This is a genomic window from Nonomuraea sp. NPDC049637, assembly GCF_040675235.1.
In the GTDB taxonomy this organism is placed as follows: Bacteria; Actinomycetota; Actinomycetes; order Streptosporangiales; family Streptosporangiaceae; genus Nonomuraea.
In genome coordinates, this window is record NZ_JBFAOM010000061.1 from 1 (window position 1) to 49,244 (window position 49,244).

At 73.3% G+C, this 49,244-nt stretch carries 47 protein-coding genes and 1 pseudogene; 21 read left to right on the forward strand and 27 right to left on the reverse strand.

What is annotated here, in order from left to right:
- Window positions 1-112 precede the first annotated feature (112 nt).
- Both AB0J71_RS44655 and AB0J71_RS44660 read right to left on the reverse strand, forming a co-directional pair.
- Complete coding sequence (locus AB0J71_RS44655; RefSeq protein ID WP_352330793.1) at window positions 113-544, reverse strand: ATP-binding protein; 432 nt, start codon at window positions 542-544, stop codon at window positions 113-115.
- Window positions 545-635: 91 nt separating this feature from the next.
- Window positions 636-1,184 carry a helix-turn-helix domain-containing protein gene (locus AB0J71_RS44660; protein WP_352330794.1) on the reverse strand — a complete coding sequence of 183 codons (549 nt, stop codon included), beginning with the start codon at window positions 1,182-1,184 and terminating at the stop codon, window positions 636-638.
- A gap of 100 nt (window positions 1,185-1,284) precedes the next feature.
- Between AB0J71_RS44660 and AB0J71_RS44665 the strand changes: the two genes are divergently transcribed.
- Complete coding sequence (locus AB0J71_RS44665; RefSeq protein ID WP_352330796.1) at window positions 1,285-2,859, forward strand: MDR family MFS transporter; 1,575 nt, start codon at window positions 1,285-1,287, stop codon at window positions 2,857-2,859.
- On the opposite strand, the gene AB0J71_RS44670 is transcribed toward AB0J71_RS44665, so the two are convergent.
- Window positions 2,840-3,160: an STAS domain-containing protein gene (locus AB0J71_RS44670; protein ID WP_352330798.1), complete on the reverse strand. Its 321-nt coding sequence runs from the start codon at window positions 3,158-3,160 to the stop codon at window positions 2,840-2,842. The genes AB0J71_RS44665 and AB0J71_RS44670 overlap by 20 nt on opposite strands.
- Before the next feature lie 68 nt (window positions 3,161-3,228).
- On the opposite strand from AB0J71_RS44670, the gene AB0J71_RS44675 reads away from it, so the two are divergent.
- Entirely contained in the window at window positions 3,229-4,176 is a 948-nt protein-coding gene (locus AB0J71_RS44675; RefSeq protein WP_364420268.1) for a GNAT family N-acetyltransferase, read from the forward strand.
- 23 nt (window positions 4,177-4,199) lie between these two features.
- Here the strand turns inward: AB0J71_RS44675 and AB0J71_RS44680 are convergent, their stop codons facing one another.
- Genes AB0J71_RS44680 through AB0J71_RS44700 form a run of 5 tightly spaced genes read right to left on the reverse strand, consistent with a single transcriptional unit; the run spans window position 4,200 to window position 9,526 of the window.
- A complete protein-coding gene (locus tag AB0J71_RS44680) occupies window positions 4,200-5,483 on the reverse strand; it encodes an AAA family ATPase (protein ID WP_352327730.1) in 1,284 nt (427 codons plus the stop codon).
- Window positions 5,474-6,901 carry a hypothetical protein gene (locus AB0J71_RS44685; RefSeq protein ID WP_364420270.1) on the reverse strand — a complete coding sequence of 476 codons (1,428 nt, stop codon included), beginning with the start codon at window positions 6,899-6,901 and terminating at the stop codon, window positions 5,474-5,476. Before AB0J71_RS44685 ends, AB0J71_RS44680 begins: the two co-directional genes overlap by 10 nt.
- Complete coding sequence (locus AB0J71_RS44690; RefSeq protein WP_352327732.1) at window positions 6,898-8,028, reverse strand: hypothetical protein; 1,131 nt, start codon at window positions 8,026-8,028, stop codon at window positions 6,898-6,900. The genes AB0J71_RS44685 and AB0J71_RS44690 overlap by 4 nt, the downstream gene beginning before the upstream one ends.
- Entirely contained in the window at window positions 8,025-8,795 is a 771-nt protein-coding gene (locus AB0J71_RS44695) for a hypothetical protein (RefSeq protein WP_364420272.1), read from the reverse strand. Before AB0J71_RS44695 ends, AB0J71_RS44690 begins: the two co-directional genes overlap by 4 nt.
- Window positions 8,796-8,845: 50 nt before the next feature.
- Window positions 8,846-9,526 carry a class I SAM-dependent methyltransferase gene (locus AB0J71_RS44700; protein ID WP_364420274.1) on the reverse strand — a complete coding sequence of 227 codons (681 nt, stop codon included), beginning with the start codon at window positions 9,524-9,526 and terminating at the stop codon, window positions 8,846-8,848.
- A gap of 55 nt (window positions 9,527-9,581) precedes the next feature.
- Between AB0J71_RS44700 and AB0J71_RS44705 the strand changes: the two genes are divergently transcribed.
- Together AB0J71_RS44705 and AB0J71_RS44710 are read left to right on the forward strand one after the other, a co-directional pair.
- Window positions 9,582-10,001, forward strand: a complete 420-nt coding sequence (locus AB0J71_RS44705; protein ID WP_352327735.1) for a hypothetical protein — start codon at window positions 9,582-9,584, stop codon at window positions 9,999-10,001.
- On the forward strand, window positions 9,998-10,573 hold the full coding sequence (locus AB0J71_RS44710; protein WP_352327736.1) for a TetR/AcrR family transcriptional regulator: 576 nt from the start codon (window positions 9,998-10,000) through the stop codon (window positions 10,571-10,573). The genes AB0J71_RS44705 and AB0J71_RS44710 overlap by 4 nt, the downstream gene beginning before the upstream one ends.
- A gap of 48 nt (window positions 10,574-10,621) precedes the next feature.
- On the opposite strand, the gene AB0J71_RS44715 is transcribed toward AB0J71_RS44710, so the two are convergent.
- From AB0J71_RS44715 to AB0J71_RS44735, 5 genes are all read right to left on the reverse strand, one after another.
- Window positions 10,622-11,647 carry a phosphotransferase family protein gene (locus AB0J71_RS44715; RefSeq protein ID WP_364420276.1) on the reverse strand — a complete coding sequence of 342 codons (1,026 nt, stop codon included), beginning with the start codon at window positions 11,645-11,647 and terminating at the stop codon, window positions 10,622-10,624.
- On the reverse strand, window positions 11,644-12,834 hold the full coding sequence (locus AB0J71_RS44720; protein WP_352327738.1) for an acyl-CoA dehydrogenase family protein: 1,191 nt from the start codon (window positions 12,832-12,834) through the stop codon (window positions 11,644-11,646). The genes AB0J71_RS44715 and AB0J71_RS44720 overlap by 4 nt, the downstream gene beginning before the upstream one ends.
- Before the next feature lie 9 nt (window positions 12,835-12,843).
- Entirely contained in the window at window positions 12,844-13,635 is a 792-nt protein-coding gene (locus AB0J71_RS44725; protein ID WP_364420278.1) for a hypothetical protein, read from the reverse strand.
- Window positions 13,636-13,637: 2 nt separating this feature from the next.
- Window positions 13,638-14,486 carry a hypothetical protein gene (locus AB0J71_RS44730; RefSeq protein ID WP_364420280.1) on the reverse strand — a complete coding sequence of 283 codons (849 nt, stop codon included), beginning with the start codon at window positions 14,484-14,486 and terminating at the stop codon, window positions 13,638-13,640.
- 167 nt (window positions 14,487-14,653) lie between these two features.
- Window positions 14,654-14,839 (reverse strand): hypothetical protein, encoded by a 186-nt coding sequence (locus AB0J71_RS44735; protein ID WP_364390428.1) that lies wholly within the window; start codon window positions 14,837-14,839, stop codon window positions 14,654-14,656.
- A gap of 345 nt (window positions 14,840-15,184) precedes the next feature.
- On the opposite strand from AB0J71_RS44735, the gene AB0J71_RS44740 reads away from it, so the two are divergent.
- Complete coding sequence (locus tag AB0J71_RS44740; protein ID WP_364420282.1) at window positions 15,185-15,529, forward strand: DUF6285 domain-containing protein; 345 nt, start codon at window positions 15,185-15,187, stop codon at window positions 15,527-15,529.
- A 3-nt stretch (window positions 15,530-15,532) separates the two neighbouring features.
- Here AB0J71_RS44740 and mctP read toward each other — a convergent pair whose 3' ends face one another.
- The 4 genes from mctP to AB0J71_RS44760 all read right to left on the reverse strand — a co-directional run bounded on the left by mctP (window position 15,533) and on the right by AB0J71_RS44760 (window position 18,743).
- Complete coding sequence (gene mctP, locus AB0J71_RS44745) at window positions 15,533-17,128, reverse strand: monocarboxylate uptake permease MctP (protein ID WP_352329977.1); 1,596 nt, start codon at window positions 17,126-17,128, stop codon at window positions 15,533-15,535.
- Window positions 17,125-17,337 carry a DUF3311 domain-containing protein gene (locus AB0J71_RS44750; protein ID WP_352329975.1) on the reverse strand — a complete coding sequence of 71 codons (213 nt, stop codon included), beginning with the start codon at window positions 17,335-17,337 and terminating at the stop codon, window positions 17,125-17,127. Before AB0J71_RS44750 ends, mctP begins: the two co-directional genes overlap by 4 nt.
- 228 nt (window positions 17,338-17,565) lie before the next feature.
- Window positions 17,566-18,195: a carboxymuconolactone decarboxylase family protein gene (locus AB0J71_RS44755; RefSeq protein ID WP_352329974.1), complete on the reverse strand. Its 630-nt coding sequence runs from the start codon at window positions 18,193-18,195 to the stop codon at window positions 17,566-17,568.
- Entirely contained in the window at window positions 18,195-18,743 is a 549-nt protein-coding gene (locus AB0J71_RS44760) for a VOC family protein (RefSeq protein WP_352329972.1), read from the reverse strand. Before AB0J71_RS44760 ends, AB0J71_RS44755 begins: the two co-directional genes overlap by 1 nt.
- Before the next feature lie 78 nt (window positions 18,744-18,821).
- Between AB0J71_RS44760 and AB0J71_RS44765 the strand changes: the two genes are divergently transcribed.
- On the forward strand, window positions 18,822-19,712 hold the full coding sequence (locus tag AB0J71_RS44765; RefSeq protein ID WP_364420284.1) for an SDR family oxidoreductase: 891 nt from the start codon (window positions 18,822-18,824) through the stop codon (window positions 19,710-19,712).
- Window positions 19,713-19,773: 61 nt separating this feature from the next.
- Here the strand turns inward: AB0J71_RS44765 and AB0J71_RS44770 are convergent, their stop codons facing one another.
- Both AB0J71_RS44770 and AB0J71_RS44775 read right to left on the reverse strand, forming a co-directional pair.
- Window positions 19,774-20,718 carry a WYL domain-containing protein gene (locus AB0J71_RS44770; protein ID WP_364420286.1) on the reverse strand — a complete coding sequence of 315 codons (945 nt, stop codon included), beginning with the start codon at window positions 20,716-20,718 and terminating at the stop codon, window positions 19,774-19,776.
- Window positions 20,700-22,301: a CocE/NonD family hydrolase gene (locus AB0J71_RS44775; protein WP_364420288.1), complete on the reverse strand. Its 1,602-nt coding sequence runs from the start codon at window positions 22,299-22,301 to the stop codon at window positions 20,700-20,702. The genes AB0J71_RS44770 and AB0J71_RS44775 overlap by 19 nt, the downstream gene beginning before the upstream one ends.
- Window positions 22,302-22,390: 89 nt before the next feature.
- Between AB0J71_RS44775 and AB0J71_RS44780 the strand changes: the two genes are divergently transcribed.
- The gene (locus tag AB0J71_RS44780; RefSeq protein ID WP_352331113.1) at window positions 22,391-23,176 is read left to right on the forward strand and encodes an SGNH/GDSL hydrolase family protein; all 786 of its coding nucleotides are present in this window, start codon (window positions 22,391-22,393) and stop codon (window positions 23,174-23,176) included.
- Window positions 23,177-23,295: 119 nt separating this feature from the next.
- Here the strand turns inward: AB0J71_RS44780 and AB0J71_RS44785 are convergent, their stop codons facing one another.
- The gene (locus tag AB0J71_RS44785) at window positions 23,296-26,793 is read right to left on the reverse strand and encodes a S8 family serine peptidase (protein WP_364420290.1); all 3,498 of its coding nucleotides are present in this window, start codon (window positions 26,791-26,793) and stop codon (window positions 23,296-23,298) included.
- Window positions 26,794-26,931: 138 nt separating this feature from the next.
- Complete coding sequence (locus AB0J71_RS44790) at window positions 26,932-28,371, reverse strand: glycosyltransferase family 39 protein (protein WP_352327555.1); 1,440 nt, start codon at window positions 28,369-28,371, stop codon at window positions 26,932-26,934.
- Window positions 28,372-28,609: 238 nt separating this feature from the next.
- Here AB0J71_RS44790 and AB0J71_RS44795 point away from each other — a divergent pair, with 238 nt between their 5' ends.
- The 4 genes from AB0J71_RS44795 (at window position 28,610) to thyX (ending at window position 35,742) form a co-directional block, all read left to right on the forward strand.
- Window positions 28,610-30,736, forward strand: a complete 2,127-nt coding sequence (locus AB0J71_RS44795) for an anthranilate synthase component I (protein WP_352327554.1) — start codon at window positions 28,610-28,612, stop codon at window positions 30,734-30,736.
- A 91-nt stretch (window positions 30,737-30,827) separates the two neighbouring features.
- Window positions 30,828-31,970, forward strand: a complete 1,143-nt coding sequence (locus tag AB0J71_RS44800; protein ID WP_352327553.1) for an amidohydrolase family protein — start codon at window positions 30,828-30,830, stop codon at window positions 31,968-31,970.
- 216 nt (window positions 31,971-32,186) lie between these two features.
- Entirely contained in the window at window positions 32,187-34,826 is a 2,640-nt protein-coding gene (locus AB0J71_RS44805; protein WP_364420292.1) for a M4 family metallopeptidase, read from the forward strand.
- A 133-nt stretch (window positions 34,827-34,959) separates the two neighbouring features.
- On the forward strand, window positions 34,960-35,742 hold the full coding sequence (thyX, locus tag AB0J71_RS44810; protein WP_352330108.1) for an FAD-dependent thymidylate synthase: 783 nt from the start codon (window positions 34,960-34,962) through the stop codon (window positions 35,740-35,742).
- A 4-nt stretch (window positions 35,743-35,746) separates the two neighbouring features.
- Here the strand turns inward: thyX and AB0J71_RS44815 are convergent, their stop codons facing one another.
- Window positions 35,747-36,067, reverse strand: a complete 321-nt coding sequence (locus AB0J71_RS44815) for a hypothetical protein (protein ID WP_352330107.1) — start codon at window positions 36,065-36,067, stop codon at window positions 35,747-35,749.
- Window positions 36,068-36,070: 3 nt separating this feature from the next.
- Window positions 36,071-37,150: an exo-alpha-sialidase gene (locus AB0J71_RS44820; protein ID WP_364420294.1), complete on the reverse strand. Its 1,080-nt coding sequence runs from the start codon at window positions 37,148-37,150 to the stop codon at window positions 36,071-36,073.
- 213 nt (window positions 37,151-37,363) lie between these two features.
- Here AB0J71_RS44820 and AB0J71_RS44825 point away from each other — a divergent pair, with 213 nt between their 5' ends.
- Window positions 37,364-38,134 carry a helix-turn-helix transcriptional regulator gene (locus AB0J71_RS44825; protein WP_358009331.1) on the forward strand — a complete coding sequence of 257 codons (771 nt, stop codon included), beginning with the start codon at window positions 37,364-37,366 and terminating at the stop codon, window positions 38,132-38,134.
- 19 nt (window positions 38,135-38,153) lie between these two features.
- Here the strand turns inward: AB0J71_RS44825 and AB0J71_RS44830 are convergent, their stop codons facing one another.
- The gene (locus AB0J71_RS44830) at window positions 38,154-39,272 is read right to left on the reverse strand and encodes a globin domain-containing protein (RefSeq protein WP_352330101.1); all 1,119 of its coding nucleotides are present in this window, start codon (window positions 39,270-39,272) and stop codon (window positions 38,154-38,156) included.
- Window positions 39,273-39,621: 349 nt separating this feature from the next.
- On the opposite strand from AB0J71_RS44830, the gene AB0J71_RS44835 reads away from it, so the two are divergent.
- Genes AB0J71_RS44835 through AB0J71_RS44850 form a run of 4 tightly spaced genes read left to right on the forward strand, consistent with a single transcriptional unit; the run spans window position 39,622 to window position 42,604 of the window.
- Window positions 39,622-40,308: a gamma-glutamyl-gamma-aminobutyrate hydrolase family protein gene (locus AB0J71_RS44835; protein ID WP_364420296.1), complete on the forward strand. Its 687-nt coding sequence runs from the start codon at window positions 39,622-39,624 to the stop codon at window positions 40,306-40,308.
- 9 nt (window positions 40,309-40,317) lie between these two features.
- The gene (locus AB0J71_RS44840) at window positions 40,318-41,232 is read left to right on the forward strand and encodes an alpha/beta hydrolase (protein WP_364390413.1); all 915 of its coding nucleotides are present in this window, start codon (window positions 40,318-40,320) and stop codon (window positions 41,230-41,232) included.
- The gene (locus tag AB0J71_RS44845) at window positions 41,229-42,008 is read left to right on the forward strand and encodes an enoyl-CoA hydratase/isomerase family protein (RefSeq protein ID WP_364390411.1); all 780 of its coding nucleotides are present in this window, start codon (window positions 41,229-41,231) and stop codon (window positions 42,006-42,008) included. Before AB0J71_RS44840 ends, AB0J71_RS44845 begins: the two co-directional genes overlap by 4 nt.
- 44 nt (window positions 42,009-42,052) lie before the next feature.
- Window positions 42,053-42,604: a hemerythrin domain-containing protein gene (locus AB0J71_RS44850; RefSeq protein ID WP_352325628.1), complete on the forward strand. Its 552-nt coding sequence runs from the start codon at window positions 42,053-42,055 to the stop codon at window positions 42,602-42,604.
- 6 nt (window positions 42,605-42,610) lie between these two features.
- Here the strand turns inward: AB0J71_RS44850 and AB0J71_RS44855 are convergent, their stop codons facing one another.
- Together AB0J71_RS44855 and AB0J71_RS44860 are read right to left on the reverse strand one after the other, a co-directional pair.
- A complete protein-coding gene (locus AB0J71_RS44855) occupies window positions 42,611-43,792 on the reverse strand; it encodes an acyl-CoA dehydrogenase family protein (protein WP_364420298.1) in 1,182 nt (393 codons plus the stop codon).
- A 26-nt stretch (window positions 43,793-43,818) separates the two neighbouring features.
- Complete coding sequence (locus AB0J71_RS44860; RefSeq protein WP_352325625.1) at window positions 43,819-44,409, reverse strand: SAM-dependent methyltransferase; 591 nt, start codon at window positions 44,407-44,409, stop codon at window positions 43,819-43,821.
- Between the two features lie 128 nt (window positions 44,410-44,537).
- Between AB0J71_RS44860 and AB0J71_RS44865 the strand changes: the two genes are divergently transcribed.
- From AB0J71_RS44865 to AB0J71_RS44885, 5 genes are all read left to right on the forward strand, one after another.
- A complete protein-coding gene (locus tag AB0J71_RS44865) occupies window positions 44,538-46,130 on the forward strand; it encodes a histidine kinase (RefSeq protein WP_352325624.1) in 1,593 nt (530 codons plus the stop codon).
- Window positions 46,127-46,825 carry a response regulator transcription factor gene (locus AB0J71_RS44870; protein WP_352325623.1) on the forward strand — a complete coding sequence of 233 codons (699 nt, stop codon included), beginning with the start codon at window positions 46,127-46,129 and terminating at the stop codon, window positions 46,823-46,825. The genes AB0J71_RS44865 and AB0J71_RS44870 overlap by 4 nt, the downstream gene beginning before the upstream one ends.
- Before the next feature lie 62 nt (window positions 46,826-46,887).
- The gene (locus AB0J71_RS44875) at window positions 46,888-47,307 is read left to right on the forward strand and encodes a hypothetical protein (RefSeq protein WP_352325622.1); all 420 of its coding nucleotides are present in this window, start codon (window positions 46,888-46,890) and stop codon (window positions 47,305-47,307) included.
- Window positions 47,308-47,317: 10 nt separating this feature from the next.
- Window positions 47,318-47,908, forward strand: a complete 591-nt coding sequence (locus AB0J71_RS44880; RefSeq protein WP_364420300.1) for a phosphoribosylanthranilate isomerase — start codon at window positions 47,318-47,320, stop codon at window positions 47,906-47,908.
- Window positions 47,901-48,659, forward strand: coding sequence for a GNAT family N-acetyltransferase (locus tag AB0J71_RS44885; protein WP_364420302.1), 759 nt, complete (start codon window positions 47,901-47,903; stop codon window positions 48,657-48,659). The genes AB0J71_RS44880 and AB0J71_RS44885 overlap by 8 nt, the downstream gene beginning before the upstream one ends.
- Before the next feature lie 89 nt (window positions 48,660-48,748).
- Here the strand turns inward: AB0J71_RS44885 and AB0J71_RS44890 are convergent.
- Window positions 48,749-49,244: pseudogene (locus AB0J71_RS44890) on the reverse strand (hypothetical protein); the annotation flags it as partial.

The window sequence follows — 49,244 nt, forward strand, 5'->3', positions numbered from 1 at the left end:
CCCGCCCACCCGGCCCAACCACCCCCCCCCGTCCCCCCAAGACCATTGCGTAAAAATACTGGTGATCGCGGGGGCGCCGGCCGCCCGGCGCCCCCCGGCCCCGGTGTGCGGGTCACCTGGCGATGAGATGCTGTCCCGCCGCCCCAGGGGCGAAGCGCAGCTTCTTCTCCAGGCAGACCATCGCCCCGTTCTCGCGCACGTTGGTGAACCGGATGTCGTCGGCGAGCGCGCGCATGATCTGGAGTCCGCGGCCGTGCTCGGCCCCCGGGCCGGGTTCCATCACCTTGTTCGGATCGAAACCGCCCCCCGTGTCGACGACCTTGATGACGCACAGGTCGTCGCACACGCAGGCGCTGACGGTGTAGTCGTCGCTGGGCGCCGCGTGCTTGACCACGTTCGCGCACGCCTCGGTCAGCATCAACTCGATGTCGTCGCGAATCTGGGCCTCGACGCCGAGCGAGCGCAGCGTGCCGTCCAGCATCTGCCTGATCAGCGGGACGCTCGCCGCATCCCTGGGCAGTCGGAGCGCTATCGTCGCCTCCACTGCGTCTCCTCCCGTCTGGATGCGTGCGAGCCTTCTGCCCCGGATTCCGCGCGCCAATCGTCCGTCCGCCGGTGAAGTGCCCCAGGGGTCGCTACTGCTCCACGAGCCGCAGCGCCACCTCCATGCACGCCTTGTCGATCTCCTCCTCGGTCAGCCCCTCGCCGGCCATCGACAGCCACTTGCCCGCGTGCAGCGCGAACAGCGCCAGCGAGCGGCTGATGCGCTCGGTGGGCGTGGCGCCGGCGTCGCTCATCTCGGCGGTGAGCTCCATCATCGTGTCGCGCATCTTGGCGAGCTGGGGATGGTTGCGCATCGCCGTCTGGTTGCTCTCCAGGAATCGGGCGACGGCCAGGTAGCGGGGCTGGCGCAGCCGTTCGGCGTAACGCTCGAGCAGCTCGCGGCGGGTCTCGGGGGTCTTCGGCGCGTTCCTGGCCCACTCCAGCAGCTCCTGCAGCTCGGCGACCCGGAGGTCGACGAGGCTGCCGATGATGTCCTCCTTGGTCTTGAAGTGGTAGTACAGCGCGGCCTTGGTCACGCCCAGCTCTTCGGCGATCTCGCGCAGCGAGGTCGCCTCGTAGCCCTGCTCCGTGAAGAGTTTCAGCGCGATCTCCTGGATCCGCGCCCGCGTGTCTTCCCGCACTTTGCACCTTGATTTCGACTTGACGGTCGGCAAGTAAGTATCTAGCTTATTCTAAGCTTGCCGGTCGGCAAGTAAGCAAGATCAAAACTGGGGGTGTGCAGTGGCGGAGGCAGTCGGACGGCGCCGCGAGGTCATGGTCGTCCTGCCGGGCCTGATGCTGGCCATGGTGCTGGCCATGCTGGACAACATGATCGTGGGCACGGCCATGCCGCGCATCGTGGGCGAGTTAGGCGGCCTGACCCATCTGTCCTGGGTGGTGACCGCCTACGTCCTGGGCACGACCGTCTCGACGCCGATCTGGGGCAAGATCGGCGACCTGTACGGCCGCAAGACCATCTTCCTCACCTCGGTCGTCATCTTCATGATCGGCTCGGCGCTGTGCGGCATGGCCGGCTCCTCCATGCTCGGCGGCCCCGCCGACGGCATGACCGAGCTGATCGCCTTCCGCGCGATCCAGGGCCTCGGCGCCGGCGGCCTCATGGTCAACGTCATGGCCATCATCGGCGACCTGGTGCCGCCCCGCGAGCGCGGCCAGTACCAGGGCATCATGGCCGGCGTCATGTCGCTGGCGATGATCGCCGGCCCGCTGGTCGGCGGCTTCATCACCGACCACCTCGACTGGCGCTGGGCCTTCTACGTGAACCTGCCGGTCGGCGCGGTCGCGCTGGTGCTGCTCGTGCTCAACCTCCACCTGCCCCGCACGCACAACAAGGTGCGCATCGACTGGGCGGGCGCGGTGCTGCTGTCGGTCAGCATCACCGCGATGGTGCTCATCACCACCTGGGGCGGCAACGAGTACACCTGGGGCTCCTGGCAGATCCTCACCCTGATCGCGGTCGCCGTGGTCTTCCTGGCCGGCTTCATCGTGGTCGAGCGCCGCGTGGCCGAGCCCATCATGCCGCTGCAGCTGTTCCGCAACCGCAACTTCACCCTGATCTCGGGCATCGGCTTCCTGCTCGGCTTCGCCATGTTCGGCGCGATCAACTTCCTGCCGCTGTTCCAGCAGACCGTCCAGGGCGCCACGGCCACGAACTCCGGCCTGCTGCTGCTGCCCATGATGGCCTCGGCCATGGTCGTGTCGCTGTTCGTCGGCAAGGCCATCACCAGCACCGGCAAGTACAAGATCTACCCGATCGTCGGCGGCGTCGGCATGGCCGCCGGCATGTGGCTGCTGTCCACGATGGGCGTCGACACGGCCTCCTGGCAGACCGGCCTCTACATCGCCGTGCTCGGCCTCGGCATGGGCTTCCTCATGCAGACCACCATGCTCATCGCGCAGAACAGCGTCGAGCAGAAGGACCTCGGCGTCTCCAGCAGCGCCACCACGTTCTTCCGGTCGATCGGCGGCTCGTTCGGCGTCTCGCTGTTCGGCGCGATCTTCAACAACCACTACCTGTCGGAGCTGACCGGCCGCTTCGGCGCCCAGGCGGCCGAGCGCATGACCTCGGGCGGCGGCGCCAGGATGGACCCCAAGCAGCTCGGACAGCTCCCCGCGCAGATGCGCACCGGGATCCTGGAGTCGCTGGCGACCTCGATCTCCGGCGTGTTCTGGTGGGCCATCGCCTTCGCCGTCGTGGTGCCGCTGCTGGCGGCCTTCATCAAGGAGATCCCGCTGCGCGGCGGCGCTCCCGCGGAGGCGGCCCCGCAGGAGGCGGTCAGCCCGGCGGCAGGCTGAACAGCCGGTCGATCGCCGTCAGCAGGAACAGGCTGCGCAGATAGGGCGTCAGCGCCACCACCCGCACCACGGCGCCGGCGTCGGCGGCCCTCAGCTGGAGGCGGACGAGCCCGGCCAGGCCGGAGGAGTCGACGAAGGTCAGCCGGGACAGGTCGACGTCGATCGCGGTGCAGCCCGCCGGGATGGGGAGGTCGCCCAGCCGGCTGACGGACTCGTAGTCGAGGTCGCCGCTGAGGGCGAGCGCGACGGTCGCCGCGCCGGTGGTGGCGACCTCGATGTGCAGCGGCTTCCTGTCGACCACCAGGCCAGCCTAGCCACCCCGGGAAAAATGGGAGGCGCCGGGGTGGCGAAGTGTGCACAATCCTCCCCATGCACATCTTGAGCCGTCCCCGGGTCGACGACGCCGCGGCCATCCACGAGCTGGTCGCGGCCTACGACACCGACGTCATCGGGTCGCCCGACATGACGCTCGACGACATCGCCGACGAGCTGGCCGAGCCGGGCTTCGACCTCGACAGGGACGGCTGGCTGGCCCGCGACGAGACCGGCCGCCTGACCGGCTGGGCCTGGGCCTGCCGGGTGGGCGACAGCGACCTGGTCAACATCGAGGTCATCACCCGCCCCGGCCTGGCCGGTCCGGACGGCCTGGACGACCTGCGGCAGGAGCTGTGGCGCGCGGTCACCGCCCGCGCCCGCGAGCTCGGCGCCGAGCGCGGCCACGACGGCGTCACCCTCGACATCGGCATCTACCGCGTCGACCAGGACAAGCAGTCCTACGCCAAGGAGCAGGGCTTCGAGCCCGGCACCAGCTTCCACCGCATGCGCGCCGACCACACGCCCCCGGTCGAGCCGCCCGCCCCGCCGCCCGGCCTCACCCTGCACTCGGGCGAGGACGAGGAGACCCGCCGCGCCGCGCACGCGGTGCACCAGATCGGCTTCGCCGAGCACTTCGGCTTCGTCTCCGTCGACTACGACCACTGGTACGAGCGCCGCCAGGCCATGAGCGTCACCGACTGGAGCCAGCTCACCCTGGCCAGGATCGACGGGGAGCCCGCCGGGGTGCTGATCGGCAGCAACCAGTTCGTCCCCGACGAAGACTGCGGCTACGTCGCCACGCTCGCCGTGCACCCCCGCTTCCGCGGCCGGGGCCTGGGCCGCTTCCTGCTCCGGCACGCCTTCGCCGCCGACGCCGCCAGGGGCCGCAAGGGCACGATCCTGCACGTGGACAGCAACAACACCACCCCGGCGCTGGGCCTGTACGAGTCGGCGGGCATGCGCCGGGTGCTGGCCATCGACGTCTGGCGGCGCCGCCTCTGACGCCGTCCCGTCACCGGTTCCCGCTAGACCCGGTGGCGGGCCAGGTGCTCCAGCACCGACTGGTTGGCCTCCCAGCCGTCGGGGAACTTCACCGGCACCCCCAGCTGCACCGGCTCGGCCGAGGGGTGGGCGTCCAGCAGCTCGGCGATGCCCGCCCGCGCCACCATCACGCAGGCGTGCCGGTGGCGTGAGGCCAGCACGCACAGCCGCCCCGACTCCAGGTGGAAGGCGGTGGCGTCGCGCCGGCCCGACAGCGGGTGCAGCACGATCGTCACGTCGTACTCGCGGCCCTGGAGGCGGTTGGCGGTGTCCACGGTGATCTCCGGCGGCAGCCCGGCGTTCCTGATCGCGGCCACCTGGTCGCGGTGGGCCGCCCCGACCGCGATCCGGTCGGCGGTCACCGGCCGCTCGCCCTGCTCGGAGGCGGCCACGGCGCCGCGCTGCAGCAGCCGCGCCGCCAGCAGCGCCACGGCCTGCACGGCCTCGCCGTCGGTGCGCACGGTGTGCCGCTCGGGCAGCTCCAGCAGCGCCCACCCCGACCGGGCGGCCTCCTCCAGCGCGCGGTCGTGCACGGTGCCCATGCCGCCGGCGGTCAGTTCGAGCCGCCGGTCGCCCGCCGAGGTGCCCGACCGGAACCCGGTGAACGGGTAGAACGCCTTCGACACCACCGGCGCGGCCGAGGCGGGCAGCCGCCAGGACACCGGCAGCCGGTGGACCGGCAGCTCCGGGTTGTGCCGCAGCAGCACCGCCACCGCGCTCTGCAACGGGTCCCACGACAACCCCGACCAGCGGTCGCCGTCGACGATCGAGAACGGGTCGAGCTGCCCGGGGTCGCCGACGAACAGCGCCCGCTCGAACAGCCCCGCGATGCGCAGCAGCTTGTCCGAGCGCATCTGGTACGCCTCGTCCACGATGGCCCACGGCCACACCCGGCCGGAGATCCACGCCCACTTGTCGGCCGTGGCGATGACGATGTCGGGGTCGCCGAGGTCCTGGATCCTGGTGCCGACGGTGACGCCGGCCAGCTCCAGCATGCGCGGGTGGGGCACGTAGCCGCCGGCCGACAGCCGTCCGACCTTCAGGTGCGGGTGTTTGTCGGAGATGCGGGCCACCAGGTCGTCGACCTGCTCGTTCGTCTGGGCGACGATCATCAGCGGCTCGCCGGTGGCGGCGATGTGCGCGGCGGCCCGCACGACCAGCGTGGACTTGCCGGCGCCGGGCGGGGAGTCGACCACGACGCCGCGGTTCCTGGGCAGGTCGGCCAGGACGTTCGCGATCACCTGCTCCGGGCTCTCGCTCACGACCATTCCTCCTGGGCGTCCTCGTCGTCGGGGGTGTACTCCTGCGGCGGCCCGCCGTGCGTCCACGGCGTGGCCTCGGCCTCGGGCAGCGCCGGCGAGCCCTGGAAGTCGTCGGTCAGCGAGGTGTAGCAGACCCGCTCGCCGATCTCCGGCACGGCGCCGGGGGCGGGCGTCTTCCCCCGGCCCATGCCCTTGGTGATCTTCAGGGTGACCAGCCCGCCGTGGGCCTCCACCAGCTCGGCGCCCTGGCCGCGGCGCTGCGGGGTGCCGAGCGAGGCGCCGGGCGGCAGGCGTACCGGGTCGTCGGTCTTGAGCACCACCAGCGGACGCAGCTTGCGCGAGCGGCCCTCGCCCTCGACGTTGTCGGGGACGGTCTCGACCACCTCGCCGGCGAACGCCTCGCCGGTCAGCCGGTACTCGGCCATCACCAGCGGGTCGTCGTAGGCGCGCTGCACGTCGTAGGCGGCCTGGGCACGTTCCATGCGGGCCAGCTTGGCCGCGGCGGCCACCGCGCCGTCGCGCCTGGCCTGCGGCGGCGCGCCCTCGGCGATGTGGGCGGCCATGGCGCTGAACGAGCCGCGGTCCTGCTCCCAGCGCTGGGCCACGCTCGCGCCCGGCTCCAGCCCGGCCAGCAGGTCGAGCGCCTGCCACATCAGCCGCCAGGTGGGTTCGAGCTGGGTGCGCAGCGCCTCGGCGACCCGCTCGGGCGACTCGCTGTCGATGGCCGGCGCGAGCACCTCGGCGTCGAAGCCGGGATCGGTCGCGGGCCCGGCGGGCGGCCAGATCAGCGGGTCCTCGGCGTCGTCGGAAGGGCCTTCGGTGATCCAGGACAGCAGCGCGGCCAGGTTGGCGTCCTCCAGCGCGCTCTGCCCGCTGGCCCAGTGGCGGCCCAGCTCCTCGGTGGCGGCCAGCGTCAGCGACGAGCCCGGGAAGGCGGCCCGCTCGGCGAAGTACGTCAGCCACCGCCCCAGCAGCGGCACCTCCGGCGGCACCGGGTAGGGCCCGTCGGGCCTGCGGAAGCGCGTGGAGCGGCCGAGCAGCCTGGTGAAGCCGACGCCCGCCTGGTTCGGCAGGACGAGCTGCGGCGCGTCGAGCGCCCGCTCGTAGGGGTCGGCGTTCTTGCGCTCGACCGTCTCGGTGTCGGCGGTGAACCCCTCGACGTACGGCAGCAGCACCCCGGCCAGCTCGGCGGCCCAGGCGAAGCGCAGCTCACGGTTGCGCGGCTGGGTGACGACGAGCAGGCGCGGCCGGTCGCGGTCGGTGCCGAGCATGGCGGCCAGCGGCGCGGCGGCCTCGCCCGACAGCTTGAGCGGGATGAACACCATCGGCCGCGCGCTGACGTGGCAGTGGCGGACCGTGGCGACGGGCTGGGCGATGCCCTCCCGCAGGGCGCGCAGCCGGGCGAGCGAGGTGAGCAGGCTCAACTGAGGCACTCCCTGCGCAGGCGTTCGGCGTTGCGGAGCAGGCCGGCGATCTCCTCCTGGCCGTCGGCCGGGTCGCGCAGGCCGTCGGCCAGGCCCAGCGCCTCGGCCACCGAGGCGACCCCGCCCAGCTCGTCGCGCACCTGGCGGCCGAGCAGGTCGGAGGCGCCCTCCTGGCGGGCCTCGTCGCGGCAGAAGAAGCACAGGTCGCACGCGGACAGGCAGTCGGGCGCGTAGCGGGCGGTGGTCCTGCGCAGCGCGTCGGCCAGCTCGGCGACCGGGCGGGTGGGCCGGCCGTCCTCGCCGGGCCGCAGGTCGAAGCTGAGGTCGTCGGGCAGCGCCGCGAGCAGCCGGTCCAGTCCGGTCATCCGGGTGAGCTGACGGCGCAGCACGGCGAGCTGCCTGCGCACGTCGACCAGGGTGGCCACCGGCCGGTTGGCGAAGTTCTCGGGGCACACCAGCACCACGTCGTGGGAGACGGTGAGCGGGTCGTGCCCCAGCTCCGCCAGCATCGTGCGCAGCGCCAGCACGTAGACGGCGGCCTGGCGGGCGGCGGCGGCCACCGCGGCCGGCTCGGCCTGCCCGTCGACCACCGCGAACGACTTGATCTCCACCACGTGGAACCGCCCGCCTAGCTGGAAGGCCACCACGTCGGGTTCGAGGAACGCGGTGTGGCCGGCGATCTCCAGGCTGAGCAGCGGGTGGTCGAACAGCGTGCCGGCGTCCTGGTCGCCGCGCGCCGCCCGGTCGAACAGGGCGCGGGTGTGGGTGTGGCGCAGGTGGGCGCCGACGTTCTCCACGTCGTGGTAGGCCACCTCGGCGACCGGCAGGTGCAGCACCTCGCGCAGCAGGCGCAGCAGCTCGGCGCAGCCGTCGGCCTTGACCAGCGCCTCGAACGCGTTCCCACGGGTGATCGCGAACGGCGACTGGCCGAACGGCGCGGGGAAGCCCAGGTGGCGGGCCGCGGCGTCCTTGTCGACGCCGGCGCCGTCCATGAGGGCCCGGCGGGTGCAGCCGGGGTTGGCGGCCAGGGCCGCGATCGCTCTGGCGTCGTGCGGCTTGGGCGGCGTCGTGCCGCGCAGCGCGTCGAGCCGGTGGGCCGGGCCGTCCTCGCGTCTCAAGCCGCTCACGTCGCTGTCTCCTCCTTGATCGTGCCCAGCGTAGCGGCGCCGAAGAGCCTGGCCACGTCACCGAGCTGGGATGTGGCGCGTCGTGCCAGCTCGGCGCGGTCGCGCGTGTCGCGTTCTGCGTGCACCGCCAGCTCGGCCCTGGCCGCCTCGGCGATCCGCCGGCGGTCGGGCGGGCCGAGGTCGGCGGCCGTGGCGCCGGGCACGTTCCTGGCCATCCGCGCCAGTAAGCGCAGGGCCCGCTCGTCGTCGCTGTCGTGCGTGGCCACCGCGATGGCGCAGGTCAGGAAGTCGACGCGGGGGCTGAGCGGGCCGACCACCCGCCGCTCCAGCGGCCAGGTGCTGAGCGTCAGCAGGCCGCGGGCGGGGGAGAGGCGGTCGGTCAGCGCCGCGCACAGGTAGTACGGCCTGCCGTGCGGCGTGGACCGGAACGAGCGCTCCTCGTCGCGGCGCAGGCTGGTGAGCTGGGCGCTGCGGATGGTGCCGGCGAAGAACGCGCCGCTGACCGCCACCACCAGGCGCGGCTGCGCGGCGGCCCCGAGCAGCGCGAGCGCCTGGTGCACCTGCTCGCGCACGGTGACCAGCCGGGGCCCCGCCGCCCTGGCACGCGGCTGCTCGCCGCTCACCAGGGCGTCCCAGGCCCGCTCGGCGGCGCGCAGCTCGGCGCGCAGGACGCGGGCCGTCGCGCCGTCCCTGACGCGCATGGCCTTGCGCACGCCGGCCCGGAGCCCGTCGATCCGCCGCTCCAGCTCGTCCAGCGGGTCACTCATGGCGCGAGGGTATCAACAGTTCCAGTATTTCCCAGTATTTACACCGAAATCTACGATGTAAAGGGCCGGGCCAGGAACCACATGCGGTCCTCGGTGAGGAACCGCTCCAGCCGCAGCCCCTCGGCGGCCAGGGCGTCGGCCAGCTCGTCGTCGGTCATGCGGCGCGAGGTGAACGACTGGGTCCAGACCCGGTCGCCGTGCTCGTAGCGCATGGTCGCCGCGAACACGCCGGGGGAGATCTGCTCGACCTCCGCCAGGGTGATCGTGACGTCGCCGTCCTTCCTGCCCGAGCCGGCCTGCCAGGCGTCGTGCCGCTCGGCCGTCATCCACTGGACGAGCACCGCCCCGCCCGGCTTGACGTGCCGCGCGCACGCCGCCAGGAAGGATCGCCTGACCTCCACGTCGACGACGTTGACGAGCTGCGAGGCCAGCGTGACGGTGTCGAAGCGCCGGTCGAGCCGCAGGTCCTGGAGCCGCGCGTGCACGGTCTCGGCCCCGCGCACGTGCGCCAGCATCTCGGCGGACTCGTCCACGGCCACGACCTGTAACCCGGCCTCGACGAGCGCGTGGGTGACCCTGCCGACGCCGGCGCCCAGCTCCAGGACGGACCCGCCCGGCGGGGTCTCCTGGATGACGACGTCGGCGTCGCGGCCGGGCTGGAGGAGGGTGTAGAACTCGACAGGGGATCCGTCGGGGGTGATGGCGCCCGGGCCTGTTCCGCTGTTCTTCATGACCAAAAAGCTAACCGCCGCGTGAGCCGTCCGTGAGCGGGGGACGATGGCCTCTGTGACCGGTGAGGTACGAGTTCTGATCGGCGTCGGCGTGGGCCTGGCCGCCGTTCCCCCCGTCTACTACCTGACCGAGGCGGGCGCCAGAGCGCTGCGGGCCGGGCAGGCGGCCTTCGCCCCGGCCCCCGCCGGGCCGGGGTTGCTGGCGGCGGCGGCCCTGATCGTCGCGGTGCTGGCCGCCTGGCCGGCAGCGGCGCTGGCCTGCGGGCTGCCGCTGGCGGTGGCGGGCGTGCTGTTCGCCCTCGACCTGCGGGCCGCGATCGGCCTGGCGGGCGCGCTGCCCGGCCTGTGGGAGCCGCCGTGGGCCGAGCCGTCCGGCACCCTCGCCGGGGCCACCGGCCTGTACGCCTACACCGGCGCGTTACTGGTCTTCTCGGCGCTGCTGCCGCGTCGTCTGCGATCTATCCTGAGCAGATGAGCAGACGGGACCCCGACCGGCGCAGGGCGCTGCTCGACGCCGCCGACCGGGCCATCCTGACCGAGGGCCCCGAGGTGTCGATGGCGGCCATCGCCGCCGAGGCCGGCATCACCAAACCCGTCCTCTACCGCCACTTCGGCGACAAGAGCGGCCTGTACCAGGCGCTGGCCGACCGCCACGTGCGCACGGTCATCGCCCAGCTCCGCCCGCAGTTCGCCGGGCCCGGCACCGACCTGCGGGCCCGGGCCCGCGCCGCCATCGGCGTCTATCTCGACCTGATCTCGGCCAACCTCGACCTCTACCGCTTCCTGTTCCACCGGGCCAGCGCCGAGGACACCCGCATCCGCTCCCACATGACCTCGCTCGTGCGCGGTCTGGGCGAGGAGCTGGGCCGGGTGCTGGCCGACGAGCGGGTGGTGGCCGACCCGGTGCGGGCGCAGGTGCTCGGCCACGCGTTCGTCGGCATGGTGCAGACCACGGGCGACTGGTGGCTGGAGCATCCGGAGGTCGACCGCGCGCAGGTGGTGGAGGGGCTGGTCGACGTGATCGCGGCGGCCGTCGCCGGAGGCTGAGAGCCCGGCGGCCGGGTGGTCGGGCGGCCGGGTAGCCGGGTGGCAAGGTCAGGTCAGCAGGCCGAGCAGGTCCCACTCGTTCTGGCAGGCGCGGCGGCCGAGGGCGGCCAGCTCCACCGAGGAGGCGCCGCCGCGCACGTGCCGCATGGTCTGCATGACGCAGATGATCCCCCATTTCAGCACCCCGAACGTCTCCCACCAGCGCAGCGCGTCCAGGTCGACGGGCCGCCCGCCGGCCTCCTCGTAGGCGGCGGTCAGCTCGGCGTAGCCGCCGAACCCGCCCACGGGCAGCGGCGAGCCGAACCGCCACGCCTTGACGCACAGCCAGCCCAGGTCCTCCAGCGGGTCGCCGGCGTGGGCCAGCTCCCAGTCGAGCACGGCCCTGACGCCCTCCGGGCCGACGATCAGGTTGCCGTTGCGGAAGTCGCCGTGCACGACGGCCGCCGGGGCGGCGGGCGGCCGGTCGGCCGCCAGCCTCCGCAGGGCCAGCTCGAACACCGGGTGCGGCTCGCCGGTCAGGTCGAGCACGTCGCGCCAGCGGCGCAGCGGGTCACCAGGCACGGCCTGTGGCGCGGACGCGGTTTCTGGCAGGCACGACAGTGGCATGCGGTGGATGGCCGCCAGCGCCCGCCCGCACTGGGCGGCCAGTTTCGGCCTGGCCTCCCGGTACGCCTCGTCCCGCAGGATCCGGCGCGGGATGGTCTCGCCGGGGATCCGGCTCATCAGGACGTACGGCCCGGCGTGCGGCCGGGCGGGCGGCCCAGGGGGCCGGCTGGTGGGCGAGTCGGTGGGTGGGCCAGCTGGTGGGCCGGCGGCGGCCACGACGTGCGGGACTGGCACCCCGGCCTCGGCCGCCGCCCGCATCAGCCGCGCCTCCTCGGCCAGCCCCGTCCCCGCCTCCAGGGCGGCCCCCGGCCCGTCGAGCCGGAGCACCAGCTCGTGCCGGTCGCCGCCCGGGACGACCACGTCCAGGGCCCAGGTCTCCCTGGAGGCCCCGCCGGTCAGCCTGATCGCGTACGGGACGGCCGCGTCCGGGCCGTACACCTCGCGGGCGATCGCCTCGACGCGGTTCATCGCGGGCCGAACTCCCAGGCGCCGCCGGCCGCGTACGCGCCCAGGAGGCGGCGGCCGACCGCGTCGATGTGCACCTCGTCGGGGCCGTCGTAGACGCGCGCGGCGCGGGCGTGCCGGTACATGCGGTCCAGCGGCGTGTCGGGGGTCAGACCGGCCGCGCCGTACACCTGGACGGCCCGGTCGATGACGTTGTGCAGCATGCGCGCCCCCACCACCTTGATCGCGCCGATCTCGACGCGGGCCTGCGAGCCGGCGTCCACGGCCTCGGCGGCCTGGAGCGTGAGCAGGCGGGCGGCCTGGATCTCGGTGTAGGAGTCGAACACGTGCTGCCGCATGAGCTGCTTGGCCGCCAGCGGCTCGCCGAAGGCGGTGCGCTCGTGCAGCCGCCGGCACATCAGGTCGAAGGCCCGCTGCGCCTGCCCGAGCCAGCGCATGCAGTGGAAGATGCGGCCGGGCCCGAGCCGCCGCTGGGCGATGGCGAAGCCGTGCCCGCGCTCGCCCAGCAGGTTCGCGGCCGGCACCCGCACGTCCTCGTAGCGCACCTCGCAGTGCGCGCCGCCGAGGCCGAGCACCGGGGTCTCGCGCACGATCGTGTAGCCGGGCGTGTCCGTCGGCACGAGGATCATGGAGAAGGCCCGGTGGGGCGGCGCGTCCGGCTCGGTCCGGCACATCACGGTCGTGTACGCCGCCACCGACGCGCCCGTCGTGAACCACTTGTGCCCGTTGATCACCCATTCGTCGCCGTCGAGCACGGCGGAGGTGGTGAGCTGGGTGGGGTCGCTGCTGGAGACCTCCGGTTCGGTCATCGCGAAGCTGGGCGAGATGTCGCCGCGCACCAGCGGCTCCAGGTAGCGCTCGCGCTGCCCGGGGGAGGCGTGCTCGTGCAGCATGAGCGAGTCCTGCAGCGTGAACGTGCCGAGGGCGAGCTGCCCGTACTCGCTGCGGCCCTGGACCTCGTTGACGTAGACGTAGTCGAGGAACGGCAGCCCGCCGCCGCCCAGCTCGCGCGGGTGGCCGAGCGCCCACAGGCCCTCTTTCCTGGCCTCGTCCCGCAGCCCGGCCATGGTGGCGGCGGCCCGCGGCCCGCCCTCGTGCAGCACCTCCTCGGCCGGTTCGACGCGCTCGGTCATGAACGCGCGCACGGCGTCGCGGATCGGCCGGACGTGCTCCGGTACGGCGAAGCTCATGGGGTGATCTCAACCGAAATCCGTTGCGCGGTCAACGGTCGGCGCACCCGCGCAGCAGCAGCGGCCGAAGTCGAACCGCTCGGCGCAGGCCCGCTCCCACAGGCGGGCGGTCTCGCCGCCGGCGCGCGGGAAGACCAGCCGCGCGATCACCAGCGCGACCACCGCCCGCGCCCCGGCCAGGTAGAGCGCCGAGGCCGCGCTCTGGACGTGCGCGCCCGAGACGAACAGGTCGTCCACCAGCAGCACCCGCGCGCCGTCGACGCGGCCCAGCACCTGGAAGGCCCGCTCGTCCGAACGCCGCCGCGCGAGGTTCTCGGCCGCCTGCGCCGAACCGGCCATCAGCACCGGACGGTGCAGCCCCCGCAGGTCGCCGACCAGGTCCACGATCCGCGGCATCGGGCCGAAGACCTCGATGGGCCGGTCGAGCCGGGTGCTGGGCAGGGTGGTGACCATCGTGAAGGGGCCGCCGGCCAGCCGGGTCAGGCACGCGGAGTGGGCCCGGTGGAAACGCGCCACGGTGGCGGCCAGGAACGGCACCCGCCGCACGCTGCCCGGCGGGTCCCTGCGCCGGGTCACGATCGCGTGCAGCTGGGCGCCGTCGCCGTCGCGCACGCACAGCGAGACGGGCACCACGTGCTCGGTGTGACGGTACAGGCCCTGGGTGGTGACCCCGCAGGTGACGCAGAGCCCGGACGGCCCGCCGGCGCCGGTGTGGCAGATCCGGCAGACGCCGGGGCCGGGGGCCGGGACGTTGCGGAAGATCTGCAGGTACGCCTCGGTCACCGCACGGGCGTCGCCCACGGTCAGAAGACGGTCGTCAGCCGGGTCACATCTACAAGATTGACCGCCTGGCGCGCCAGCTCGTCAATGCCCGCTACGACAGTGACTCCTCCCCGGTAGGCCAGCCGGGGCGTCCAGGGCAGGCCCGGCGCGGCGAAGACGTGCTTGCCCTGGGACAGCGCCATCGCCGCCCGCTCGCCGTCGCCTGCGCCGGCGGCGTAGAGCGCGGCGGCCAGCCCGCTGGTCACCAGCCCGGTCACCGCCCGCGTCCGGGCCGTGGCGGCCGTGCCCGGCCAGAACGGCGACACCGCCACGACGACCCCCGGCCCGCCGGTGACCGGCCGCCCGCCGCCCGGCCCGCCGATGACGGCCATCGGCTGACCGTCGTGCGGGGCGACGACGATCGCGCGGCCGCCGGCCGCCGCCGCCGCAGCGGCGGTGCGCGGCCCGTCGCACACGACGGTCAGACCGGCCGCGGCCAGCGCGCGGGCCGCGGCGCAGGCGCCGGGGGCGTCGCCGGTGACCGCCACCGACCGGTGGTCGCCGCCCTCCAGCCGGCCGCGCACCCACAGGAACGGCTGGAGGTTGTAGGCGTAGGCCAGGTTGCCCGGGTAGTCGTCGTCGAGCACCGTCACCAGCGCGGCGGGACAGGAGGCGATGAGCGCCTCGGCCCGGCCGAGGTCGCCCGGCCGCAGCCGCGCGAGGACCCGCGCGGCGTGCGCCCTGTCGTGCCCGCCGAGGCCGCCGAGGTCGCCGCGGACCAGCCGCAGCGCGCTGCCCGCGGCCTCCACGACCCGCGCGGTGTGGTGCCACGGCCCGGCGGTGGCCCTGGTCAGGGCGAGCACCGCGGCCTGCTCCTCGGTCACCGACATATCACCCACCGTCCGGTTGGGACGACCGTACGCGTGCCCACCGACAGAACCGGCTCCCCATCGTGCCGCCCGCGGCCGCCAGGACCGCGCAGACGCGCCGTGGCACGGGAAAGGGCCCGGCGGCCGCGGGACGTCCGCGGCCGCCGGGCCCTTCGGAGGGGACGGGGTCAGGCCGCGTTCTCCTCGGCCTTGCGGGGCAGGACCTCCAGCTCGAACGCGCCCGACCTGACCGCCTCCAGGAAGTTCTGCCAGTCGCGGCGCGGGATCTCCAGGACGACGTCCGGGGAGGAGTCGTGGATGAGCTCCACGTGGTCGTTGATGCGGCAGGCCTTGACGCGTACGTCGTCGTTCATGCTGCGCTCCCTCGGGTTGACTGCGGCTGAGCGGCCCGGGGAGCCGGGGGGGCCGGGAGCTGCGCCGGGCGACTTTCCCAGCCGTCCGGGCCGTCCGCGTGACCCCGGAGGGCCGGGCCGCTCGGGAAGCGTGCCATCGTCGCGCGGGGGCCCGCCACCGCCGGTATGGGCGGCTCGGTAGAGACACGCCGATCGCGGGCGGAGGTCTGTCGTCCCGGGGGTGGAGAAAGGTCATCCGTGGGCCGGGGGCCTTGACAGGCAGGGCGGTGATCCCTATGCCTGGGGCTGACGACTGGCCGTGCGCGGGCGTACGGCTGCGCAGCCGAGCTGACGGGAGTGCCGCCGATGGCGCAGCCCCATGACGTGCCCACCGCCGCGCAGCTCGTCGCGGCCGTCCGCGGGTTCCTGCGGGACGACGTGCTGCCCGCGGTCGAGGGGCGGGTGCGCTTCCACACGCGGGTGGCGATCAACGTGCTCGCCATGGTGGAGCGGGAGATCGAGCTGGGCCCGGACCAGGCCGCCGAGCACGCCGCGCGGCTGGCGGCGCTGGGCGTGGCCGACGACGCCGAGCTGGCCGCCGCCGTCCGCGCGGGCCGCTTCGACGGCGACGACGCGCTCACCGCCGCCCTGGTCCAGGCCGTCCGGGCCAAGCTGGAGGTGGCCGATCCCGGCTACCTCCAGCGGCCGTGAGCGTCAGTGGGACCCGGCCAGGTCCAGGTCCTTGACGCCTGGGTCACCCTCGTCGGCGAAGTAGTCGCCGCGCCGGGTGGCGTCCGCGCCGTCGGCCACCTTGGCCGCCCGGAAGATCAGCGTGGCGACCGCGGCCACGACCAGGTTGACGATCAGCGCGAGGAAGCCCGCGTAGATGGTCATCTTGGTGTCCAGGCCCAGGTTCGACAGGCCGAAGGCCGAGCCGCCGAAGTGCTCCTTGCCCTTGGCCGGGTTGGGGATGAGGTAGAGCATCCACATGCCCGCCGCCAGGCCCGCGGCCCAGCCGGCCATCAGGCCGCCCTTGTGGAACCAGCGGGTGTACAGGCCGAGCGCCACCGACGGCAGCGTCTGCAGGATGATCACGCCGCCGATGAGCTGCAGGTCGATCGAGAACTGCGGGTCGAGCAGCAGGATGCACAGCACCGCGCCCACCTTGACCACCAGCGAGACGACCTTGGAGACGTTGGCTTCCTGGGCGTCGGTGGCCTCCTTGTTGATGTACTCGCGGTAGATGTTGCGGGTGAACAGGTTCGCCGCCGCGATCGACATGATCGCCGCCGGCACCAGCGCGCCGATGCCGATGGCCGCGAACGCCACGCCGGCGAACCAGTCGGGGAAGAGCTGGTCGAACAGGTTCGGCACGATCGTGTTCGGGTCGCCGCCGACCGGCTTGGTGCCGGCCGCGATGGCCATGAAGCCCAGCAGCGCGATCAGGCCGAGCACGAAGCTGTAGGCGGGCAGCGCCGACATGTTGCGCTTGATGACGTTGCGGTTCTTGGAGGCCAGCACGCCGGTGAGGCTGTGCGGGTAGAGGAACAGCGCCAGGGCCGAGCCGAAGGCCAGCGTGACGTACTGGAGCTGGTTGGCGCCGTTGAGCAGGATGCCGTCGCCCGGCGCGGGGGTCTTGTCGAACTTGGCCTGCGCCATGTCGAAGATGTTGCCCCAGCCGCCCAGCTTGGCCGGGATGTAGATGACCGCGGCGAGGATCACGATGTAGATCAGCGCGTCCTTGACGAAGGCGATCAGCGCCGGCGCGCGCAGGCCCGACTGGTAGGTGTAGGCCGCCAGGATCGCGAAGGCGATGATGATCGGCAGGTGCCCGGTGATGCCCATCGACTTCAGCACGGCCTCGATGCCGACGAGCTGCAGCGCGATGTACGGCATCGTGGCCACCAGCCCGGTGATGGCGATCAGCAGCGCCAGCGTCGGCGACCCGAACCGGGCCCGGACGAAGTCGGCCGGCGTGACGAACCCGTGCACGTGCGAGACCGACCACATCCGCGCCAGCACCAGGAACACCAGCGGGTAGACCACCACGGTGTAGGGCAGCGCGTAGAAGCCGAGCGCGCCGGAGCTGAACACCAGCGCGGGCACGGCCACGAACGTGTAGGCGGTGTACAGGTCGCCGCCGACCAGGAACCAGGTGACCCACGAGCCGAAGCTGCGGCCGCCGAGGCCCCACTCGTTGAGGCTGGCCAGGTCGGTGGGCCGCCGCCAGCGGGCCGCCACGAAGCCCATGCCGCTGACCAGGATGAACAGCAGCCCGAAGACGACCAGCTCGGTCACGTGCCCGCTCATTTGGTCATCCTGTAGACGATCGTGGTGCAGCCGACGCCGACCACGATGAAGGCGAGCTGCAGCCAGTAGAACAGCGGGAAGCCGAGCAGGCGCGGCTCGTCGGAGTTGAACAGGAACGTCAGCAGCGGCAGCACGATCGGCACGACCAGCAGCCAGTTCCACGGGCTGCGGTCGGTACGCGGCGGCTGCCCGGATTCCCCGGTAGTCATCGGCCCTCCGATTGGGGGATCAGGAGCGGCGTGTTGACCGGCTCCTGACAACGTCGTCAATGGAGGGAGATTAGCTTTCCGGTGGTATTAAACCCAATGTCCGGAACATTACGGTTTGGCCTAAATGTCGAGATGAAATCTCAATATGTGAGACCAAGCCACCCCTCGCCAACGGCACGTTAAGTCGCTCCCGGGCCGCGCGGAACCGGGCGATCGGCGAATGGTCGGCTACTCGCGACGAACGGTCACTTCGTCGGCGATGTCGCGCGTGCCGTACCCCTCGGGGGCGGGCACCTCGGTGATCGGATCGGGGCGGTCGTCGAACTCCAGCCGCAGCGCCCGCGCCATGGTGGCGTGCATCTCGTACAGGCAGACGATGTAGGTCAGCTCCAGGATCTGCTCGTCGGGCAGGTGGGCGCGCAGCACGTCGAACACGTCGTCGTGCACCCGGCCGCCGTCGAGCACCAGGCCGTCGGTGTAGGCCAGCACCGCCCGCTCCAGCTCGCCGAACCGGTCACTGACCTGCCAGGAGGCCACCGCCCGCACCTTCTCCTCGGGCACGCCGAGCGCCCTGAGCTGCTTGCAGTGCTGGGAGTAGACGAACTGGCTCTGCCGCGCCCAGCCCGCCCTGGTCTGCCCCAGCTCGCGCAGCACCGGGTCCAGGCGCGACTCCCGGTAGATCTGGAAACCCTTGACGCAGTGGCGGAAGATCTTGGGGTCGAGGGCGAAGACCGTCCACCAGTCGCCCGGCGAGCCGGTCGCGGTCCCCGTGCCGTCGGGCGACAGCAGCCGGTCGTGGAAGAACCGGACGACGGGGTCGGTCACCTCCTCGGGCGGCACCCGGCGCAGGCGCGGCATCAGACGGTCCGGTCGGCGGCGGTCCTGGGTTCGTGCCGGACGTCGCCCGGCTGCCCGACCGGCCGCGTCCAGGCGGCGAACTCCACCAGGATCCCGTCGGGGTCCTTGAAGTAGATGGACCGGACGAAGACGCCCTCGTGCATCGCGGGCGCCACGCCGAACTCGCTGTCGTCGTGGTTGAGCAGCACGCCCACGTCGATGCCCTTGGCCACCAGCCGCTCGCGGTACTCCTCGATGCGCTCGGGCGGCACGTCGAAGGCGATGTGGTTCATCGAGCCGACCGCCGACAGCAGCTCGCCCCGGTCCGGCAGGTTCCTGGGCGCCGAGACCCCCGGCACGCCCTCGGGCGCGTCGGGGAACCAGAAGAAGGCCAGCGCGTTGCCGCCGCCGCAGTCGAAGAAGAAGTGCTGGCCCCAGCCCAGGGGCAGCTCGATCGTCTTGATCAGCGGCATGCCCAGCACGCCGGAGTAGAAGTCGACGGTCTGCTTCATGTCCGAGCAGACCAGGGCGATGTGGTTGACCCCGCGGAGCTCGAATTCGCTGTTCATGGTAATCAACTACTTATCACAGCGTTCTGCCGGAAAACATGACAGTAGGTGGCGGGTATTCGGGCCACGATCGTGCCCGTGATTGTGGTGGTGGCGGGCGCGACCCGCGGAACGGGACGAGGAATGGCGGTCGCCCTCGGGGCGGCCGGAGCGACGGTCTACTGCGCCGGACGGAGCACGCGCGAGCGCCCTTCGGAGATGAACCGTCCGGAGACGATCGAGGAGACCGCCGAGCTGGTGAGCGCGGCGGGCGGGACGGGCATCGCGGTCCCCGTCGACTTTTTGGACCCGGCGGCGGTGGCCGAGCTGGCCGCCCGCGTCGAGCGGGAACAGGGCCGGCTGGACGTGCTGGTCAACGACGTGTGGGGCGGCGACCGCCTGTGGAAGTGGGAGACCCCCGTCTGGGAGCAGGACCTGGACGACGGGCTGCGCCTGCTCAGGCTGGCCGTCGACACCCACCTCATCAGCGCCCGCCATCTGCTGCCGCTGCTGATCCGGCACGAGGGCGGCCTGGTCGTGGAGGTCACCGACGGCACCTGGGAGTTCCACCGGACCCGCTACCGCGAGAACGTCTACTTCGACCTGGCCAAGCTGTCGGTCAACCGGCTGGCCTTCGCCTGGTCCCACGAGCTGCGCCCGTACGGCGGGACGGCGGTGGCCGTCACGCCCGGGTTCCTGCGCTCGGAGGCGATGCTGGACGGCTTCGGCGTCACCGAGGAGAACTGGCGCGAGGCGAAGGCGGACAGCGCGTGGATGGTCTCCGAGACCCCCGCCTACGTCGGTCGCGGCGTGGCCGCCCTCGCCCAGGACCCCGACCGGCGCAGGTGGTCGGGGTCCTCGGTGACCAGCGGCGAGCTGGCCGAGGCGTACGGCGTCACCGACGTGGACGGCAGCCGGCCGCAGGTGTGGCGCTACATCGCCGAGGTCATGGAGAAGGGCGGCGAAGGCGGCTGGGAGGACTACCGCTGACGCCCGCCACGCGGCCGGGCAGCCCTTCGCAGCCGGTGGAAGCCCGGCCACGCGGGCGTTCTCAGCGCCGGTAGAGATCGGCCATGCGGGCGGCGGCGTCGGCGACCTGGGCGCGCAGCTCCTCCGGCGCCAGCACCTCGGCCTCCGGGCCGAACCGCAGCACCTGGGTGAAGGCCACCTGCACCGACTCCACGGCCAGCCGCACGGTCCCGTCCGGCTGGAGCGAGGCCAGCGCGTCGTCCAGGGCGGCCGGGTCGGCGACGTACCGCAGCATGCGCCGGCCGGCCGGGGTCAGCCGCAACGTGATCACGTCCCTGAGCAGGGAACGGCTGAACTCGGCCGCCTGCCCGGCCCAGAACGCGGCCAGGTCGAAGTCCGCGTCCCGCTCGAAACGCGGCTCGCGGGCGCGGACGTCCCCCATGCGGTCCACCCGGAAGATCAGGAACCGTTCGCGCAGGCGGGCCACCAGGTACCAGGCGCCTGCCTTCAGCACCAGCCCGTACGGCTCCAGCTCCCGCGTGCGCTCCTTGTAGACCACGGTGACCGGCAGGTCGTTCCACACCGCCCTGGCCAGCGGGGCCAGCGCCGGGGGCGGCGGCGTGTCGGCGGCGTACCAGCCGGGCGCGTCCAGGTGGAAACGCTGCGCGGCCGTGGCGGGCGCGTCGCGCAGCGAGGGGGACAGCGCGGCGGCGGCCTTGAGCCGGGCCGTCGCGGCCACCTCCTGCAACCCCATCTCGCGCAGCGCCGCGGGCACCCCCGACAGGAACAGCGCCTCGGCCTCGGCCCGGTCCAGCCCGGTCAGCCGGGTGCGGTAGCCGTCCAGCAGCCGGTAGCCGCCGCCGCGCCCGCGGTCGGCGTAGACCGGCACGCCCGCCTCCGACAGCGCCAGCACGTCGCGGTGCACCGTGCGCTCGGAGACCTCCAGCTCCCTGGCCAGCCCGGCCGCCGTCATCCCGCCCCTGGCCTGCAACAGCAGGACCAGCGACATCAGCCGCGCGGCGCGCACAGCGGCAGCACCACGGCCGAGGGGCGGGCGGGGGAGTGGAACACCTCGACGTCGGCCGGCACCATCGGGCCGCTGGGCGCGCCCACCGGCTCGCCGGTGCCCGGGTTGCGGGCGATCGTCGGGTACGCGCCGGCCGCCACGTGCACCCGGATCCGGTGGTCGCGGCGGAACCGGTGGCCGATCGGCCACAACTCCACCCGTACCCGGCGCACACCGTCGCCGTTCCCTTCGTCGGCGGTGTGCGGGCCCAGCCGGCGCACGCCCTCGCACAGGTTGAGCGAGCGCCCGTCGGGGTGCACGTCGCAGACCCGGACCACGACGTCCACGTGCGGCGTGCTGGACCGGACGTAGACGTCGGCGTGCACCGGGCCGATCATCTCCACGTCCGCCTCCAGCGCCGCGGAGCTGTAGACCAGCACGTCGCGCCGGGCCTCCAGACGCCGCTGGTCACGCGGCCTGGAGTCGGCCAGCAGCACGGGGCCGCCGATCGCCGGCGTCGGGTGGGCGGGGTGGTAGCGGAACCGGTCGGACCCGTCCTCCTCGGGCTCGCGCGGGTCCAGCCCGCCGCCCGGCCGCAGGTGCCAGCGCTGCTCCCGCACGCCCGGCACCGGCCAGTCGGGGTAGTCGCGCCACTCGCCGGCCCCGGTGACGTACAGCCGCACCGGGTCGGTCCGCAGGCCGGACGGGTCGTCCATGAGGTGGGCGCGGAACCAGGCCAGCGCCTCGGCCATCGAGGGCCGCCCATGCCGGGAGTCGACGTGGTACCAGGGCCCGATCGTCAGGTACGGCCGCCGCCCGGCCGCCCGCATCGCCGCGTAGTCCTTGAGCTGCCAGGGCAGGAAGACGTCGTACCAGCCGCCGAGCATGGTGACCGCCGCCTCCACCTCGCCGACCTTGAGGGAGAAGTCGCGCTTGTGCCAGTACGGCACCGCCGGGTCGGCGTGGTGGGCCAGCAGGTCGCGGAAGAAGCGCAGCGGCCGGCCCGCCGAGGCCACGTCCAGCTCGGCCACCGGCCGCCCCGACAACACGGCCCGGCGGGTCAGCCTGGGGGCGGTCAGCATCGCGGCCCCGCCGACGAAGCGGCGCGTCATGGTGTCGGTCAGCGTGGTCCAGCTCAGCGTCGACTCCAGCGCGAACGCGCCGCCCACGTAGGCGGCGTCCCTGAACTGGGAGGCGGTGATCTGCGTGGCCATGGCCTTGAGCTCGGGCCCGGCCTCGGCGGCGACGGCCCATTGGGCGTAACCCAGGTAGGAGGGGCCGAACATGGCGAACGAGCCGCCGTACCAGGGCTGCCGGCGCAGCCAGGCGATGGTGGCCAGGCCGTCGTCGTGCTCGTCGCCGAGCGGGTCGAGGCTGCCGCCGGAGCCGAAGCCGCCGCGGCAGCTCTGGATGAGCACGTGGAAGCCGTTCCTGGCGAAGCCGCGGCCGTACATCCAGCCGAACAGGCCGCGCCGGCCGTACGGCGAGCGGATCAGCACCGCCGGGGCCGGCCGCCCATGAGCCGGGGCGTAGTGGTCGGCCAGCAGCGTCACACCGTCGGGCATCGGGACGGGGATGTCCCGCCGCAGCCGCACGCGTCTCATGTCCTAACCAGTAACAGATGTGACGGGACAGGTGGTAGCCGGGGGTTACGGTCGCGTAGGGACAAAGGTCCTTGGCAAACTATCCGGTCATGGGACGAATCACTTCGTATGTCGCCCTAGGGGACAGCTTCACCGAAGGACTTGAGGACCCGGCCGACCACGGGTTCCGCGGCTGGGCCGACCGGCTGGCCGAGCACATCGAGGCCGACCGCCGCCAGGCCGGGGAGCCCGGACTGCGGTACGCCAACCTCGCCGTCCGCGGCCGGCTGATCGAGCAGATCGTGTCGGAGCAGGTGCCGAAGGCGGTCGAGCTCGGCGCCGACCTGGTCTCGCTGTGCGCCGGGGGCAACGACATCCTGCGGCCGGGCAGCGGACCGGCGTCCGTGGCCAGGCGGCTGGAGGCGGGCGTCAGGACGCTCACCGAGGCGGGCAGCCGGGTGCTCATGTTCACCGGCTTCGACCTGCGGCACGTGCCGGTGATGCGGCTGGCCCACTCCAAGATCGAGGTCTACAACCTGCACATCCACGACATCGCCCGCCGCTACGACGCGCTGCTGGTGGACCTGTGGCCGATGCAGGTCCTGCGCGACCCGCGCGCCTGGAACGCCGACCGCCTGCACCTCAGCCCCGACGGCCACCGCCGGGTGGCGCTGCGGGCCGCCGAGGTGCTCGGCGTGCCGGTGGCGGAGGACTGGCGCGAGGCGTACCCGGCCAGGCGGCCGCCGGTCTGGACGGCCGCCCGCCGCGAGGACCTGCGCTGGGCCAGGACCTACCTCGGCCCGTGGATCGGCAGGCGCATCAACCGCCGCTCCTCGGGCGACGGCGTCGCGCCCAAGCGCCCCGACCTCGCCCCGCTGCCGACCGCCGCCCCCTGACCCAGGCCCGGTTCCCGGCCCCTTCTTCAGGCCCGCCGCCGGTCCCGGCCACCGATCCGGCCGGGACCGGCCGCCGGCCCGGGGCCCCGCCGCACCAGGAACGGCGGGACCCCGGACGGTCAGGGCAGCGCTTTGTCCGGGCGCTCGGAGACGCGCACGCCGTTGACCAGCGTGGCCCCCTGCCGGGCGGCGAAGCGCACGTTGAGCTGACCGTCGGTCACCTTCACCGTGTACTGCCTGGCCACCGCCGTGTACGTGCCCGCCTCCAGCGCCAGGTCCAGCGCCGGGATCGCGAGCTGGCCCTCGACGAGCACGTCGAAGACCCGCTTGCCCATCTGCGTGCTCTTCACCTCGGCGAAGTCCAGCTCCACCGTGTACGTCCCGGCGGGCACGCCGTCGAACCGGTACTCCAGCATGCCCTCCCTGGCCGTCCGGAACAGCGCCTGGTCGGCGGTGCCCGCGATGGTCCTGGACGTGCTCGCCGTCTTGGACGAGGTCACCACGTAGCCGTACCCGCCCTGGGTCCAGCGGCGGTCGGGCGACCAGGCGTCGCCGTCGGCGTCGATCAGCGCCTTCGACCCGCCGGCGTCGACGGCCACCTGGAACTTGGGCACCACCACGGTCACCTTGATCTCGATGGCCGGCTGCCGCCCGCTGGCCGACTTGACGACCAGCTTGCCGGTGCGCATCCCGCCGGGCGTCACCCCGGCGGCGGAGAGCGTCACCCGCAGCGTCGCCTTCTGGCCCTTGGCCAGCTCGCCCGCCTGCGGCGTGACCGACGCCCAGTCGGCGTCGCTGGTCACCGTGTAGGCGGTGGGGGAGCCCAGGTTCGTCAGCTCCAGCGTGCGCGTCCTGGTCGCCCCGGCGGGCGTCACCGCGGTCAGCTCGGCGGCCGAGGCGCTCACCCGGCCGGTGACCAGAGCGGTGTCGATCCTGGTCAGCGTGCCGGGCGCGACCGTGACGGGCTTGGTGAAGGTGCCGTAGTTCTCCTTGGCCACCACCACGTCGTGGTCGCCCGCCGGGACCTGCCCGAAGAACGACCCGTCCGCGCCGGTCGTGAACGAGGCCGCGTCGCCCAGCTTCACCGACGCCCCGGCCAGCGGCTGGCCGTCGTTGGCGTCGGTGACCACGCCGGTCACCAGGCCATGCCGGCTCGCGGTGAACGTCACGCCGCGGCCGGTGGCCAGCGCCGCCTCCTCGTAGGAGTAGAGCAGCGCGTCCGTGCCGGCCGCGTTCTCGATGCCGACCGTGGCGCTGGAGCCCTGGTCACGCTCGCTCTCGACGTCCTTGTACCGGAAGGAGACCGAGCCGTCCTCGCCCAGCAGCGCCGCGAACGACACCCGCTCGCCGGTCGCGCTGTAGAAGGTGACGTTGCGCCACTCCACGACGTACTGGCGGTGCGGGGCGGTGCCTACCACGCCGGTGTAGACGCCCGCCTCGGCGTCCACCTTCAGGTCGTCCCAGTACGGGTAGACCGCGTTGTTCGGCGTGCCCGTGCCCGGCAGGCGGCTGTTGCTGCCCGTGGTGACCCGGTCGGCGGCGAAGGTGACGAACCCGTTCGTGCTGATCCACGCCCTGGACTGCCCGGTGCCGTAGAACGGGACGGCGAACGGCAGCGTCACCTGCACGGCCTCGTCGTCGCCGGTCAGCGCCAGCTTCTCGGTCCCGGCGACGTACGGCTGCGCCGCCGCCCGGCAGGTGTAGCCGAAGCCGTCGCCGCGCAGCGGCAGCTCCACGTCCCTCACCGTGTCGCCGTCCACGGCGACCTGCGCGCTCGCGCCGCTGGAGCAGCGCGAGACCGGCGTGACCGTCAGCGTGTACGTCCCGCGCGGCAGCGTCATCGTGTACCGGCCGGAGGCGTCGGTGACCGCGCTCACCGGCGTGCCGCCGGCGGCCACGGTCGCGCCCGGCTCGGGCACGCCGGCCGTGCTGACCGTGCCCGACAGCGTGCCGGACGGCTGCCGGACGAGCGTCACGTCGCCGGTCGTGACCTGATCGGCGGTCACCGTGGCCGTGGCGCTCCCGCGGTCGTAGCCGAACTTCTCCGCCGTCAGCGCGTACTCGCCGGGCAGCAGGCGCGGGATCGTGTACGTGCCGTCCTGGCCGGTGACCACCGAGCGGGCCAGCGGCCCGGTCACCTTGACCGTCACGCCCGGCACCGGCTCGCCCGCCGCGGTGACCGTGCCGCGCAGCTCGCCCAGCCCCTCGTCCGGCGCGGCCTGGACGGCGGCGTAGGCGTCCAGGCGGCCCTCGCCCCAGACGTTGTTGTCGGCCGCGGTGCCGCCGCAGCTCGTGTCGGCCACGTCGATCGCCGTGCGGTCCAGCAGCGGCCGGGTCGCGGCCACGTCGCCCTGCAGCCGGGGCGCCGCCGACCAGATCAGCGCCACCGTGGCGGCCACGTGCGGCGAGGCCATCGAGGTGCCGGTGTAGGAGTCGTAGTCGTCGTCCGGGACCGAGGAGCGCACGTTCACCGCGGGGGCCGCGATGTTCGGCTTGATCTCGCCGTCCTGGCCCTCGCCCTTGCTCGACCTGGCGTACAGCACGTTGTTGACATCGAAGCCGCCCGCGCTGTAGCTGATGGCGTACTGGCCGGGCGAGCCGCTGGTGCGGCAGGCCGGGCCCTCGTTGCCGTTGGCGAAGGCGGGGAAGATGCCCGCGGCCACCCACGCCTGGACGGTCTCGACGTACCAGGGGTCGAACCCGTTGCCGCCCCACGAGTTGTTGACGATGTCCGGCGCGAGGTCGGGACGCGGGTTGGCGCCGTTCAGGTCGGTCGGGGCCAGCACCCACTGGCCGGCGGCCAGCAGCGAGGCGTCGGTGCAGGTGTTGACCTCGCAGCCCTTGGCGGCGATCCAGCGCACGCCGGGCGCCACGCCGATGCCGTTCGCGCCCGCCATCGTGCCCATGACGTGCGTGCCGTGGCCGTTGTTGTCGCACGGCGCCGCCGACGGGCAGACGCGCGCCGGGTCGAACCAGTTGTAGTCGTGGGTGTAGGAGCCGTCGGGGTTCCTGCCCCGGTAGCTCGCGGCCAGGTCGGGGTGGTCGTACTGGACGCCGGAGTCGATCGAGGCGACCACGATGCCCTCGCCCCGGTCGCCCAGCTCGCTCCACACCCGCGGGGCACCGATCCGGTCGACGTTCCACTCGACCGCGCCGGCCCTGGGCTCGGCCCGGCCGGTCACCGGCTCGGGCAGCGCCACGACGGTGACCGGGTCGATCCGGTCCACCTCGGGCAGCTCGCTGATCGCCGCCGCCAGCTTGGCGTCCGCGGTCACCCGTACGGCGTCGACGATCCAGTACGAGGTGTAGTCGGCCTTCTGGGCCTCCAGCAGCTTGACCAGCCCGGCCTGCGAAGCCTTGGCCCGCTCGGTCTTGGCCTGGTAGACCAGCTGCGTCCTGGCCCGTTTGGTGGCGGCCCGGCGGGCGGCGCCGAGGTCGGCGGTGCCCTTCATCCGGACCCAGAAGGTGGCCTTGCCGTCCTCGTCCAGGTCGGCCTGGACGGCCTGGGAGATCTTGCCGGGATCGGGCGCCGCGTGCGCCGGGGCCTGGGGGACGGCCAGGGCGGCGGCGGTGACGATCCCGGTCAGGATCGCACGCCAGGTGAGGGTGTTGCGCACGTGCTCTCCTTCACGACGTTCACGACGGTGAGGAAGAGGTGATCTTTCCGCCTCTGTCGAGAAGGGTGAAGAGATCCTGTCGGGAAAGCAAGGGCGCTGATCCTAACAAGCTCGGATAAGTCCCGAAATGTAATGTGGTCAGCTGAAATGTCGCCACATCGGCCAGGTGGCGGACCACGGCCGCACGGGATCCCGGCACAGCCACACCGGCATGCCCTGCTCCTCGTTGTCGACGTCCGCGCCGTTGTCCACGCGGGCCTTCTGCTCGCAGGAGCCGAACATCGCGCGGGCCCGGCCGCCCGCGTTCACCAGGATCGTCACGGTCGCGTCGTCCGGCGGCGGGCCGTACGCCCAGAGCTGGTTGTGGCCGGAGTACACGCGGGTCAGGCCCGCCCGGGCAAGGGCGCCGTACTCGCCGTAGTTGCCCGTCACGACCACCGCGCGGGCCCGCTCGTCCGGCGGCAGCGCCCGCAGCACGCCGCCGACGGCCGCGGCGAAGCGCGGCCAGCCGACCGACTCGCGGGCCACCTCGTTGATCGCCGGCACCGGCGTGCCGGCCAGCGCGCCGACCGGCACGAGCGGCAGCGCGAGCACCGCGCAGGCCGCCGCGTTGACCGCGAGGAACGCCCACGCCGCGCGCACCCGCCCGGCCCGCGCCCGCGACACACTCACGCACCCGGCCGCGAACAGCGCCACGATCAGCCCCGCGGTGTAGTCGAAGCGCCCGCCGCTGACCAGCGTCAGCACCGCCGTCACCGGATAGGCCACGGCCAGCGCCCGCACCCGCCGGTCGCGCCACAACCGGACGAACCCCAGCGCCGCGACCACCGACACCACCGGCCCGAACAGCGTGAGCTGCATCGGCACGAACATCACCCGCATCTCGGCGCCCTTGTCGGCGCTGAGCGCGGCGGCCATCGACAACTGCGGCCAGCCGTGCGTGGCCTGGTAGACCAGGTTCGGCGCGGCCAGCACGGCGGCGAGCAGCGCGCCGCCCCACAACCACGGCCCGGCCAGCGCCCGCCGCGGCCCGGCGATCAGCAGCCCCGCCGCCAGGCCCAGCACCAGCAGCGCGATGAGGTGCTTGTTGTAGGTGGCCAGCCCGATCACCGCGCCCGCCGCGAGCCACCAGCGCGGCTGCCCGCGCAGCAGCGCCCGGAGCGCGAACAGGATCGCCGCCGTCCACAGCGGCAGGTCGAAGCTGACCGTCAGCAGCGTGTGCGCCGCGATCAGCGTGTACGCCCCGGTCGCCGCGCCCACGGCGGCCATCGTCTGGGCGAGCCGGTCGCCGCCCAGCTCCCGGGCCACCAGCGCCACCAGCACGACCACGGCCGCCGCGGCCAGCGCGGGGAACACCCGCAGCGCCGTCACCGTGTCGCCGAACAGCCCGAGCGCCGCCTTGGCCAGCATCGGCGTCAGCGGGGGCTGGTCGACGTACCCCCAGGCCGGGTGGCCGGCCAGGACCCGGAAGTACAGCTCGTCGCGGTGGTAGCCGTACCAGGGGCTCAGTGCGAGGGCCACGCCGGCGGTCAGGACCGCGGTCACCGTCACCGGACGCCACGCCCAGGGCCGTTCCATGGACGTCGAGGCTAGATCCATTACCCACCGTTTGTCACTGCCGGAGCGGGTGTCGCGTTGCGCGATCTTGGTCCGGCGGTTAACCTGGGGGCATGCGAAATCGCCCTCAGATCCAGTGGTGGCGCCGCTCCTAAGCGGCGCGTTTTCGCATTCCTCTCAAAGGACGGCCGCCCCGGATGGCGGCCTTTCTCGTGTCCGCCCCCGGGGCCTCATGATGTGACGTGGTAAGGGGCAGCAAGTGGAGAGCAGCGGATATACCACCGCCGGGGGCGTCGGCGTCGAGCGCGAGGCACGCGACGTGTCGGAAGAGGCGCTCGAAGAGATCGTCACCGCGCTCGGCGAGCGGCGCGGCGGCGCCTTCTCGTCGGGCATGGACTACCCGGGCCGCTACAGCCGATGGGCCTTCGGCTACGTCGACCCCTGCCTGGAGCTGGTCGCCAAGGGGCGGGTCATCTCGGCGACCGCGCTCAACGAGCGCGGCAGGGTCGTGCTGCCCGCGGTGGCCTCCTGCCTGCTGGCCGCGGGCAAGCCGGTCAGCGAGCCGACGCCCGACCGCGTCGAGGTGCACGTCCCCGAGTCCGAGGACCTGCTGCCGGAGGAGATGCGCAGCCGCCGGCCCACCGTGTTCACCGCGATCCGCGAGGTCATCGCCGCCTTCGCGGGCGACGACCCCCACCTCGGCCTCTACGGCTCCTTCGGCTACGACCTGGCCTTCCAGTTCGAGCCCATCCGGCAGGAGCTGGCCCGTCCCGACGACCAGCGCGACCTGGTGCTCCACCTGCCCGACCGGATCGTCGTCATCGACCGCCAGCGCGAGACCAGCGTCGAGTACCGCTACGAGTTCACCGTCGACGGCGCCACCACCCGCGGCCTGGAGCGCACCGGCACCTCCGTCCCGCAGGTCGTCCCCGGCGAGCTGCCGAAGGACCCCGTGCGCGGCGAGTACGCCAAGGTCGTGGCCGCCGCCAAGGAGCGGTTCAAGCGCGGCGACCTGTTCGAGGTCGTGCCCGGCCAGGTCTTCCACGCCGTCTGCACCGACCCGTCGGCCTTCTACCGCAGCCTGCGCCACAGCAACCCGGCGCCGTACGAGTTCATCATCAGCCTCGGCGACGGCGAGCACCTCGTGGGCGCCTCGCCCGAGATGTACGTCCGGGTCAACGGCGACCGCGTCGAGACCTGCCCCATCTCCGGCACTATCGCCCGCGGCAGCAACCCGGTCGAGGACGCCGAGGCCATCCGCACCCTCCTGAGCAGCGTCAAGGAGGAGTCGGAGCTGACCATGTGCACCGACGTCGACCGCAACGACAAGTCGCGCATCTGCGTCCCCGGCACGGTCAAGGTCATCGGCCGCCGCCAGATCGAGCTCTACTCGCGCCTGATCCACACCGTCGACCACATCGAGGGCCGGCTGCGTCCCGAGTTCGACGCCCTCGACGCCTTCCTCACCCACATGTGGGCCGTCACCGTCACCGGCGCCCCCAAGACGTGGGCCATGCAGTTCATCGAGGACCACGAGGCCACCACCCGCCGCTGGTACGGCGGCGCCATCGGCTTCATCGGCTTCGACGGCTCCATGAACACCGGCCTGACCCTGCGCACCGCCCAGATCAAGAACGGCGTGGCCACCGTCCGGGCCGGGGCGACCCTGCTGTTCGACTCCGACCCCGAGGCCGAGGAGCGCGAGACCGAGCTCAAGGCCAGCGCCCTGCTCGGCGCCCTGGCCGCGGTCAACCAGCCCGGCGCCGTCCCGCCCGCCGTGGTCAGGGAGCAGCCGGGGGCCGGCATGAAGGTGCTGCTCGTCGACCACGAGGACTCCTTCGTCAACACGCTGGCCGACTACTTCCGCCAGGAGGGGGCCGACGTGGTGACGCTGCGCCACGGCTTCCCGGCCCACACCATCGACGACGTCGCGCCCGACCTGGTCGTGCTCTCGCCCGGCCCCGGCTGGCCGTCCGACTTCGGCATGGCGGCGCTCATCGACGAGATCTACGCCCGCGACCTGCCCGTCTTCGGCGTGTGCCTGGGCCTGCAGGCCATGGTCGAGCACGCCGGCGGCTCGCTGGAGCTGCTCGACTACCCCGAGCACGGCAAGCGCGGCCAGGTCAGCCGCCTCGGCGACAGCGCGCTGCTGGCGGGGCTGCCCGAGGAGTTCACCGCGGCCCGCTACCACTCGCTGCACGCCAAGCGGCCCGGCGTGGTCGGCTTCACCCCGACCGCGCTCACGCCCGACGGCAACGTCATGGCCATCGAGGACGTCGAGCGGCGGCGCTTCGCCGTGCAGTTCCATCCCGAGTCGATCCTCACCCAGGAGGGCGGCGCGGGCGCGAAGATCATCGCGAACGTGCTGCGCCTCACCCGGCGCTGACCCGGGCCGGTTCGTCTGGGAAGGGGCAGGGTGTTCCTGTCGTAGGGCAAAACGTCCGCGGGGGCGTGCGGGGCTCCCCTAGAGTCTCCGCATGCTCCCCGTAGCCCTGCCCGACACGGTGCGTGACGCGCTGCTCGCCCCGCTCGTCGACCACCACTGTCACGGGGTTCGCCGGGACGACCTGACCCGGGCCCAGTTCGAGCCGCTGATCAACGCCGGCGGCGCCCCGGCCCCGCCCGGCACCACGCATTTCGACTCGCCGTTCGGCATGAGCCTGCGCCGCTGGTGCGCCCCGCTGCTCGGCCTGGAGCCGCACGCGCCCCCGGCCGTCTACCTCGCCCGGCGGGCCGAGCTGGGCGCCGGCGAGGTCAACCGGCGCCTGCTGGCCGGGGCCGGGGTGGTGGCGTTCCTGGTGGACACCGGCGACGAGGACATCGACCTGCTGTCGGCGGCCGAGATGGGCCGCCACGGCGGAGCCGCCGCCGACGAGATCGTCCGGATCGAGCAGATCGAGCAGGACGTCGCCGAGTCGGCGCAGCTCGCCGTCGACTACCTCGACGGCCTGGCCGACGAGCTGTCGGCCAGGGCCGCCAGGGCGGTCGGGCTCAAGACGGTCATCGCGGGCCGCTGCGGGCTCGACTTCGACCCGGCCAGGCCGAGCACCGGCTCGGTCATCGCCGGCGCCAACCGCCGCCTGGCCGACCCCAAACGGCCGCTGACCGACCCGGTGCTGCTGCGCCACCTGCTGTGGAGCGCGATCGACGTGGCCCGCGAGCGGGGGCTGCCGGTCCAGTTCCAGGCCGGGTTCGGCGGGCGCGGCCCCGACCTGCACCGTACGGACCCGGCCAGGCTCAGCGCCCTCATGGACGCGTTGCAGCCCCTCGGCGTGCCGGTCATCCTGCTCGACTGCTACCCCTACCACCGCACCGCCGCCTACCTGGCGGGCGTCTACCCGCACGTCTACGTCGACGTCGGCCCGGCCCTGCCGCACGCCGCCGCCTCGGCCCGCGTCATGGACGAGCTGCTGGAGCTGGCGCCGTTCCACAAACAGCTGTTCAGCTCCGGTTGCCGCGGCGTGGCCGAGACCGGCTACCTCGGCGCCCTGTACCACCGGCAGGCGCTGGGCGCGGCCCTGCTGGCCAGGCTGGAGGCGGGGGAGTGGAGCCCGGCCGACGCGGCCAGGATCGCCCACATGATCGGCTCGGGCAACGCCCGCCGGGTGTACCGCCTCTGACGCCCGCGCGCCCGCCCGTCCGCCCGCCCGTCCGCCCGCGCGTCGCCGGTGGCGGCGGTGCGCGTTGTCGCCGTAGCGGAATGCCATTAATTCACGACATTTCCATCACTAATCGGAAATTTACATTTCCGGTAATCAAATTGTGATTTGTCTGTTTGTCAATATTGCTGTGATGATCGTGGACGCCAGACCCCCTACGCCACACCTGGAGGTGTCGTGTCCTGGCGTCCCTTCGTCCTCACGGCCGCAGCCCTGTCGCTCGCGCTGGCCGTTCCCGGTGTCGCGGCGGCTGACGACCCGCCGCAGCCGCAGGTGGAGTCCCGGGCCGGCACCCGGGCCCCCGCCGAGGTGAGCGGGCTGGCCGAGCCCGCCGCCGGGGCCGACCTCGTCGCCGCGGCCAAGGCGCACCTGGCCGACCCGCGCTACCACCTCGACCCCGCCGACCTGGTGCCGCTGCGCACGGTCGTGAACGGCCAGGACGAGACCGTCAGGTTCGCCCAGCGGTACCGGAACCTGCCCGTCTTCGGCGCCCAGTACCTGGTGCGCTTCCGCAGGGACGGCGCCGGCCGCGTGGTGACCGGCGCCGGCGGCCGCTTCCTCACCGAGCTCGACGTGAACACCACGCCCACGGTCGCCCCCGCCCTGGCGGCCCGGCTGGCCCGCGCCCGGCTCGTCCGGGACGACCAGGTCCGCGCCACGGTCAAGGCCACGCCCGGCGAGCTCGTCGTGCTGCCGCGCGGCAAGGGCGTGCTGGCCTGGCACGTCACCCTGACCGGCGCCGACGCGGCCAGGAAGCGGCCCGTCCTGCTGGACGCCTACGTGGACGCCCACTCCGGCCGCCCGCTGTTCGCCCTGGACCGGCTGCGCATGGAAGGCCCGGCGACCGGCAGCGGGCAGACCGCGCACGGCAGGACCGTCCCGCTCAACGTCTACCAGCGGGCCGACGGCGCGTACGAGCTGCGCGACCGCGCCCGCCCGATGTGGAACGGCACCACCGGCGAGATCCTCACCTACGACGCCGCCGGCGCCGACGTGCAGCAGTTCCTCGAACCCGGCGTGCCGGCGGGCACCGAGCTCGCCAAGTCGCCCACGCCCGCCTTCGGCCCCGAGCACACCGGCAGCGGCGCCGTGGACGCCCACTGGGGCGCCGGCAAGGTCTACGAGTACTACAAGGGGCTCGGCCGCGACGGGCTCGACGGCAAGGGCGGCACGATGTACTCGGTCGTCAATGTCACCTACTACGGCAGCCCGTTCGAGAACGCCTTCTGGGACGGCACCAAGATGGTCTACGGCGGCGGCGGCGCCGACCTGCACTCCTTCGCCGCCGGCCTCGACGTCGTCGGCCACGAGATGACCCACGGCGTCATCACCCACAGCGCCGACCTGGTCTACCAGGGCCAGTCGGGCGCGATGAACGAGGGCCTGGCCGACTACTTCGGCAACGCCATCCAGACCGGCGCGCTCGGCATCCCGATGAGCGACCCCGACGCCAGCCTGCTCGGCGAGGACCTGTGCAAGAGCCTGCCGCCCGCCCAATGCGCCACCCGCGACCTGGACGACGACCGCGACGCCGCCGAGGACTACCTCGGCGTCACCACCGCGATCGACGCGGGCGGCGTGCACCTCAACTCCACGATCTTCTCCGGCGCCCTGTGGGACGTCAGGGAGAAGCTCGGCGCCGGCTTCGACAAGATCGTCTACAAGGCGCTGACGGAGTACATGACCCCGCTCGACGACTTCGCCGACGGCCGCCGCGCCGTCGAGTCGGCCGCCCGCGCCGCCCGGCTGCCGGCGCGCGAGCGGCTGGCGATCGCGCTGGCCTTCGAGCGGCACGGCATCAGGCCCGGCTGGGAGCGGCTGATCCGCACCGACAGCCGCGTCGTCCTGGACGGCCTCACCGACGCCATCGACCCGCCCGCCCTGGCCGGTGACCGGTACGCCGTCACCGACAACACCCCCGACGCGAACGGCCCCACCGTCATCAGGACCGGACGCGTGAGCGGCGGCCCCGCGACCACCGTGTCCGACGACGGCCGCTGGGACTGGACGCCCGCCACCGACGGCAGGCGCGCGGCGTGGGTCGCCCTCGACGCCGCGTCGGGCCGCTTCCAGGTCCGCTCCCGGCCCCTCGACGCCTCGGCGCCGTCCACCGTCCTGCACGAGACCACGGGCTACGTCTACGCCGTCGCGGTCTCGGGTGACGCCGTGGCCTGGTCCGGCGAGGACCCCGCGACCGGCGAGGTCGAGCTGTGGCTCAAGCGCGGGAACGCCGCCCCGGTCAACCTCACCGCCGACAAGGGCGTGGCCGGGTACATGCCGTCGGTCACCGGCGGCCGGCTCGTCTACGTGCGGGTGAGCTTCGGCTCCGGCGGCGGTCACAGCACGCCCGTCGTGCACGACCTGGCGACCGGCAAGGAGGTCGTGGTGCCCGAGGTGCCGCCGACCGGCGCGATCCCGTCGCTGTCGATCCGCCCGGCGCTGACCGCCGGGCACGTCGTCTGGCTCTACGACGCCGACCGCGACGGCCGGATGGGCGTCATGCGGGCCGCCCTGGACGGCACCGGCCAGACGCCGGTCGTGCCGGACGGGCCGCAGGCGCCGTACGCCACCTGGCTCGACGCGAGCGAGTCGCGGGTGACCGTCGGTGTGCAGCCGGACGGGACCACGCTGGAGAACGCGAACCTGACGAAGATCTACCAGGTTCCGGTCACCGGCGGGGCCCTTGAGCGCTACTCCTGCAACCGCGGGGAGCAGGCGCTGTTCGCCGCCGGCGCGGCGGGCCGTGTCCTGTGGCTGGACGGGACCGCCGGCGACACCGACCTGGTGACCCGCGACAGGCCCGCGCACCGCTGCTGACCTGGCAAGGGCCCCGGCCAAGCGCCCGCCGTTCCTCCGGAGGGGGACGGCGGGCGCCGAGTCGCGCGCAGCCCCGGGAGCTGGTTTGCTTGAGCCCGTCACAAACCACAGAACCCGAGCGGGGGGCTCCCTTATGCGCAGTGTCGAACCCGAGGTCTTCATCGTCGCCCGTCCTGAGCTTGACTACGACGAGCTCGGCCGTTACCTCGCCGAGGTCGGCGGCGAGAGCTGGCTGGAGCGGCTCGACCGCGGCGACCTCGACGCCCAGAACCTCGCCGAGTTCGCCGGCCGCCTCTGCTACCGTTCCTTCGAGCCGGGCCTCAACCCCAACGTGGTGCGCATCAGGGAGAACCAGGACGACTACCTGCGCAACATCCTGGCCAGCGCGCACGGCTCGGTCCTCGAACACGTCAGCTTCAGCTTCGTGCTGCACAACGTCAGCCGCGTCCTGACGCACGAGCTGGTGCGCCACCGGCCCGGCGTGGCCATCTCCCAGGAGTCGCTGCGCTTCGTCCGGCTCGACGAGCTGCCGTTCTGGTTCCCCGAGTGGGCCCAGCAGGACCCCGAGCTGATGAAGCGGGCCACGGCCGTGCTGGAGCAGCTGGAGCAGTTCCAGCTCTGGATGGCCGGGCACTTCGGGCTCGACGAGGAGGGCGTGCCGTTCTCGGAGAAGAAGCACCGCACGTCGTTCATGCGCCGCTTCGCCCCCGAGGGCCTGGCCACCGGCCTGGTCTGGACGGCCAACGTGCGCACGCTGCGGCACACGATCGAGGCCCGCACCGCCGTCGGCGCGGAGGAGGAGATCCGCCTGCTGTTCCAGCGCATCGGCGAGCTCATGCGCAAGGAGGCGCCCGCCCTGTTCGGCGACTACGTCGTCGAGGACGGGGCCTGGGTGCCGGGCTGGCGCAAGGTCTGAGGCGTCAGGCGAGCGCGGGCAGCACGTAGACCTCGGCGCCCGGCGGCAGGGCGCAGTCCAGGCCGCCGAGCCCGCGGGCGTTCTCCCCGCACACGATCATGCTGATGTGCCGCCGGATGCGGCCGTAGTCGTCGCGCAGCCGCTCCTCCAGCAGCGGATGGGTGCGCCGCAGCATGTCGAGCGCCGAGCCGAGCGTGGGCGGGGAGTCACGGTCGGCGCCGACCGCGAACACCTTCACCTCGGTGCGCCCGCTCACCCACCGTCGCAGCGAGCTGGGCAGCACGAACACGACCATCGTCACGGGCTTGGTGAATGACCTGGCCATCGGTCAGAGCACCGCCGCGCGCACGCTCAGCACGTCGGGCAGGTGGCGGGCGACCTGCGACCAGCTCTCGCCGTCGTCGCGCGAGCAGTGGACCTCGCCGTCGCGGGTGCCGAAGAACAGCCCGGCGGGGGAGGCGGTCATCGCGTCGCGCAGCACGGTGGCGTGCACCGGACCCTCGGGCAGGCCCTCGCCCAGCTCCTGCCACGTGGCGCCGGCGTCCTGGCTGCGGCAGACCCGGTAGCGGTGGCCGACCGGGGTGCGGTCGACGTCGGCCGTCAGCGGCAGCACGAAGATCGTGTCGGGGCGGGTGGGGTGGACCACGATGGGGAAGCCGAAGTCGGAGGGCAGCGCGGTGCCGATGTCGTGCCAGCTGCCGCCGAAGTCGTCACTGCGGTAGACGCCGAAATGGTGCTGCAGGTAGAGCCGGGCGGGCCGGGCGGGGTCGAGGCAGACCTTGTGCACGCACTGCCCGAACTCGGGGTACTGCTGCCCTTCCGGCAGGAAGGGCGCCCGGATGCCCTGGTTGGCGGCCTCCCACGACATGCCGCCGTCGCGGGTGCGGTAGAAGCCGGCCGCCGAGATCGCGATGCCCATGACCTCGGGGTCGGTGGGATGGGGGACGATCGTGTGCAGGCACAGCCCGCCGCCGCCCGGCTGCCATCGCGGCCGGTGGGGATGGTCCCACAGGCCCTCGACCAGCCGGTAGCTGACGCCGTTGTCCTCCGAGCGGAACAGCGCGGCCGGCTCCACGCCGGCCCACACCACGCCCGGCTCCGACGGCGAGGGCGTGAGCTGCCACACCCGGGCCAGCGTCGCGTCGGTCTTGTCGGGGAAGGCGATGGGCGGCTGGGGGGCCTCGTCCCAGGTCTCGCCGAGATCATCGGAGTACATCACGGACGGACCGAAATGGCCGTATTCGATACCGGCCAGCAACCGGGGTGTGCCTCCCCGGGTGTCGATGGCCACCGAGGGCACCGCGACCGTGGAGAACCGGATCGGCTCGATCTCGAACGGGCCGCCGCCCGCCGAACGGGCGAGGAACAGGCCCTTGCGGGTGCCGATCGCGAGGACTGCGTCACTCATAGCATCGCTCCCATGTTCGCTTGCCGCCATCGTGCCACGCGCGCGGCGGCGGTGCCGAGGACTGGGAGATTTGCCGCACGCCTGCCCCCCGGCCGTCCCCGGACGGCCGGAGCGGCACGGGCATTACCTGGCAGGTAATCGTGATACTTCCCTCGCAGCGCTAGATTTCCTGACATGGGAGCAGTAGCGATACAAGAAGAGACTTTTGGTGATTTGTTGCGTTCGTGGCGGCAGCGGCGCCGGGTGAGCCAGCTCGACCTGGCCATCGAGGCCGACGTCTCCTCCCGGCACGTCAGCTTCCTGGAGACCGGCCGCGCCCGGCCCAGCCGCGAGATGGTGATGCGGCTGGCCGAGGAGCTGGACGTGCCGCTGCGCCACCGCAACCGGCTGCTGGTCGCCGCCGGGTTCGCGCCGGTCTTCCCCGAGCGTGAGGTGCGCGCCCCGGAGATGGCCGTCGTCCGCCAGGCGCTGGACAAGATCCTGGCCGGGCACGAGCCGTACCCGGCGCTGGTCGTGGACGCGGCGTGGAACCTGGTGGCGGCCAACTCGGCGGCCGCCATGTTCATGGCCGGCGTGCCCGCCGAGCTGCTGGCCGAGCCGGTCAACGTGATGCGGCTGTCGCTGCACCCCGACGCGATGGGCGGCAGGCTGCTGAACCTGGCCGAGGTCCGCGCCTACCTGCTGCACCAGCTCCGCAGGCAGGCCGAGGCGTCGGCGGACGGCCGCCTGGCCGAGCTGCACGACGAGCTGGCCGCCTACACCTACCCCGGCGTCAACCTCAACGTGGCCCACGTGCCGGGACCGGGCGACATCCTGCTGCCGCTGCGCATCGCCGACGGCGACCGCGTGTTGTCGATGTTCACCACCATCGCCACCTTCGGCACGCCGATGGACGTGACCGTCTCGGAGCTGGCCATCGAGACGTTCTGGCCGGCCGACGAGGAGACCGCCGCCGCCTTCCGCCGCGACCCGGCGGCCTCCTGACGCCCCCGGCGAGGACGTTCTAGCGTTCCCCCGGGACGACGTCGCGGTGGATGCGCGACAGCGGCACGCCGTCGGCCCGCAGGCGGCGCACGGTGCCGTCCACCATGCCGCCCGGGCCGCAGACGTAGACGTCGTGCTCGCACCAGGAGTGGAAACGCCCGGTCACCTCGGGCAGGTGGCCGCGCATCCCGGCGTAGGAGGGGTCGCCCGAGACCACCGGCAGCACCTGCAGCCACGGGAAGGACGCCTGCATCGCCAGCAGGTCGGGCAGGTCGTACAGCTCGTCGGCGGTGCGCGCGCCGTGCAGCAGGTGGATCCGCGGCCGGCGGCCCGAGGCGATGACGTGCTCGACGATCGCCTTCAGCGGGGCCAGCCCGGTGCCGCCGGCCACGCACAGCAGGTCGCGGGCGCTGTGCTCGCGCGGCGTCATCGTGCCCATCGGCGGCCCGAGCATGACCGTGTCGCCGATCCTGGTGTGCCTGGTCAGCGCCGTGGACACCCAGCCGCCCGGCACCGAGCGCACGTGCAGCGTGACCGTCTCGTCCGGGCGCGGCGCGTTGGCGATGGAGAACGTGCGCCACACCCGCGGCCAGCGCGCGGTCTGGACGGTGACGTACTGGCCCGCCGTGTACGGCAGCCGCTGCGCGGGCCGCAGCGTGATCACCGCGATGTCGGGACGGCGCAGCTCGTGGTCGACGACCTCGGCCGGCCACCAGGCCGGCGTGACGCCCGCCTGCGACTCGGCCGACTCGATCATCAGGTTCGCCGCCGCCGTGTACGCCGACACCCACGCCGCCTCGATCTCGTCGTTCCACACCTCGGCGGCGAAGCGCCGGATCGTGGCCAGCAGGGCGGTGCCGACGGCCGTGTAGTGCTCGGCGAGCACCCCGTACTTGCGATGGTCCCTGCCGAGCTGGCCGAGGTAGGCGGCCAGGCCGTCCGGGCTGTCCAGGCTCCACACGATCCTGGTCAGCGCGCCGAACAGCCGGTCGCGCTGGACGTCCATCGCGGGCGGGAACATCCCCCGCAGGTGCGGGCTCGCGGCGAACAGCCGCCCGTAGAAGTACGCGGTCGCCTTGTCGGCCACGGGCTCGACGAGTGAGAAGCTCTCCTTCACCAGTCGCGGATTCAACGACATGCACTCAACCCCACCCCATTGGACCGGAAATTCGATTCCGGCCGCGTCGGCCACCTCCTGACGGCTCCGGGTCGTGAACGCGCTGCGTGCCCCGGCACATCCGGCGCGCTCGGAAATGAGTCTTACACCACCTCTGATGCGTCACAACCGATTCACCCCAATTGCGATATGGGCTTTTCCGGCGGAGAAAACGAATAAAAGTGATTTTCGTCTTTCGGTTTCCGCTGTTTCCCGCCGGACGGCGCAGGCGTAGCATCCCGCCATGGCGGTCCTCCACCCCGGCCCGGCGAGGCCCGGCTGACCGCCGGGACGGCCTCCCGCCTGCCCTGACCCGCCCCTGGAGATCCGCATGTCCCGACCGCTCATCGGCATCACCGCCTACCTGGAGGCCGCCCGCTGGGGCGACTGGGTGCGCGAGGCCGTGCTGTCACCGCCGTCCTACGCCAAGGCGATCGAGCGGGCCGGCGGCGTGCCGGTGCTGCTGCCGCCGCTGGACCCCCACCTCGCCGGCGACCACGTCGGCGGCCTGTCCGGCGTCCTGCTGGCCGGCGGCGCCGGCCTCGGGGCCGCGGCCTACGGCGGCGAGCACGACGAGCGGGCGCCCGAGCCGCAGCCCCACCGCGACCGGTACGAGCTGGCCCTGGCCGGGGCCGCCGTCCGGGCCGGCCTGCCGATCCTGGCGATCGCCCGCGGCCTGCACGTCCTCAACGTCGCCCGGGGCGGCACGCTGATCCCTTGGCTGCCCGAGGTGCTCGGCCACGAGCGGCACGGCGCGCCGGGCGCGGTCCACGAGATCCAGGTGGGCCTGTCGAGCAGGCTCGGCAAGGCCGTCGGCGACCACGTCGAGGCGGTCGCGCCGCACCACCAGTCCGTGCGCCGCCTGGGCAGCGGCCTGCTCGCGGTGGCCTGGGCCGACGACCAGATCGTCGAGGGCGTCGAGCTCCAGGGCCACCGGTTCTGCGTCGGCGTCCAGTGGCATCCCGAACGCGGCGGGGACAATCGGCTCTTCGATGCGTTCGTCGAGGCGGCCCGCTAGGCTGCGCTCATGCCGCTGCACCCCCAGGCGCGGGACTACGTCGCCCTCTACCCGTCGGACCTCAACACCGACCTGGCCACGCTCGACCTGGCCACGATCCAGGAGATGCGCGCGCACGACGGCCTCGCGGCCCAGCGGGGGCCGCTGACCAACCTCCCGTTCGTCCGCGACGAGCTGGCCGGCGACGTGCCGATCCGCATCTACCGCGCCGACCCCGGCGACGGCCTGCTGCCCGTCGTGGTTTACTTCCACGGCGGCGGCTGGGTCTTCGGCAGCGTCAGGCGCAACGACGCGCTCGGCCGCGATCTGGCCCTGCGCACCGGCGCCGTGGTCGTCTCGGCCGACTACCGGCTGGCCCCGGAACACCCCTTCCCGGCCGCCGCCGACGACGCCTGGACTGTCGTGCGCGACGTCTTCGCCAGGCCCGCCTTCTACCAGAGCAACGGCAGCGTGGCCGTCGTCGGCGACAGCGCGGGCGGCAACCTGGCCGCCGTCGCCGCCTGGCGGGCCGCCGGGTCCGGCATCCGGCTGGCCCACCAGGCGCTGGTCTGCCCGGTGCTCGACACGGCCATGGACACCCCCAGCTACCGCGCCTACGCCAAGGGCTTCGGCCTCGACGCCGCCGAGATGGCCTGGTTCGCCGAGCGCTACGCGGCCGGCGCCGACCCCGCCGACCCGCTGCTGAGCCCGCTGCGCATCGCCGACCTGACCGGCCTGCCGCCGGCCACCGTCCTCACCGCCGAGTACGACGTGCTCCGGGACGAGGGCGAACACTACGCCCGCCGCCTGGCCGACGCCGGCGTGCCGGTGGAGGCGCGCAGGTTCGACGGCGCCGTCCACGGCTTCTTCGGCCTGCCCGGCCTGTTCGACCAGGCGGCCGAGGCCAGGCAGTACATCGCCGACCGCCTGCGGGAGCACCTGTGACCTACACCAAGCTCAAGCTCGACACCCCGGCCGAGGGCGTGCTGCGCGTCACGATCAGCGAGCCCGGCAGGCTCAACGCCGTCGACATGACCGGCCACCGCGAGCTGAGCGAGATCTGGCGCGAGGCCGACCGCGACGACACCGTCCGGTCGATCGTGGTCAGGGGCGAGGGCACGGCGTTCTCGGCCGGCGGCGACCTGTCGATGATCGAGGAGATGACCCGCGACCACGCCACCCGGATGCGCGTGTTCGCCGAGGCCCGCGACATCGTCTACAACGTGCTCAACTGCTCCAAGCCGATCGTCTCGGCCGTCCAGGGCCCGGCCGTGGGCGCCGGGCTCGCGGTGGCGCTGCTGGCCGACGTCTCGGTCGCCGGCCGCACCGCGCGCATCATCGACGGCCACACCCGGCTCGGCGTCGCCGCCGGCGACCACGCCGCGATCATCTGGCCGCTGCTGTGCGGCATGGCCAAGGCCAAGTACCACCTGCTGCTGTGCGAGCCCGTCACCGGCGAGCAGGCCGAGCGCATGGGTCTGGTCAGCCTGTGCGTCGACGACGACCAGGTGCACGACAAGGCCATGGAGATCGCGGTCCGGCTCGCCCAGGGCTCCCAGGAGGCGATCCGGCTGACCAAGTACTCGCTCAACAACTGGCTGCGCCTGGCCGGCCCGTCCTTCGACGCCTCGCTGGCGATGGAGTTCCTCGGCTTCACCGGCCCCGACGTGGTCGAGGGCGTGCGCGCGGTGCGCGAGAAGCGGCCGCCCGCCTTCGGCTGAGCCCGGCGCGTGTGCTTGTCCGAGCCCGGGGTAGGCGCACCTTCATGACGGACAACGATGTGGTCGACCTGCTGGTGCGCCAGCACGAGCAGATCAAGAGCCAGTTCACGGAGGTCGAGAACGCTGCCCCCGAGGACAAAGCAGCGGCTTTCCAGAAGCTGGTGCGCCTGCTGGCCGTCCACGAGACAGCAGAGGAGGAGATCGTCCACCCCTACGCGCGCCGCCACGTCGACGACGGCGACGACCTGGTGGACGAGCGCCTGGCCGAGGAGAACGCGGCCAAGGACATGCTCACCCAGATGGAGCGGGCGGGCGTCGACGACCCGCAGTTCGCGGCCAACCTGGCCACGCTGCGCAAGGCCGTCGTCGAGCACGCCGAGGCCGAGGAACGCGAGGAGTTCCCCAGGCTGAGGCAGGCCGCCGGCGAGAAGGAGCTGCACGCGATGGCGATCGGGGTCAAGGCCGCCGAGGCGATCGCGCCCACGCATCCGCACGCCGGCGTCGAGACCGCGCCGAAGAACCTGCTGGCGGGCCCGCCCGCCGCGATCATGGACAGGGCCCGCGACGTGATCCGCAAGGCGACGGGCAGGGCCTGAGGGCCGTCAGAAACTCCGGGGCAACCCGAGCACCTGTGTCGCGAGGTAGTTGAGCAGAAGCTCCTCCGTCACGGGTGCCACCCTTCCGATACGGGCGTCGGCCAGCAACCTGGCCACCGGGTACTCCAGCGAGTACGCCATGCCGCCGTGCGTCTGGAACGCGGCGTCGGCCGCCTCCCACGCGGCCTGGGAGGCGGTCAGCTTGGCGATGTTGGCCTCGGTGCCGCACGGCAGCCGCCGGTCGAAGGACCAGGCCGCCTTGTACAGCATCAGCCGGGCCAGCTCGATCTTGGCCTTGACCTGCGCCAGCGGGAACGCGATGGCCTGGTTGGCGCCGATCGGGCGGCCGAACACCTCGCGCTCCTTGGCGTAGCCGACCGCCACCCGCAGCGCCACCTCGGCGCCGCCCAGCGCGGAGGCGGCCAGCAGCACCCGCTCGGGGTTGAGGATGTCCCACAACACGGCCGCGCCGCCGTCCACCTCGCCGACCACGCTGGTGGCGGGCACCCGCAGGTCGTCGACGAACACCATGTTGGACGGCGTGGTGTTCGCGCCCATCTTGGGGATCGGCCGGAAGGACAGCTGCCCGGCGGCGACCGCCTCGGGCACGTTCACCAGGAACACGGTCAGCCCGTGGGTGCGCGGCCTGGCCTCGGCCGCCGGGACCGTCCTGGTCACCAGCAACATCCAGGTGGCGCGCTGCACGCCGGTGATCCAGATCTTCTGGCCGTTGAGCACGTAGTCGCCGCCGTCCCGGCGGGCCGAGGTGGTGATCGCCAGCGAGTTGGAGCCGGCGTCCGGCTCGGTCAGGGCGAAGCACGTCTCGACCTCGCCCGTGGCCAGCCGGGGCAGCAGCTCGGCCCGCTGCTCGGCGGTGCCGTGCCGGGCCAGGGTGAGCGCGCCGAAGCCGGGGGTGAGCACGTACGTGAAGGCCGACCCGCCCGCCGCGCCCGAGCTCGCCAGCGTCTCGGTGGCCACCGCCAGCTCCAGTAGCCCCTGCCCGCCACCGCCGTACTCCTCCGGCACGGCCAGGCCCAGCCAGCCGCCCTTGGCCAGGTCGGCCCAGACCTCCTCCGGCCAGCGCTTGTCGCTCTCGCACCGCTGCCAGTAGTCGAGGTCGTAGCGGGCGCAGATCTCGGCGACGCCGCGCTGGACGGCCTGGGCGCTCTCGGGAAGGGTGAAATCCATCACGCCATCGTAGAATCTCGTTCTGTTCAGGGTCGAGGTCTGCGGGCGTGGAAGACGAAGGCCGGCGGCGTGTTGCGCCACACCGTACGTCCGGGCACGACCTCCTCGAACCGCTCGGCCAGCAGCGCCCGGAACCGCCGGGCCGAGCTCAGCGGGATGGCGTGGATGTAGGAGAAGGTGGTGAAGGCGGCGCCGGGGCTCATCACCGACGTCACCGCGTCCAGCAGCTCGTGCTGCAGCTCCGTGGGGAAGGCCGCCCACGGCAGGCCGCTCACCACGACGTCGGCGTGGCCCAGCCCGCGCCCGGCCAGCAGCTCGCCCAGGCGCGCGGCGTCCGCGTGGGCCACGTCCACGGCGGGGAAACGCGCCGCGAGCAGCCCCGCGAGCCGCTCGTTCACCTCGACGGCCAGGTGGTGGCCGCGCCCGGCCAGCCGCTGCTGGATCTCCGCCGTGAACGGGCCCGTGCCAGGACCGAGCTCCACCACGGTCGGCTCGCCACGCTCCGGCACCGGCGCGCAGACGGCCGCGGCCAGCCGGCGCGAACTCGGGGCGACGGCGCCGATCACGGCGGGGGCGCGCAGGAACTGGCCGAGGAACATTGCGGTGTCGTTGGACATGGCCCCGAACGTATCGGGAAGATCACCCTCTGCGCTCCCTCCTCTGGACGAACCTGCGGCCACTAGGAGGAGACGGGGTCCTCCGCACGGAGGATCAGCTATCGGGCGAGGGTGGATAGCGTGAGGCCATGCGTTGGCGTGGTGTGCCGCTCGATGTCCTGCTCGCGGCATCTGGCGTGGGGCTGGACCTGTTGACGACGGCCCACGCGGGCGACACCGCGTACCTGCCGGCGGCGATGAACATCCCCATGGCCCTCCTGGTGGGCCTGCCCATGGGGTTCGTACGGCGGCGGCCGCTGGCCGTCACCCTCTACCTGGCCGCCTTTCTCGTGCTCAGCGACCAGCTCGGCTCCTACACCTCCAACACCGCGCAGATCCTCATCTGCGTCGCGCTCGGCGTGGTCGGCTTCCGCGTCCCGTGGCGGCCCGCCATGGCCGGTGTGGGCGCCACCGTCCTGGCCACGGCGGTCAACATCGCCGACCCCGGCATCGCGATGACCGGCAACACCTGGATGTACTCGGTGCTGCTGCCCGTCTTCCCCACCGTGCTCGGGGCCTACCTGCGCAGCTCGGCCGAGCGGCTGGAGGAGCGCGACGTCACGCCCGACGCGCTGCTGGCCGCCGGCGGTGTGGCCATCACCGTGCTCAGCACCTGGACCTCCTGGCACAGCGGCGCCCTGCCCGTGTGGGTGATCGGCCTGCTGGCCGTGGTCGGCGGGCTGTCGCTCGGCGTCGCCCGGCGCCTGCCCGGCCTGGTCCTGCTGCTGCAGGCCGTGCTGCTGATCGCCGCCGACACCTACCTGAACGACGCCGTCAACACCTGCCTGATCCTCACGCTCATCGCGATCGGCGTGTTCTCCATGCGCGTGGCCTCCTGGGCCTGGACGGGGGCCGCGTACCTCACCGGCTGCCTGCTGGCCGCCATCGCCGTCGTCGGCGAGGGCACCGAGGTCACCCCGCTGCGCGTCGGCGTGCTGATGACGCTGGTCGCCACGCCCATCGCGATCGGCCGCTACCTCGGCATGCGGCAGGCCGCCGCCGCCGCCGAACGCCTGCGCGCCGAGGAGTCGGCCCGGCTGGCGGTCGCCCAGGTGCGCGCCGACCAGCTCGCCGAGCGCGAGCGCATCGCCCGCGACGTGCACGACATCGTGGCCCACCACGTCGGCGCCATGGTGCTGCGCGCCAGCGCCGCCCGCTACACCGCGCCCGACGGGCCGGTCGCCGACGCGCTGTCCGACATCCGCGAGACCGGCCACCAGGTGCTTCAGGACCTGCGTGACCTGCTCGACCTGCTGCGCGACCCCGACCGCGGCCCCGACCTGCTGGCCAACCCCGCCGACGTGGTCCGCGAGTCCGCCGAACGCATGGCCGCCGCCGGCCTCGTCGTCGATCTCGACCTCGACCCGGCCAGCGACCGCGCCCCGCTCATCGCCCGCGCCTCCGCCGCGCGCATCGTCCAGGAAGGTCTCACCAACGTGCTGAAACACGCCGGGCCCGGCACCCGGGTCCGCGTCACCGTCGCCCCCGCGCAGGAAGGGTTGTCCATCGAGATCCGCAACGGCCGCCCGCCCACCGCCATCGAGCGGCTGCCCTCCTCCGGCCGCGGCCTGGCCGGCATGCGCGAGCGGGTGCGCGCCCTCGGCGGCACCCTCAGCGCCGGCCCCGACGGCGACGGCGGCTGGCTGCTGCTGGCCAGCCTGCCCGCCAGGAACGCCGCGTGATCCGCGTGCTGGTCGCCGACGACCAGGCGCTGGTCCGCGCGGGCGTGCGCATGTTGCTGCAGGCCGCGGGGGACATGGAGGTCGTGGGCGAGGCCGAGGACGGCGCCGAGGCCGTCCGCCTGGCCGAACGCCACGTGCCCGACGTCATCCTCATGGACCTGCGCATGCCCCGCGTCGACGGCCTGGAGGCGACCAGGCGGGTGCTGGCGGCCCGCCCGGCGGCCCGCGTGGTCGTGCTCACCACCTTCGCCGAGGACGCCGACGTGCACGCCGCCCTGCGCGCCGGCGCCGTCGGCTTCCTGGTCAAGGACGACGAGCCGGAACGCATGGTCGACGCCGTGCGCAGGGCCGCCGCGGGGGAGCAGCTGCTGGCCCCCTCAGTGCTGCGCCGGGTCGTGGAACGGTTCCTGGCCGCCGAGGAGCAGGCCGCCGCGCCGCCGCCGTCCGGGCTGACCGAGCGGGAGCTGGAGGTGCTCGCCCTGGTCGGCACCGGCCTGTCCAACGCCGAGATCGCCGAGGAGCTGCACGTCGGCGTCACCACCGTCAAGACGCACATCGCCGCCGCCATGGACAAGCTCGGCCTGCGCAACCGCATCCAGGCCGCCGTGGTCGCCCACCGCACCGGTCTCGTGGACGCCGCCTTCCGGCCGGTCCGTCCGCCACGTGGGGGACCGGGGGGTCATCCCGCAGGCTGACGACCGTATGCGGCCGCCCTCGACACGATATGGGTCCTTCGTTCGCAGAAAGGATCCACATCATGGGGGAGACACAGGTCATGCCGCGTCCCGGCACGACCCGGCAGGTGTCGGCCGGCCTGCTCTACAGCCTGCGCGTCGCCATCATCGCCCAGGCCGCCGCGCTGCTCGTGGCCGCCTCGTTCGCCGGGCAGGCCGTGTCGGCGGGCGGCGGGCCGGTGGCCGAGACGCACGTCATGGCGGGCATGGTCGTCCACCTGGTGGCGCTCGTGCAGATCGTGCTGGCGATCCTCGTCTGGCGGCCCGGCCGCGGCGCCGGCTGGCCGGTGTGGGCCAGCGTCGCGCTGTTCGTCGTTGGCGGGCTCCAGCACGTCACCTGGCTCTGGCTGGGCGCCCACGTGCCCAACGGGGTGCTGCTGTTCGGCCTCATCGGCGCGCTGCTGATCTGGTCGTGGTCGCCGTCGGCGGCGCGGCGCCGCTAAGGTCTGAGGTGTGTATGTGAAGATCTGCGGGTTGAGCGAGCCCGAGCACGTCGAGGCCGCCGTCGAGGCTGGCGCCGACGCCATCGGGTTCGTGCTCACCCGGAGCCCGCGCAGGGTCACGCCGGAGCGGGCGGCCGAGCTGGCCGCGCCGATCCCGGCCCACGTGCTCACCGTGGGCGTCTTCCGGGGCGAGACCTCCGAGGAGGTCCGGGCCGCCGCGCTGGCCTCGGGCGTGCGCGCCGTGCAGCTCCACGGCCACCACCCCCACGCCGACTTCACCGCGCTGAAAGACCTCGGCCGGCCGCTCGTGCGGGCCGTCGACGCCGCCGCCGACCTGCGATGCGGCGCCTACGACGAAGACCTGCTCATCGTCGACGCCCCGCGCCCCGGCTCGGGGGAGCCCTGGGACTGGGCGGCGGTGCGCGGCCGCCCGTCCGGCCGGTGGATGCTGGCCGGCGGGCTCGACCCGGCCAACGTCGCCGAGGCCGTCGAGGCCGCCGGCCCGTGGGGGGTCGACGTGTCCAGCGGCGTCGAGACCGCGCCGGGCGTCAAGGACTCCGCCCTGATCAGGGCCTTCCTGCGGGCCGCGCGCGGTGGCTGACGAGCTGGCGCGGGCCCTTTCCTTCCTGCACGGCTTCGCCCGCCGCAAGGCGCCCGTCGTGGCGCCGGTCCCCGGCGGGTTCGCGGTGCTCGACGCGCGCTACCCGATGTCGCACGACGACAACAAGCTCGTGGTCTGCAGCGGCGCCCCGGGGCCGGTGCTCGCGGCCGCCGAGGAGCGGCTCGCCGGGCTCGGCCACCGGCTGGTGTGCGTCGACGACGACCGGCTGGGCCAGGAGTTCCGGCCCGCCTTCGCCGCCGCCGGATACAGCCACGAGACGAACGTCGTCATGGCCTTCCGCGGCGCAAGCCCCTCCGCGTCCGCCGCTGCCGCCGCCGCCACCGACCGGCTCACGCTGGAGGAACTGCTGCCCGTGCTGCGCGAGGAGTGGCGCGCGTCGCTGCCGCAGGCGCCGCAGAGCGTGGTCGACGGGCTCGCCGCCCGCGCCGCGGCCCGCGCGTCCGCCGCTGACGTGGTCGAGTTCCACGCCGTACGCGCCCCCGGCGGTGAGATCGCCGCCCACGCCGACCTCTACGTGCACGAGGGCGTCGCCCAGATCGAGAACGTCTACACCCTGGAGCGCCACCGCGGCCAGGGCTTCGCCCGCGTCCTGCTGACCGCGCTGACGGCCGCCACGGCCGGCGCCGAGCTGACGTTCCTGGTCGCCGACGCCGCCGACTGGCCGCGCGAGTTCTACGCCCGCCTCGGCTTCGAGCCGGTCGGCCACACCCACGCCTTCCTGCGCACCTGACCGCCCGCCCCGACCGCCCTGCCTGCCCCCGACCTGACCGCCCGTCCCGACCGCCTGGCCCGACCGCCCGGACGGGCCTGGTGGCGCGCTCAGGTGCCCAGCCAGCGGGTCAGGGCCACCGCGGCGGGCCCGAGCAGGGCCAGCACGGCTCCCGACAAGGCGTGCACCACCGTGTACGCCAGCAGCGGCGTCCCGTTCCCCGACATCGCGCGTACCCCGCCCAGGACGGCCGTCAGGCCGTGCTGCCCGGTCACCGCGCCCAGCACCAGCGGCGGCGGGACCATCATCAGCTTGGCCCCCATGGCCAGCGAGATCACCACCGGCACGGCGGCCGTGGCGACCGCGCCCAGGGCCACCTGCCAGGCGTGCCGCGCCACCAGCTCCACCGCCGCCGGCCCCGCCGACAGCCCGAGCGCCGCCACGAACACGCCGAGCGCCACCTCGCCCACCACCCGCGCGGCGCCCGCGTCGTACTGCCCGAAGCCGGCCCGTCCCGCCCGTGCCCGGCCGAACACCAGCCCGGCCGCCAGGCAGCCGAGCGGCGCCGTCAGGCCGCCCGCCAGGCCCGCCACCAGCCCCGCCACG

Bases quoted from the DNA above. Each gene is read 5' to 3' on its own strand.
- AB0J71_RS44675 (WP_364420268.1), top strand. From the start codon at position 3,229: ATGCACATCTTGAGCCGTCCCCGGGTCGACGACGCCGCGGCCATCCAC.
- AB0J71_RS44680 (WP_352327730.1), bottom strand. From the start codon at position 5,483: ATGGTCGTGAGCGAGAGCCCGGAGCAGGTGATCGCGAACGTCCTGGCC.
- AB0J71_RS44695 (WP_364420272.1), bottom strand. From the start codon at position 8,795: ATGAGTGACCCGCTGGACGAGCTGGAGCGGCGGATCGACGGGCTCCGG.
- AB0J71_RS44700 (WP_364420274.1), bottom strand. From the start codon at position 9,526: ATGAAGAACAGCGGAACAGGCCCGGGCGCCATCACCCCCGACGGATCC.
- AB0J71_RS44710 (WP_352327736.1), top strand. From the start codon at position 9,998: ATGAGCAGACGGGACCCCGACCGGCGCAGGGCGCTGCTCGACGCCGCC.
- AB0J71_RS44715 (WP_364420276.1), bottom strand. From the start codon at position 11,647: ATGAACCGCGTCGAGGCGATCGCCCGCGAGGTGTACGGCCCGGACGCG.
- AB0J71_RS44720 (WP_352327738.1), bottom strand. From the start codon at position 12,834: ATGAGCTTCGCCGTACCGGAGCACGTCCGGCCGATCCGCGACGCCGTG.
- AB0J71_RS44730 (WP_364420280.1), bottom strand. From the start codon at position 14,486: ATGTCGGTGACCGAGGAGCAGGCCGCGGTGCTCGCCCTGACCAGGGCC.
- AB0J71_RS44735 (WP_364390428.1), bottom strand. From the start codon at position 14,839: ATGAACGACGACGTACGCGTCAAGGCCTGCCGCATCAACGACCACGTG.
- AB0J71_RS44740 (WP_364420282.1), top strand. From the start codon at position 15,185: ATGGCGCAGCCCCATGACGTGCCCACCGCCGCGCAGCTCGTCGCGGCC.
- mctP (WP_352329977.1), bottom strand. From the start codon at position 17,128: ATGAGCGGGCACGTGACCGAGCTGGTCGTCTTCGGGCTGCTGTTCATC.
- AB0J71_RS44750 (WP_352329975.1), bottom strand. From the start codon at position 17,337: ATGACTACCGGGGAATCCGGGCAGCCGCCGCGTACCGACCGCAGCCCG.
- AB0J71_RS44755 (WP_352329974.1), bottom strand. From the start codon at position 18,195: ATGCCGCGCCTGCGCCGGGTGCCGCCCGAGGAGGTGACCGACCCCGTC.
- AB0J71_RS44760 (WP_352329972.1), bottom strand. From the start codon at position 18,743: ATGAACAGCGAATTCGAGCTCCGCGGGGTCAACCACATCGCCCTGGTC.
- AB0J71_RS44775 (WP_364420288.1), bottom strand. From the start codon at position 22,301: ATGAGACGCGTGCGGCTGCGGCGGGACATCCCCGTCCCGATGCCCGAC.
- AB0J71_RS44780 (WP_352331113.1), top strand. From the start codon at position 22,391: ATGGGACGAATCACTTCGTATGTCGCCCTAGGGGACAGCTTCACCGAA.
- AB0J71_RS44790 (WP_352327555.1), bottom strand. From the start codon at position 28,371: ATGGAACGGCCCTGGGCGTGGCGTCCGGTGACGGTGACCGCGGTCCTG.
- AB0J71_RS44800 (WP_352327553.1), top strand. From the start codon at position 30,828: ATGCTCCCCGTAGCCCTGCCCGACACGGTGCGTGACGCGCTGCTCGCC.
- thyX (WP_352330108.1), top strand. From the start codon at position 34,960: ATGCGCAGTGTCGAACCCGAGGTCTTCATCGTCGCCCGTCCTGAGCTT.
- AB0J71_RS44815 (WP_352330107.1), bottom strand. From the start codon at position 36,067: ATGGCCAGGTCATTCACCAAGCCCGTGACGATGGTCGTGTTCGTGCTG.
- AB0J71_RS44820 (WP_364420294.1), bottom strand. From the start codon at position 37,150: ATGAGTGACGCAGTCCTCGCGATCGGCACCCGCAAGGGCCTGTTCCTC.
- AB0J71_RS44830 (WP_352330101.1), bottom strand. From the start codon at position 39,272: ATGTCGTTGAATCCGCGACTGGTGAAGGAGAGCTTCTCACTCGTCGAG.
- AB0J71_RS44835 (WP_364420296.1), top strand. From the start codon at position 39,622: ATGTCCCGACCGCTCATCGGCATCACCGCCTACCTGGAGGCCGCCCGC.
- AB0J71_RS44840 (WP_364390413.1), top strand. From the start codon at position 40,318: ATGCCGCTGCACCCCCAGGCGCGGGACTACGTCGCCCTCTACCCGTCG.
- AB0J71_RS44850 (WP_352325628.1), top strand. From the start codon at position 42,053: ATGACGGACAACGATGTGGTCGACCTGCTGGTGCGCCAGCACGAGCAG.
- AB0J71_RS44855 (WP_364420298.1), bottom strand. From the start codon at position 43,792: ATGGATTTCACCCTTCCCGAGAGCGCCCAGGCCGTCCAGCGCGGCGTC.
- AB0J71_RS44860 (WP_352325625.1), bottom strand. From the start codon at position 44,409: ATGTCCAACGACACCGCAATGTTCCTCGGCCAGTTCCTGCGCGCCCCC.
- AB0J71_RS44865 (WP_352325624.1), top strand. From the start codon at position 44,538: ATGCGTTGGCGTGGTGTGCCGCTCGATGTCCTGCTCGCGGCATCTGGC.
- AB0J71_RS44875 (WP_352325622.1), top strand. From the start codon at position 46,888: ATGGGGGAGACACAGGTCATGCCGCGTCCCGGCACGACCCGGCAGGTG.